We start from the raw sequence: 57,671 nt of genomic DNA on the forward strand, positions 1-57,671 counted from the left end.
GGCGACCGGCGACGCTCGCGAGCATCGTGGCGCAGGTGGTCTGCGCGCTGGTCGCCTTCGCGATCGCGTCGACGCTCTCCTGGCGCCGGATCCTCGACGCCGCGAGCACCGCGTTCCGCTGGGTCGTCGGCCTCTCCCTGGTCTTCGAGGCCGTGGTGGCCGTCGTCGTGCGGCACCCCATCGCGCCGATCTGGACCGACTACGGCGACCGGGACATCCCGGACGCCTTCTACTTCTCGCGCGCCGAGCTGTTCACCGGCGGACGCATCCAGGGTCTGCCGGGCAACGCCAACCTGCTGGCGATGGTCGCCCTGCTCGCGGCGATCGCCGTCGCGGTGCAGCTCGTCGACGGCCGGATGCGCCGGGGCCGGGCGGTCGCGTGGCTGGTCGTGGCGGCCGCCACCCTGCTGCTCACCCGGTCCTCGACGGTGTTCCTGGCCGTGGTCGCGGTGGTCGTTGCCCTCCTGGTCGCCCTGTGGATCCGACGCGTCCCGAGCGGGCGCCGGGGACCGCGTGTGCTCGCGGTGGTCGCCGGCCTGGTCGTCCTGGTCGTCGCCGCCGTCGCCGCGCGCGTTCCGTTGCTGGCGCTGCTCGGCCGTTCGTCCGACCTGACGGGCCGGGGCACGATCTGGACCGCGGTCGTGGGTCTGGCGGAGCAGCACCCGGTGCTCGGCTGGGGGTGGATCGGCTACTGGTGGCCGAACATCCCGATGCTCGCCGAACTCGCGCCGCGGAACGGCGTCCAGTACCTCCAGGCGCACGATGCGGCGCTCGACGTGTGGATGCAGACCGGCCTGGTCGGTCTGGCGCTCTTCCTCGTGTACGTCCTGACCACCTTCGGCAGGTCGTGCTCGGGGGCCGTGCGGGAGTCCTACGGTCCCGGGCTCGTGCAGCGGCCGTTCGATCCGGTCTCGCTCTTCCCGCTGCTCGTCGTGGTCGCACTGCTCGTGCAGGCGCTCGCGGAGTCGCGCCTGCTCTACCAGGGGAACTGGGTGCTGTTCGCCCTCGTCGCGATCAAGACGCGGATCGTGCTCGTGAACGAGGAACCGCCGTCGACCGGGGACGGGCCGCGCACTCCCCTCGCGCAACGCGCCTTCCGCGCCACGTCGGGCTGAGGGGCGGCGTCACCGCCCGGTGGCACCGGTGCCGAGCACCAGCACGCAGGGCACCCGTGCCTCCCACGGCAGCGCCCCGATCATCACCGTCCCGGCAGGGTCCTGTCGGCACCGTGCCTCGGCGGCGACCACCTGCGGGTACCACTCCGGCCCCGTCGCGCGCTGCGCCGTACCGGGGAAGGCGGCGACCCAGGTGGCCACGAGGACCGCGACGACCGTCCACCCGAGGACGCGGCGGACCACCCGGACCGACCGGTGCCCACCGACGACGGTCGCGTCCGTGCCCGTGCTCGCGTCCGTGCCCGCGTCCGTGCCCGTGGTGTGCACGGCGCCCGACCGCAGCACGTGTCCGACGAGCACCGACGCCGACACCACCAGCGCTGCGCTCAGCAGCATGCCGGCCGCGGCCGCGTAGCGCGAGGGAGTCGCGTCGAGCAGCGCGCCGGGGTCGGACCGGGACCAGCGTCCGTTCGCCGAGGCGTTGGCCAGCAGGGCGGCCGACCACACCACGACCGACCCCACGGCGAGGGCAGACGCCAGCAGCGCCGCACGACGGCGTCGCTCCCGCAGCCCGACGACGACCGCCGTGACGACGATCGCGACGAGCACCGCAGCGGGCACACCGACCACCCACCACCCCGAGGCCACGACCGCGCGTCCGACCGCGGCCAGGTCCGCTCGCCACAGGCCGCCGACCGTCTGCAGCAGGTACCCCGAAGCCACGTCACGGACCGAGGGGTCGCCCCGCGGCGAGTCCCGGTCGGTGGTCAGGGCCGTCACGACCTGCGCGGCCCCCGCGCCGAGGGCCGCGACGGTGACGGGCAGCGCGCGGATGGCGCTCGCACGGCGGGAGGGCAGCGCGGACGGCGCCGGCGGCACCGCAGCGGACGCCGCGTCGGCGCGTCCGCCGGTCGCTCCGGTCGCCCGGGCACGGTCGCGTCCCGGCGCCCAGGCGAGCAGGAGCAGCGGCAGGAAGAGCAGCGCCTGGACCTCGGTGGTGAGGACGAGCACGGCGACCAGGGCGAGCGTCACCGCCCCGGTCCGGGTCCGGGCACGGTGGGCGAACACCCACGGCGCGAGCAGGAGGGCGGTGGTGTGCAGGTTCGCAGCGTTGCCCAGCACCTCCCACGGTGCCGTGGGCAGCAGGACCGGCACCGCGGCCAGCACGACGCGGAGCACCGGCGACGGCACGGCGTCCGCGGCGAGGACGAAGACGCCCGCGCACGCAGCTCCGGTCAGGACGCAGCAGAGCGTCGTCACCGTGAGGGCGTACCAGGCGATCGGCAGCGCGAACCCGACGTCGACGACGAGTCGCGGGACGACGTGCAGGTACCCCGCGTACGGCTCGACGACGCTCGCGGCTGCTCCGAGGGCGAGGTGCTCGCGGAAGAAGAGCCCGGCGTCCTCGGCCCAGGCAGTACCGCGCGCGACGGGTCCGAGTCGAACCCACGCCGCGAGCGCCGCCAGCAGCCCCACCCCGACGGCCGCGCCCGAGCGTCGGAGCCGGTCCCTCGTCGATGTCATCGGGGTCCGACGCTAGCGAGCGATCGACGATCCGCGATATCGACGCTCCGGTACGGCGCAGGTCCCGTGCGGCCGAGTACGTCAGACTGGACGGATGACGGACGGCAGGACGACGCGACGCATCCGCGCGCGCCGGTACTTGTCCGCCTGGATCGGATTCTCCGCCGGCGGTCGGTTCAGCCAGGCACTCGCGACGACCATCGTGCTCTTCGCGTTCGGCGAGCCGACCGTCCGCGTCCTGGTGGGTCCTGCCGGCACCTGGTCGGTGCTCGTGACCCTCGCCGTGCTCGCCGGGCTCAGCCTGCTCGGGCAGCGCTACCGGATCGAGTGGCACGGCGTCCTGCCGCTGTCACTGCTCGTCTTCGTCGGGTACTGCGCGCTGAGCGTGCTGTGGAGCGAGTACTCCTGGGTCGCCCTGCGCGGGCTCACCGCCACCGTCGGGTTCGTCGGACTCGGACTGTACCTCGCGCTCGGTCGCGACCTCGTCCAGGTCATCCGGGCGTGCGGCGACGCCTTCCGCATCCTGCTGGTCGTGTCGCTCGGGCTCGAGGTGCTGTCGGGGCTCGTGCTCGACCTGCCGATCCCGGCGTTGGGCATCCGCGGTGACATCGCCTTCGGGGGTCCGATCCAGGGCATCGGCGGGACGCGCAACTTCATGGGCTTCATCGCGGTGACCGCCCTGGTGACGTTCGTGGTCGAGTTCCTCACCCGCTCGGTGGCCCGGTGGCGTGCCGTCGCGTCCATGGGCGGCGCGGTCGTGACGCTCATGCTCGTGCAGTCGCCGATCACCGGGCTCGCGACGATCGCCCTCGCCGGGACCGCGCTCGCCCTCTGGACCCTGCGGCACGCACGGCCCTCGGTCCGGCCGCTGCTCGACGGCGTCCTCGCCACCCTGGTCGTGGCGGCGGGAGTGGTGCTCGTCGTGACCCGCGCACGGGTGCTCCCCCGGATCGGAGCTGCCGGTGGGACGACGACACGGCTCGAGCTCTGGGAGCAGATCCGCACGTTCATCGAGCAGAAGCCGATCCAGGGCTGGGGCTGGGTGGGGACCTGGCCGAGCGAGCCCGTCGTCCCGTTCGTCACCTTCATCGATCCGTCCGGCGCCCGGTTCACGTCCGGGTTGGACGCCGCCGTCGACGCCTGGCTGCAGGTCGGCCTCGCCGGCATGCTGCTGCTCCTCGGAGCGGGACTCCTCGCCTTCGCCCGGTCGTGGGTGACGGCGACGACCTTCCCCGGCGTGGCCTACGTCTGGCCCGCGGCGGTCCTCGTGCTCCTGGGCGTGACGAGCCTGGCCGAGAGCTACCTGCTGCACGGCGCGGGCCTGATGCTCTTCGTCACGGTGCTCGTGGTGACGGCGCGACGCCGGTCCTGGCGCCACCGGCTCCAGGCACCGTAGGCTGTCCGCGGCCCGACAGGGCCGAGGTACGTCAGGGGGCGTGCCGTGGGAACCGAGGGGGCCGCCTTGCCGCGACTGCACCACCTGTCCGTCATGCTGCTGGCCGCCGTGCTGGTGGCGACCGGGGCGGCCGTCGCCGGCCTCACCCCCGCGGAGGCCGCGCCCGCCGCGACCGCGGTCCAGGCCGGACGGTACTCCCCCGTCCCGGCAGCCCGCATCTTCGGCGGGACGGTCGGGACCACGCCGCGCGTCGTCCCGGTCGCCGGGGTCGCCGGTGTGCCCGCCGACGCCACGGCGGTCGTGCTGAACGTCCAGGTCTCCGGCGCGACAGCGGACGGCTACGTGCGCGTGACACCGGCCGGGTCCGACCCGCAGGTCGCGACGCAGATCGTCCGTGCGGGCGAGCCGGTGTCCAACCTCGCGACGGTCCGCCTCGCCGCCGGCGGCGTGCAGGTGAAGCTGTCGAAGGGCTCGGGCACCGTCTTCTTCGACGTGTCCGGGTACTACGGCCCCAGCGGGGGCTCCACGTACACGCCGCTCGATGCCGCGCGTGCCTTCGGGGCCACGGTCGGCACGACGCCGGTGCAGGTACCGCTCGCCGGGACCGCCGGTGTCCCGCAGGACGCCACCGCCGTCGCCGTGAACGTCGAGACGAAGGCACAGACCGCGGACGGCTACGTGCGCGTCACCGCAGCCGGCCAGGACCCGCAGGTGGCCACGCAGGTGTTCCGCCGGGGCGGAGCGATCTCGAACCTCGTTGTGACCGGGCTCACCGGCGGTGCGGCGCAGGTGAAGGTCTCGCGGGGCACCGCGACGGTCTACATGGACGTGGTGGGGTACTACTCACGATCCGCCAGCGGCTCGGTGTTCGTGCCGATCACGACGACCAGGGTCGCGACGACGGCTCTGGGCACGACGCCGCGGACCATCAGGGTCGCGGGCACCGGCGGCGTGCCCGGCACGGCGACCGCGGTCGTCGCGAACGCCCAGGTCTCGGCGCCCACGGCGGCCGGGTACCTCCGGCTGACCCCGGCCGGACAGGACCCGCAGGTGGCCACGCAGGACCTCGCCGCCGGCGTCGCCCGCTCCGCGCTGACCATGCCGAAGGTCACCGGCAGCACGGTCGACCGGCGGGTACAGGCGAAGGTGAGCAGCGGGACGGCGACGCTGTTCCTCGACGTCGCCGGCTACTTCCTCGACGGCCGCTCCGGGTCCGGCGTGGGCGCGGACGTGTCGTGGCCCCAGTGCGGGAAGGCGTCCTCGTGGCCGACCGACCAGGCGTTCGGCATCATCGGCGTGAACGCCGGGCTGGCGAACACCACCAACCCCTGCTCCGCGCAGCAACTCGCGTGGGCACGGGCCTCGGCGGACGGGACGAGCCAGCCGGTGGCACAGCTCTACGTGAACACCGCCAACCCCGGCGCGGAGGCCTCGGTCTGGCCGACGAGCAACACCCTGCCCGGCGGCCCCACGGTCACCAACCCCTACGGCGTCTGCCGCGGTGGGTACGACCGACCGTGCTCGTACGTGTACGGCTGGACGCGGGCGTACGAGGACGTGAACGTCCGCGGGATCCCCTCCGGTCCGTGGCGGTGGTGGCTCGACGCGGAGACCGACGGGACCTGGCAGAAGGACCAGTCGCTGAACCGCGCCACGCTCGAGGGCATGACCGACATGTTCCGCACCACCGGCGGTTCGGTCGGCCTCTACTCGTCCCCGAGCGAGTGGAGCCAGCTGTTCGGCACGGTGCCGTCGACCAGCCAGCTCTACCGGCTCCCGACCTGGCGCGCGGAGGGACCGGCGACGCTCGCGGCCGCTCAGGCCGCCTGCACTGCGGCTCCCTTCACCGCCGGGGGCCGCACCGAGATCGTGCAGTACGTGGTCGGGCAGCAGGACTTCGACGTCAGCTGCGTGTGACCCGCCTCGCGCGGCGCCCGTCCGCCGGAGCTACCGGCGGGCGGTGCGCGGCCGGAACCGGCGCTGGAGCCCCCACTGCGTGGTCCGCACCATCGCCTCGACGATGATGTCCTTGCTCATCTTGGACACGCCGTGGATGCGGTCGCGGAACCGGATCGGCACCTCGACGATGCGCCCACCGAGGTCGTGCGTCCGGATGGTCATGTCGATCTGGAAGCAGTAGCCCTTCGAGTCGATCGACCCGAGGTCCATGCGCGCGATCGCGTCCGCCCGGTAGACGCGGAAGCCGGCGGTGATGTCGTGCACGTCGATGCCGAGCATGATGCGCGCGTAGGTGTTGGCCCCACGGCTCAGGAACTCGCGGCGCTTGGGCCAGTCCACGACCGAGCCACCGCGCATCCAGCGCGAACCGATGGCGAGCAGGACGTCGTCCGACGGGTCCGCGTCGGCGACCGCGGCGATGAGCGCCGGCAGGCGGTCGGCCGGGTGCGAGCCGTCGGCGTCCATCTCGACGAGCAGGTCGTAGCCGTGCTCGAGACCCCAGCGGAACCCGGCGACGTAGGCCGTCCCGAGGCCGAGCTTGCCGGAGCGACGGAGCAGGTGGACCCGCTCGTCGGTCCGGGCCATCGCCTCGACGAGGTCGCCGGTGCCGTCCGGGCTGCCGTCGTCCACCACGAGGAGCCCTGCCGAGGGCACGGTCTCGAGGATCCGTGCCGCGATGTCCTTGATGTTCTCGGCCTCGTTGTAGGTCGGCACGATCACGAGGGGCTTGGCTTCGGTGTTGCGGGTCATGTCCTGCTCACGGTCGGGGTGGTCCGGCGCGGTCAGCGCTCGGCGTCCTGGTCGATGACGGCGCACGGCACCGTCACGGCCCACTGCGGGCCGGGGGCGATCTGCAGTGCGGCGTCGCGGTCCGGGTCGAGCTCGCACTCGGTTTCCGAGGTCTGGACCTGCTGGTCCCAGAACGGGCCGCCCTGCCGGCTCGACGCGTGCATCTCGAAGTTCGCGACGAAGGAGCTGACGACGGCCAGCACGAGGAGCGCACCAGCGGTCGTCGCGACCCACGCGAGGGCGCGCCGGGGCGCATCCTGCGGGTGCGGGTGCACGACGCCGGGCACGCGGACGCCACGGCTCAGCGCCACGTCCGCGATGACGGCGAACGCAGCGATGACGTACATGGATCCGGCCGCCGAGTACCGGAAGGTCCAGTTGCCCAGCCACTGCGCCGTGTCGAAGTGCGCGAAGGCGAGCATCGCGTTCGGGTTCAGCGCGACGGCACCGAACCAGACGGCGGCCGAGCCCCAGAGCATCGAACCGAGCACCCAGCGCTGCGCCGATCCCCCGGCCCAGAACGCGAGCGCGGCGAGGAGCGCGGCGAACACGAGCGGGGCGACGACGATCCAGGTGCCGTGGTGCGCGATGACCTCACCGACCCGCGACATGCTCCACGTCGCAGAGCCCGCGAAGGGCTGCACCGCGTACCCGAGCAGCATGTCCCCGACGGAGTTGTGCTCGACGTTCGGGGCTGCGCGCGGGTGGGCGAGGGTGGTCACGACCTGCGCGAGACCGCCGACGAGCGTGCCGGCGATCACCGGCCAGCGACGGCGGTTGCGGATGCCCAGGAAGAAGAGCGGGAAGAAGACGACGACCTGGATCTCGGTGAGCCCGGCGAGCAGCGTCGCCACGCCGAGGACGATGCCCCGCGTCCACGAGCGCACCGGGGCGAGCAGGGCGAAGGGCACGAGGTACATGAGGAACCAGTGCAGGTTCGCGGCGTTCGCCTGGATCTCGACCGGCCCGAGCGGCACGAGCACCGGGACGAGGGCGAGCAGGAGCCGGGCGACGACCGAACGGAGCACCCCGGCGGTCAGGACCCAGACCGCCGCGCCGACCGCCGCCGTGACGAGGACGCACAGCGCCGAGACGGTGACGGCGAACCGGTCGATCGGGAACTCGCTCGCGATCGCCACCACGGCCCGCGGGACGACGTGCAGGTAGCCCGCGTAGTCGTGGAAGAGCGCCCCGGCGAACCCGAGTCGGTACTGCTCGGCGAGGAACACCTTGCCGTCCTCGGCCCAGACGGTGTTCCGCGCCTCGGGCGTGAGTCGCAGCCAACCGAGGGCCGCGATGACGAGGAAGAGGACGAGCGGCACGACCACCCTGATCGTTCGAGTCCGGAGTGTCCGCGGCTCATCGGAACGGCCGTCAGTGGTGCCACCGGCGGGCAGACTGGTCTCGAGCACCGAAGGATCCTCTCACACCTCGGCTGACGACCATCCGCGCCGCTCCGGAGTCGGCCTCCGTCGCGGCGCGGGTGGGCTCAGCCGACGGTGACGGTCCGGCAGCCGTACGATGTCGGGACCCCGCCGGCGGAGTCGATGCCCTGGACGCACACCTGGCGCGCGCCGGGCTTCGCCGCGATCGTGGCCTCGTACCCGTGAGCGGGACCGGACGCGGGGTACGCCCGCGCGACGTCAGAACGATCGCGGTTCGCGGTCACGCGTTGCGTGGCGCCGTCCACCGACACCGCGACGGCGATCGGAGCCGACGTGTCCGGGTCGATCGCCCAGCCCGCGACCTGCACGCCACCCTTCACGGGCTGCACGACGTCGAGACTGCCGATCGGTGCGGCGTTGACCACCGTGATCGACTTGCACCCGAGCGACCGGTTGCTGCCGGCGCCGACGTTGTTCGCCGTGACGCAGACCTCGTGTCGTCCCGCCCCGACGGTCCACGTTCCGTCGAAACCGCGCAGCGTGCCGTAGGCCGGGTAGATCCGGGCGACGTCGCTGCGGGTGGACTTCGTGGTGAAGGACCGAGCCTTGCCGTCGATCGACACGGTGACCTTGATCCGGTCCACTGAGTCGCCGTCGAGCGCCCAGCCCCAGACCGAGACGGACGAGGGGGTCGCCGTCAGGCCGTCGAAGGATCCGATCGGCGTGCTCCCGGGGACGTTCACGGTCTTGCAGGTCCCGACGTTGCGCGTAGCACCGTTCTGCACGTTGATGCCGAGCACGCACACCTGGTGGACCCCGGCCGTCGCCGGCACCGTCGCGCTGTATCCGTGGTTCGGTCCCGCCGAGGGGTAGGCACGGCCGACGTCCGGACGGGACTGGCTCGCCCACATCTTCTTGACGATCGTGCCGTCCACCGTGATGTGCGCACCGATGCGTCCCGAGGTCTCCGGGTCGATCGCCCAGCCACCGACCGAGATCCCGCCGGGGACGGCGACCGCGGAGTCGAGCGAGCCGAACGGGGAACCGTCGGCGACGGTCACCGTCTTGCACCCGAGCGAGGCACGAGCCCGGGTGTCGGCGTTGACCGCCCAGACGCAGACCTGCTGCGAACCCGGGGGCGCCGCGGTCGTGTGCTTGAACCCGTGGTTCGGCCCCTGCTTCGGGTACGCGGCACCGACGTCGTTGCGGACGCGGTTCGCGGTGGTCGACGTCTCGGTGCCGCCCACGGTGACGTCGACCCGGGTGCTCGCGCTGGTGTTCCGGTCGAGCGCCCAGCCCTCGACGGTCACCGAGTTGTAGCCGGCCGTGAGGACGTCGAAGCTGCCGAGCGCGGTGACCGGGGGCGCCGCGTTGCCGGTCGGGCTGCCGAACCAGTCGCTGTACATGCGCCAGAAGTTGCGGTTGCCGTAGGCCGAGCAGCCGTCGCCGGTGCCGTACAGGTTGTTCAGCGCGGCCGTGTTCGGGGTGTACGGCGTGTAGTAGTACAGCGCGGCCGTGGCCTTGTTCTGCACGTTCACGGGCTTGGTGCCGCAGGAGACCGGCACGTTGTACTGGATGTTGCGGGTGGCGCCCGGGTTGAACCAGGTGAAGTAGTTGCTCGTCCCCGGCGGGTTGCTGTACCGCTTCCACTGCCAGGCGGACCAGTACATCTGGTTGCCGACACCCGCGTACGCGGGATCGCATCGGCCGCCGACGTTGTCGGGGCAGGCGTAGCCCATGGCGCGCTCGAGGACCGCGGCGGAGGGACCGCGGTTCGTGACCAGGCTCTGCTCCTTCTGCAGCGTGACGAGGAGCACCTTCGGGCTGATCCCGCACGCCGCGCTGACGCGGGTGACGATCTGCGCGGTGGAGAGGGACGAACCGCCGGTGACGGCCGAGCACATGGCGTCCCCACCGCGGCTGTTCATCGAGAACCGGCCGTTGCGCAGGCAGTTGCTGTTCGTGCAGGACGACACCTGGCTGTTCAGGAAGGCCTGCACCTGGTCGGCGGTCATCGCCGTGCCGTCGTAGAAGTTGGCGTCGGAGATGATGTTGCCGGCCTGGAACGACGACCCGCTGAGCGCCGAGGCGGGCTCCTGCGATGCGGTCGGACCGGAGACCTGCAGACCGACGAGCACGCTGGCGACCGCCAGCACGCTCGCAGCCATGGCGAGGAGCTTCTTCACGTCGGGGGCCTTCCTGAGGGGCGGACGACGGGTGCGAGCGAGCACGTGCTCCGGGAGCGGTCCGGAACGACCCTGTCCACGGTCCAGACCACACGTGTCACGAAACTGTACCTCCGTCACAGTGATCACACAGCCCCCGCGTCGGCCCCCGTCCGGGAGGCGCGCCACACCGCCGCCGGTCGCCCGCCGCTCCGGCGGGTGACCGGCTCCACCCCGGCCGGTCCCGTTCCTGGGACGACCCTCAGGTGCCGGTGTCGAGCAGCGACTCGACGGCACGACGTGCCGCAGCGCCCGTGCCGTCCGCGCGGCGGGCGCGACGGGCGTGCGCGACGAGACCCGGCGCCTCCCGGCCGAGTCGCGCCCACTGCGCCGGCGTGAGCTGCCCACCGGCGGGGCGGAGGAGGTCCCGGGCGGCGCGCGCGAGCGTCCGCAGCACGACCCGGCGCACCATCGGCGGCGAGCCGTTCCGCAGGACGACCGCCAGGCGGTTCCGCATGCTCTGGTACCGGACGAGGGGCGAGTCGCTGCCGGAGCTCGCCGCGTGCCGGTGCGTGACGACCGCGTCCGGAGCGTGGCGGACCTCGTACCCGGCGAGCCGGAGCCGCCACGACACGTCGAGGTCCTCGTAGTACATGAAGAGGGACTCGTCGAAGCCCCCGACGTCGGCGAGGGCGTCCCTGCGGAGGAACACCGCCCCGCCGGAGAAGCCGAAGAGCGGCGCGGTCTCCGGTGCGTCCTGCAGCGGCCGCAGCCAGTCACGGTCGCGGCCGTTGCCCGAGCGGTCGAGCACGACCCCCGTCCCGTTGACGAGCGTGCGACCGTCGGCGTCGCGACGCCACCGTCGGCCGTCCACACCCACCAGGTCGTCCGGCCCCGGGGCGGCGCCGACGGGGACGGGGACGAACCCGCCCTCGAGCACGACCGTCGCGGCGACCGCGGCCACGCGGTCCCCACCGGCGGCCAGGGCCGCGAGACCGCGGGCGAGGAAGCCGTGGTCCGCGACGGCGTCGTTGTTGAGGAGCGCGACGACGGGCGCCGAGGCGGCCGCGATCCCCCGCGCGACCCCGCCGGCGAAGCCCGCGTTCGTCGGCTCGGCGACGAGGACGACCGCGGGCACGTCGGCGCGGTAGTCGGCGACGGTGCGGTCGTCGGCCTCGTTGACGACGAGCACCACCTCGACCTCGGCGTCGACCCGCTGCGACCGCACGGAGTCGATCGCGCGCCGGGTGAGCTCGGGCTGGTGCCAGTCGACGATGACCACGGAGACGTCCACGTGTCCAGTCTCGCAGCCCGTGCGGCCCCGGTCCGCCGACGGTGCCCGGGTATAGTGGTGCCGCCTTCCGGGCACCGCCCGCGAGCCACCACTGCAAGCCGACGTACGGAGCCCTCCCATGTCCACCTTCGCGCCCCGCGTGTCCGTCGTCGTCATCAACTTCCGCGGGACGGACGACACGCTCGAGTGCATCGCGCGGCTCAGCGAGGTGGACTGGCCGGCCGACCGGCTGGAGATCGTCGTGGTCGAGAACGGCTCCGGCGACGACAGCGAGGCCCGCCTCCGCGCCGAGCTCGGGGACCGGGCGAACGTCCGCATCATCGTCTCCCCCGAGAACCTCGGCTTCACCGGCGGCAGCAACCTCGGCGCGCGCGAGGCGACCGGCGACGTGGTCGCGTTCCTCAACAACGACGCGAAGCCGCACCCGGCCTGGGTGAAGGAGGGCATCGCCGGCTTCGCCCCGAGCCCGCGCGTCGCCGCCGTGGCGAGCAAGGTCCTCGACTGGGAGGGCCGCACCATCGACTTCGTCGAGTCCGGCCTGAGCTGGTTCGGGATGGGCTACAAGGCGCACATCGCCGAGCTCGACGACGGCCGCTTCGACGAGCCGCGTGACCTGCTCTTCGGCACCGGGTCGGCGCTGTTCGTCCGTCGCGACGTCTTCCTCGAGGTCGGCGGCTTCGACGACGGCCTCTTCATGTTCTACGACGACGTGGACCTGGGCTGGCGGCTCAACCTGCTCGGCTACCGGGTCCGGTTCGCGCCGCGGTCGGTCGTCTACCACAAGCACCACGGCTCGATGAAGTCGTTCGGCGACCACCGCGAGATGTACCTGCTCGAGCGGAACGCCCTGCACCTGCTCTACAAGAACCTGTCCGAGGAGAACCTCGGCGTGTTCCTGCCCGCGGCCCTGGCGCTGCTGGCGCGCCGCGCCGTCGCCAAGAGCGGTCGCGACTCGCAGGAGTTCGACATCCGGCGGTTCGTGGGTGCCCCGGACGAGTTCGACCCCCTGACGCCGATCTCGAAGGAGACCGTCGCCGGGTTCTTCGCACTCGACCAGTTCGTCGCCGACCTGCCGCGCCTGTCCGAGGAGCGTCGACGCATCCAGTCGCAGCGTGTGCGGAGCGACAAGGACGTGTTCCGGCTGTTCGGCGATGCGTTCAAGCCGCTGTTCGAGGACGGCTACTTCCTCGAGGGCTACCGCGCGATCCTCGAGTCCTTCGACGTCGAGGCACCGATGCACCGCACGAAGGTCCTCGTCATCACGGGCGACGCACTGGGCGAGAAGATGGCCGGTCCGGGGATGCGCGCGTGGAAGATCGCCGAGGCCCTCGCCCCGGACAACGACGTGCGCCTGGTCACCTGGAACGTCGCGAACCGCAAGTCCGACACCTTCGAGGTCGCCCGCGTCCCGCTCCAGCACGAGCGCTCCATGCGCGAGCACGAGGAGTGGGCGGACGTCATCTTCTTCCAGGGCTACGCCCTGCACCACTTCACGACCCTGCAGCAGTCGAACAAGATCATGGTCGTCGACCTGTACGACCCGATGCACCTCGAGCAGCTCGAGCAGGCCCGCGACAACGGCGACGTCGGCTGGCGCAACCAGGTGACGAGCACGACCGAGGTCATCAACGCGCAGCTCGAGCGCGGGGACTTCTTCCTGTGCGCCTCCGAGCGTCAGCGCCTGTTCTGGCTCGGCCAGCTCGCGGCGGTCGGCCGCGTCAACCCGGACAACTACCTGGCGGACGACAACCTGCAGAAGCTGATCGCCATCGCGCCGTTCGGCATGGACTCGAAGCCCCCGCAGCACGAGCGCAAGGCCATCCGTGGTGTCACCCCCGGCATCGGCGAGGACGACAAGGTCGTCATCTGGGGCGGCGGCATCTACAACTGGTTCGACACCCCGTCGCTCGTCCGCGCGATCGCGCAGGTCGCCGAACGCCACGACGACATCCGCCTGTTCTTCCTGGGCGTCGCGCACCCGAACCCGGACGTGCCCGAGATGGCCATCGTCTCGGAGACCCGCCGCATCAGCGACGAGCTCGGCCTGACGGGCAAGCACGTGTTCTTCAACGAGCAGTGGGTCGCGCTCGACGACCGGCAGAACTACCTGCTCGAGGCCGACGCCGGCGTGAGCACGCACTTCGCGCACATCGAGACGACCTTCTCGTTCCGCACCCGCATCCTCGACTACATGTGGGCGAACCTGCCGATCGTCACGACCGACGGCGACAGCTTCGGCGACCTCGTCGCAGCCGAGGGCATGGGCGTCGCGGTCACGGAGCGCGACGTGGACGCACTCGCGGCGGCCCTCGAGTCGATGCTGTACGACCCGGAGGCCGCCCAGGCCGCTCGGGACGCGGTCCGTCGCGTCCGCGACGACTTCACGTGGGAGCGCGCGCTCGCCCCGCTCGTCGAGTTCTGCAAGGACCCGCAGCCGGCGGCGGACCGCGCCCACGACGCCGCGGTGCCGGCCGGCTCCGTCACGGCCGGCAGCCGTCCGCGCGTCGCGCTGAGCCCGGCGCGTCAGCGGGAGATGGAGTTCCACGAGATCGCCAACAGCCGCCACGGCGTCGTCCGCGACGTCCGGCTGGCCACCTGGTACCTGCGGCAGAACGGCGTCTCCGGCCTGCGGGCGAAGGTCCAGGACCGCGTGCGGCTGATGCGCGAGAGCAAGAACGGGCGTTGACGTCCACACCGAGGGCGCGGACGGCTGCGAGGTACAGTTGTCCGTCGCCACAGTGCACGCCCACCCCCAGTGCACGAACACAGAGGAACGCATGAGCAACATCGTCACCGACCGGTTCGAACGCCTCCGGCACGAACGGATGGTCCCCGCCGGCCGCCCGGCGTCCGCCGTCGTGGGTTCGGTTCGCGAGGTCCTCGCGCACCGGCAGCTGCTCGACCTGCTGATCCGCCGTGACCTGAAGTCCCGCTACAAGGACAGCGTCCTCGGGTTCGCCTGGACCCTCATCCGGCCGCTGGTCCAGCTCGCGATCTACTACTTCGTGCTCGGTCAGATCCTCGGTGCGTCCCGGAACATCCCGGAGTTCGCGATCTACGTCTTCTCCGGGCTGACGCTGTACGGCCTGTTCAGCGAGATCGTGGCGTCCGGCACGGCGTCGATCGTCAGCAATGCGGGGCTGATCAAGAAGGTCTACCTGCCCCGCGAGATCTACCCGCTCGCCAGCGTCGGCTCGGCGCTGTTCAACTTCGGCGTGCAGATGATCGTCCTGCTCGTCGCCGCGGTGCTGCAGAGCGGGTTCGCCTGGTGGCGCCCGGACCTGCTGTTCTTCTTCCCCGCGACGCTCGTCATCCTGATCTGGGCCACCGCGCTGGCCCTGCTGCTCGCCGCGCTCAACGTGTACCTGCGCGACATGCAGTACCTGGTCGAGGTGCTCGTGCTCCTGCTCATGTGGGGCTCCCCCATCGTCTACAGCTGGCAGATGGTGGCGACGCGCGCTCCGGAGTGGCTGCTCACGCTGTACACGTCCAACCCGATCACGCTCGCCGTGCTCGGCATCCACCGGGCCTTCTGGTCCGCAGGTGCCGACTCGGAGTACCCGGAGCACCTGCTGCTCCGCCTCGGCATCGCCGCGCTCGTGGGACTCGTCGCACTCTTCGCGTGCCAGCGCGTGTTCGCCAAGCTGCAGGGCAACTTCGCCCAGGAGATCTGATCGATGAGCATCGACAACGACACGACCACCGACGCCGGTTCGCCCGCGTCGCCCTTCGCCGGCGCCCCCGACGTCGTCACGGTCCGGAACGTCTCGAAGAAGTTCACGATCCGCAAGGACAACTCGCTCAAGGAACGTGTCGTCACGCTCGGCCGCGCCGGTCGGCGGCACAGCGAGGACTTCTGGGCGCTCCGCGACGTCAGCCTCGACATCCCCGCGGGCACGACCATCGGGCTGCTCGGACCGAACGGGTCCGGCAAGTCGACCCTGCTCAAGACGATCGGCGGCATCCTCGAGCCGAGCTCCGGCACGGTCGAGCGCCGCGGTCGACTGGCCGCGCTCATCGAGCTCGGCGCCGGCTTCCACCCGGACCTGACCGGTCGCGAGAACGTGTACCTCAACGCCGCGATCCTCGGCCAGACGCAGGAGGAGACCGAGGCCCGCTTCGACGACATCCTGCAGTTCTCCGGCATCGGTGACTTCATCGACACCCAGGTGAAGTTCTACTCGTCGGGCATGTACGTCCGACTCGCCTTCGCCGTCGCGATCAACACCGACCCGGACGTCCTGCTCGTGGACGAGGTGCTGGCCGTCGGCGACGAGCAGTTCCAGAAGAAGTGCCTCGACAAGATCCGCGAGTTCCAGGAGCAGGGCCGCACGATCATCCTCGTGTCGCACTCCCTCGGGCAGGTCCAGGAGCTCTGCGACTCCGCGGTCGTCCTGCACCACGGCGAGGTCAAGTTCCAGGGGTCCGCCCGACTCGCGGTGAAGAACTTCCGCGAGATCCTCGAGGACCGCCGCGTGGCCGAGGTCGAGGCGAACCACCCGGAGGAAGAGGCCAACCCGGGCAAGGTCGAGCACGTCGAGCTCGAGATCCCCGGCCGTGAGCCGGGCGCCGAGCACCGGCACGGCGACGACCTGGTCGTCCGGGCGACCTTCTCGCACGCCACCGTGCTGCCGGAGTGGCGCGCCGGCATCAAGATCGAGACGCACCTCGGTCACCCCGCGTTCGGCGTCGACAGCCGGCAGCTGCAGACGCACCACGCCCCGCTGGACGGCACCGCGACGGTCGAGTGGCGGCTCGAGGACCTCCGGCTCGGCGGTGGGCAGTACTTCGTCCACGTGTTCCTCGCCAAGCCGAACGGCGAGCACATCGTGATCCAGCGCGAGGCGGCCCGCTTCGTCGTCACTGACGAGGACACGCAGTCCGGCATCGCCTGGACGAAGACCACCGAGCGCCAGGTCCGCTGACGTGCGGGCACTCCCCGTGCTCGTCGACGCGACCTCGGTCCCCCCGAACCGCGGCGGCGTCGCTCGCTACATCGCCGGTCTGCTGCAGGGCCTCGGCGACCTGGACGTCCGCGTCGACGTCGTCGCGAAGCCCACTGACCTCGCGTGGCTGCGCGGACTCGCACCGGCGCACCGGTACCACGCCGCCCCCGGTTGGACCGCGTCGCGGCCCCTCCGACTGCTGTGGGAGCAGGTCGGCCTGCCGGGGCTGCTCCGACGGAGCGGGGCGACCGTCCTGCACAGTCCGCACTACACGTTCCCGGTGACCCGCGCCTCCCGGACGGTCGTCACCCTGCACGACGCGACGTTCTTCTCGGACCCGGCCGCGCACTCGCGCCTGAAGGTGGCGTTCTTCCGCGGGTGGACCCGGGTGGCGCGCCGGTGGGCCCGCGCGACGGTGGCGCCGAGCGCCGCGACGGTCGCGGAGCTCGACCGTCTGGCGGGCCGGGCCCGCCGAGCCACGGTCGTCGCACACCTCGGCGTCGACGCGACCGTCTTCCGCGTGCCGTCGGCGACCGAGACCGCCGCCTTCCGCGACGCCCACGACCTCGACCCGGACACCGACTGGATCGCGTTCCTCGGGACCGTCGAACCCCGCAAGCAGGTGCCGGCGCTCCTCGCCGCGCACCGAGCCCTGCGCACCCGCGGCACCACCGTCCCACCGCTGCTCGTCGCAGGCGGACTCGGCTGGGACGAGCCTGCCCGTGCCGAGCTCACCACCGCCGGCGACGTGCCCGGCGCGCCCGTCCGGTACCTCGGGTACCTGCCGGTGGAGGAGCTCCACGTCCTGCTCGGAGCCGCGCGCGTCACGGCCTACCCGAGCACCGGCGAGGGCTTCGGGCTGCCGGTGCTCGAGGCGATGGCGTCCGGCGGCGACGTCCTGACGACCCGCCGGCTCGCGATCCCCGAGGTCGGTGGTGATGCGGTCACCTACACGGAACCGGACACCGACGCCATCCGCGACGCGCTCGCGGCGATGCTCGACGAGCCCGCCGACGCCCGCGCCGACCGCGTGCGTCGGGCCCGCGCGCGAGCCGCCGGGTTCACCTGGGCCGCCTGCGCCGAGCGCCACGTGGAGGTCTACGCGTGAGCGACCGGACGCCGCACGGTGGTGCGCCCGCCGGCAGGGCGGCGATCGTCACGGTGTCGTACGAGTCCGGCGACGTGCTGCCCGCGTTCCTGGCGTCCACCGCCGCAGCGAGCACCCGGGACGTCGAGGTCGTGGTCGCCGACAACGACTCGTCGACCGCCGACGCGCTCCGCCGCGTGACCGAGTCGGCCGGGGCACGCTTCGTCGCGGTCGGCGCGAACCTCGGGTACGGGGCGGCCGTCAACCGTGCCGTGGCCTCGCTCGACCCCGACGTGCGGTGGGTCCTCGTGTCCAACCCCGACGTCGTGCTGGCCCCCGGAGCGCTCGACCGCCTGGTCGCCACCGCCGAGACGGACCGGGCGATCGGGGCCGTCGGTCCGCGCCTGCTCGAGCCCGACGGCGCGGTCTACCCGTCGGCGCGGCTCGTCCCCTCGCTCCGCACCGGGCTCGGTCACGCGGTCTTCGCGAACGTCTGGCAGGGCAACCCGTGGACGAAGCGCTACCGGCAGGACGGTGACCACACGGTGCGTCGCGACGCCGGTTGGCTGTCCGGCGCGTGCGTGCTGGTGCGCCGCGACGTGTTCGACCGCCTGGGCGGCTTCGACGAGGCCTACTTCATGTACTTCGAGGACGTCGACCTCGGCTGGCGCATCGGCCGCCTCGGACTGCGGAACGTGTACGAGCCGGAGGCGATCGCCACCCACGTCGGCGGCACCGCGACGCGCGGGTCCTCGGACCGGATGCGCCGTGCCCACCACGAGAGCGCCTACCGCTTCCTGGCCGGCAAGTACGCCGCGTGGTGGCTCTGGCCGTTGCGAGCGGTGCTCCGCCTGGCGCTGGCCGTGCGTGCGCGAGCCACGCGGACCCGCTGAACCCCGGTAACCTCTCAGGGAAGCACGCCCACCCGCCCTCCCCCGACCCGGATTGCAGCACATGATCCTCGCCGTCACCCTGATGGTCCGCGACGAAGCGGACGTCATCCCCGCCTGGCTCGACCACCACGTCGCCCAGGGCTTCGACGTCTTCGTCATCACCGACAACGGTTCGACGGACGGGACGACCGCCCTGCTCGAAGCGTTCGCCGAACGTGACGACGTCACCGTCGACCTGCGCCACGACCCCGTCCACCGCAAGCAGCAGGGCACCGTCGTGACCGGCATGGCCCGCGACGCCGCGGCGGTGCACGGGGCCGACTGGGTGGTGAACGCGGACGCCGACGAGTTCGTCCTGCCCGTCGACCGGTCGCTCACCGTCCGCCGGGTCCTCGAACGCCTCGACCCGGTCGTCGGCGCCTTCACCGTCCCCGTCGTGAACCTCGTCGGCGCACTCGCCGAGTCGGGTGCCGGAGTCGAACGCCTGCACTGGCGCGACGAGCGCTCCGTCGACGAGCTCACCGCCATCGGCCTGCTCGCCCCGCCCACCGCGAACGCCGTCCACGTCGGTGACCCGGACGTCACGGTCGTGCAGGGCAACCACCAGGTCAGCGTGGCGAACGGCGCCCCGGTGCCCGAGGAGCTCGCACTCGAGGTCCTGCACCTGCCGTGGCGGTCCTGGGCGCAGTACGCCCACCGGGTCGAGGTCACCGGCCGCGCCTACGACGCCAACCCCGACCTGACGCCGAGCCCGCGCCACCACGGGATGCGCGACTGGCGCCGCCTGCAGGAGGGGGTCCTCCAGCCCGTCTTCGCCCTGCGCTTCGTCACCGAGGACGAGGCCGAGGCGGGTCCGTTCACGCGCGACGACGGCGTCGCCGACGTCCTGCGACGCGCGGGATCGGCCGCCCTCGGCGACGCCGAGCCGGTCGTCCCGACCGACCGCCTCGAGGAGCTCCGCGCACTCGGCCGCGCGGTCGTCGACCGTGACCACCGGATCGCCGACCTCGAGGACGAGGTCCGCCAGGCGACGGAGCTCGCGGACTCGCTGCGCCGGACGGTGCAGTTCGAACGCGATGCCCATCGTGCGACCGAGACCGAGCTCGCCGCGGTGCGCGCACGACGGGTCGTCCGGCTCGCCGACCGCGCCGGCGCCGTCGCACGGCGGATCCGCGCGCGCTGACGAGCACCGGCCGATGCGCCACCGTGCGCCGGCCGGGTGGGCCGCGCTGACCATCCCGTCCGCGCCGATCCCGTCGACCGCGTCAGCCGCATCGGCCCTGCGGGCCGGGGCACCGCGCGGGCGCGCTGCCCGTCAGCCCTGCGCGCGGACGCGACGCACGGCGTCGAGCAGCGTCTCGGCCCGGTTCCGGAACGAGTGCTCGGCGCCGATCCGCTCCCCCCGCGCCACACGGTCCTCGAGCGTCGCCGACTCCCCCGCGCGGACGGTCTCGCGGAGCTGCTCGACCGAGGTGTACGTCCGCACCGCGCCGTGGAAGAGGTCGTCGACCCCCGGCACCGGGTCGGTCACGACCAGCGCCCCCGAGGCAGCGGCGTCGAACAGCCGGTTCGACAGGAAGCCGTCCCGCGCCATGTCGTCCCAGTGGTCGTTGAGCACCACCCGGGCGGTCCGGTAGAGCGCGGGCAGCTCGTCGTTCGCCACGAACACGCCGCGGTGCACGCCCTCGGGCAGGAGCCCTTCCCAGCCCTCGCCCCACACCGCGAGGTCCACCCCGGCCTCGACCGCGTCGCGGACCACGGGCCGGAACACCCGTCGGGTCTTCCCGACGAACGCGGTGTCGAGCGCGCCGAACGCGGCGTCCGGAGCACCCGGGTGGAAGCGGGCAGGGTCGGTCGCCTGCAGCAGCGGCGCGACCGGCAGCCCCGTCTGCCCGGCGACCCGGGTGGCCCACACCGGCCCGGCGGCGAACCGCAGGTCGTAGCGTGCCAGCTCCGCCGGCGTCACGAGGTCCGGGTGCGAGATCACCCAGAGCACGTTCGTCGCCGAGGGGTGCACCGGGGTGTCGTCGAGTCCGCGCAGGGTCAGCGCGACGTCGTCGAGGTGCTCGGAGAAGGGCCGGACGTGCGACTCCCGGTGGTCGACGACGACCTCCTGCCCGAGACCCCGCAGCGCCTGCGCGAGGTCGCGCGCGAAGAACGTGTCGCCCCAGTCGTCCCCCTGTGCTCCCGGGTACGCCGCGATCCGCAGCGACCAGCGCAGCCGTTCCCCTCGGTCGCGCAGGGTCAGCCGCTCGGTGCCCCGCTCGGCCCGGACGACGGGTTCGCGGAGCGCCACGGGCGCACCGACCGGGTCCGCGGTGCCCCGGGCCGGGAGGAATCCCAGGCGCTCCAGCGCCGGTGCGGTGCACTCGTCGCGACGTCCTCGCCAGGCCGCGAGTGCGTCCGCCGCGTCCGCGTCGTAGCGCCGTTCGCGGACGGCCGGGTCGCCGTAGGCCCGCCCGAGCGGCACGAGGACACAGTCGCCGTGCAGGTCGTCGGCGGTGTCGCGGGTCAGCCGGGCGACCGCGGTGCGGGTGTCGACGGTGCGGACGGGGTCCGCGAGCGCGGCGACGGGCGCGGCGAAGCAGGGCAGGTCCGCCGCGAAGACGGCCGTGCCGTCGAGTCCGTCGGCGTCCTCGGCGGGGTGGCCGCGCAGCAGCGACGCGACCGGGGCGGTCGGCTGGGGCAGGGCCGCGCCGGCGCTCAGCACCACGTCGTCGGCCGACCGGACGACGGCCACGGCGACCCGTGCCTCCCGGCTGACCGTCGCGACGAGCCGGGCGTGGGCGCCCTCGGGGAGGGTGATCGCGGCGTCCTGGACCACGACCGTGGCGGACCGGAGCTGCGCGCGTGCCGCGGCGACCGCGCCGCCCCAGGTCGCGGCGACCGTGCGCCGCGCGACCACGTGGTCGGCCGCTGGCTCGACCGGCGCGTAGGTGCTCGTCGGGCCGGCGTGCACGTCGTACGCACTGACGACGACCGTGCGTGCACCGGCGGCGACCGCGGCGGCGACCGCCGGTCGGTGCGCTCCGTCCCGGAACGACCGCTCCTGCACGGTCACGACGACGTCGAACCCGTCCGGTGCGACCGTCGGTCGGTCCGTCACGAGGGACGTGTCGACCGGGAGGCGCGGCTCGGCCGCTCCGTCGACCGCACCACCGCGGGTGGTGGCGTCGGGACCCGTCCGCTCGGCTCCCGCCGCAGCGGTCCGCCCGAACAGCCGGCCGAGCCGGGACGCCATCAGCCCTGCAGCAGGGCGTTCAGGTAGACGCCGTAGCCGCCCTTGACGAGGGGTGCCGCGAGGTCGGCGAGCTGTGCGTCGTCGATCCACCCGTTGCGCCAGGCGATCTCCTCGATGCAGCCGATCTTGAAGCCCTGGCGGTCCTCGATGACCTTGACGTACTCGGACGCCTGCATCATCGACTCGAACGTGCCGGTGTCGAGCCAGGCGGTCCCGCGGTCGAGGACCTGCACGCCGAGCTTGCCCGCCTCGAGGTACCGCTCGTTGACGGTGGAGATCTCGAGCTCACCGCGTGCGCTGGGCTCGATGGTCTTCGCGATCTCGATGACCGAGTTGTCGTAGAAGTACAGCCCCGGGACGGCGTAGTTCGACTTCGGCTGCGCGGGCTTCTCCTCGATGGAGACCGCGGTGAACGCGTCGTCGAACTCGACGACGCCGTACGCGGTGGGGTCGGCCACGTGGTAGGCGAAGATGGTCGCACCGTCGACGCCGGTGTTCTTCCGCAGGTTCGTGCCGAGGCCGGTGCCGTGGAAGATGTTGTCACCGAGGACCAGCGCGACGCTGTCGTCGCCGATGAACTCCTCGCCGATGACGAACGCCTGCGCCAGGCCGTCCGGGCTCGGCTGCACGGCGTACTGGATGTCCATGCCGAGCGACGAACCGTCGCCGAGCAGGGCCTTGAACTGCTCGTTGTACTCCGGCGTCGTGATGACCAGGACCTCGCGGATGCCGGCCATCATGAGCGTCGACAGCGGGTAGTAGACCATCGGCTTGTCGTAGATCGGCATGAGCTGCTTGCTGATGCCCTTGGTGATGGGCCAGAGGCGCGTGCCGGAACCGCCGGCGAGGATGATGCCCTTCATCGGACCGTCCTTACTTCTTCGTGCGGAGGGACTCGGTGTAGGCCACCGCTTCCTCGTAGGTCGGCAGCAGGCCCTGCTCGGCGGCCTGCTCGAGCGTCGGGGCCGAGGTGTCCTTCTCGGAGAGCACCGGCTCGCCGATCCCCTCGGGCAGCTCCAGGCCGACCGTCGGGTCGAGGATGCTGATGCCCTTCTCGCGCTGCGGGTCGTAGTGGGCGCTCACGAGGTAGTTCACCGTCGAGCGGTCCTCGAGCGCGACGATGGCGTGGCCGAGTCCCTCGGACAGGTAGACGGCCCTGCGGTCGACGTCGTCGATGCGGATCGCGTCCCACTGGCCGAACGTCGGCGACCCGACGCGGATGTCGACGATGTAGTCGATGAAGGCCCCGCGGACGGCGGTGACGTACTTGGCCTGGCTGGGGGCGACGAGGGCGTAGTGGATCCCGCGGGCGACCCCGGCGGACGAGATCGACATGTTCACCTGTCGGAGGTCGAGCGGGTGACCGACCGTGTCCTCGAGGACGTCGGCACGGTACGCCTCGAGGAACGCTCCTCGTGCGTCGCCGTGCTGGACGGGCGTGAACTCCCATGCGCCGGGGATCTTCAGTTCGCGGATCTGCACCGGGGCAGCCTAGCAAGGAGCGCGTCAGGACAGCCCGAGGGCCCGGCGCCATGCCGTCTCGCCGGGTCGGTCGTCCCCGACGGTGCGCTCCGCCAGGACGTGGCGGCGCGCCCGTCGGACACGGGCGTCGGACTCCCGCAGGGCGGCACGGACCGCCCGCTGCCACGCCTCCGGCTGGTCACCGACGAGGAGACCACCGTGCTCGTCCGCACCTCGGTACGACGGCCGGTCCGACCCGACGAAGGGCAGGCCGAGCATCGTGTACTCGAGGAACTTGAGGTCGCTCTTCGCGTCGTTGAACCGGTCGCCGGTCAACGGTGCGACCCCGGCGGACCACCGGTCGGCCTGCGCCCGGAGGAACGCGACGAAGGCCGGGTAGTGCTGCGCCCCCTCGGGGAGCGCGAGCCGGTCGTACCAGGTGTCGTCGTCGCCGGTGACCCCGACGACCTCCAGCCGGACCGGGAGGCCGTCGTCGTCGGTCAGGTCGGCGAAGACCGGACGGAGCAGGTCGAGGTCGCCGCCGTGCGTCGCGCTGCCCATGTAGAGGACGCGTCGCGGGCTGCGGTCGTCCGGGTCGGCGGCGGCAGGGCCGACGGGGTCCGCGTCCCACAGACCGGGTTGGACGCCGTTCGGCACCACGACGGCGTCGACGCCCTGCGCCGCGAGCACGTCCCGCAGCGTCGGGGTGGACACCACCACCGCGTCGGCGCCCCGGACGAGCCGATCGACTGAGGCGAGCCGGTCGGGGTCGTACTCCGCCTGCGCGAGGCGTGTGCGCGCCTCCGGGGTGAAGAAGTCGTCGTCGACCTCGGCGACGATCCGCGTGCCCTCGCGGGCGGCCCTGGCGAACGCGGCGTCGAGCGCGGCGACCGGGAAGGCGTCCCGCTGCACCAGGATCGCGTCGAGGTGCGCGGTGTCCGAACCGTCCGCCCAGCGCACCGGGTCCACCTGCGCGACCCGTGCCCTCCCGGACGCGGCGAGCGCCGTCATCCGTCCCGTCACCCGTACGTGTGCCGACGCGGGGTGCACGCCACCGGCACCGTGCACGACGAAGCCGACCAGGGGCGGAGCCGAGGTCGACGGGGCCGTGCCCCGACGACCGAGGAGACGGGCGACGGTCGACCGGAGGGGAGCCATGACCCCCATCGTGGCACGGCCGGCGGGACCAGCTGCGTAGACTGACAGCTCGCGCGCCCCGCCGTGACGGGGGCGTCGTCACCATCGCTGCGACCCGTCGTGGCGGCCCGCAGCAGCGATCCGCCGCGCCGCGCGTCGACCGCCCCTGCAGGCAGACCACAGGAGACCCGCCAGCTCGTGAAACTGTTCGTCCAGATCCCCTGCCTCAACGAGGCCGAGACCCTCCCCGCGGTCCTCGAGACCATCCCGACGTCGATCCCCGGCGTCGACGAGATCGAGGTCCTCGTCATCGACGACGGCTCGACGGACCGCACGGTCGAGGTCGCGCGGGCCCACGGGGTCCGACACTTCGTCAGGCACACCACGAACATGGGGCTCGCGCGCTCGTTCCGAGACGGTGTCGACTACGCCCTCCTGCACGGCGCCGACATCGTCGTGAACACCGACGGCGACAACCAGTACCCGCAGGCGCACATCACGGAGCTCGTGCAGCCGATCCTGCAGGGCCGGGCCGACATCGTCATCGGTGATCGCCAGACGCGCACGATCGAGCACTTCTCCGGGTTCAAGAAGGCGATGCAGACCTTCGGGTCGTGGGTCGCCAGTCGTGCCGCCGGGCTGGACCTGCCCGATGCCGCGAGCGGGTTCCGCGCGTACTCGAAGTACTCGCTGATCCGGCTGAACATCGTCACGCGCTTCAGCTACTGCATGGAGACGATCGTGCAGGCCGGGTACAAGCGCCTCGCGATCGCGAGCATCCCGATCACCACGAACGCGAAGACCCGCGAGTCACGGCTGTTCAAGAACATCTGGCAGCACATGTTCCAGTCCGGGTCGGCGATCGCCCGCGTCTACCTGATGTACCGGCCGATGGCGCTCTTCGCATCGGTGAGCGCCGTGTTCGGGGTCGCCGGGTTGATCCCGTTCGTGCGGTACCTCGTGCTGCTGTGGACCGACAGCGGCGGCAACCACCTGCAGTCGCTGATCCTCGGCGTGACCCTGGTGATCGCCGCGCTGCTCGCGATGACGATCGGAGTCGTCGCCGACCTGACCCGCATGAACCGCACGCTCGCCGAGGAACAGCTCGACCTCCAGAAGCTCGCGCGGTACGGCGACTGACCACATGACCTCCCCCACGAGCCGGCAGGAGGCACGTCCGTCGGTCGGCCGCGCGGAGGGGATCGCGCTCGGGTGCGTCGTCGCGGTGTTCGCCATCGTGCTCGGCCTCTGGGCCGTCCTCGTGCCGCCGTTCCAGGCACCCGACGAGCAGGCCCACTTCGACACCGCGCTGCACCTGGCGACCGGGGACCCTTGGGTCGGACCGGGCGACCAGCGGTACCTGCGGGCCGTGCAGGCCGCCGCGGGTGAAGCGGCTGCCGACCAGACGGCGTTCCCGCCCGCGTCCCGGTCCACGGTGGAGGAGCTCCGCACCGCGAACCCGGGGATCGACGTCGGCGCCGTCGACCAGATGACCCAGCACCCGCCGACCGCGTACGTCCTGCAGGCCGTCCTGCTCCGCCTGGTCGGGTTCGAGCACCTCCGGTGGGACCACGCCCTGCTGACGCTGCGAATCGCCGACGCCTCGCTCGTGCTCCCCCTCCCGCTGCTCGCCTGGGCGGCGGTCCGTCGGATCACGCGCTCCCCACGCGCTGCCGTCGTGGGGGCGGCGGCCGTCCTTGCAGCGCCGGAGCTCGCCTCGATCGCCGCGTCCGTGACGAACGACGCGCTCGTGTACCTGCTCGGCGGTGTGGTCACGGCGGTGCTCGTGCGGGTGCTCACCGGCGACCGTCGACGCCGGGTGCTGGTGGTGCTCGGACTGGCGCTCGGCGCGCTGGTGCTCACCAAGGGCACGGGGCTGCCCGCGGTCCCCGTGGTCGCGCTCGCCCTGGTCGTCGGACCCGGCGCTCCCAGGTGGGGCCGACGGACCGTCGAGACCCTCGGCACGCTGATGCTCGCCGGCGCCGTCGGGGGCTGGTGGTGGGTCCGGAACGTCGTCGTGCACCACACCCTCCAGCCGGACGGCTACGCGGCGATCCGGCCACCGCAGTCCTTCCCGCCGGGCGAGGGCCCCGACCTCGCGACCTTCGTCGACGTCAGCTGGGGCACGGTCATCCGCACGTTCTGGGGCAGTTTCGGGTCGAACGCCAGCGCCGCGCTCTCCCCGTGGCTCGTCGTCCCGGTCACACTCGTCACGGTGGGCGTCGTCGCCGTGCTGGCGTTCCGTCGGGCGCCCGAACGTCGCGCCGCGGTCGTCCTCGCGGTCTTCCCGGTCCTGCTCCTCGCCGGGCAGACGATCACGAGCGCACGGGCGTACCTCGTGACGGCATCGGTCGTCGGGACCCAGGGCCGGTACCTGTTCCCGTCGCTCGTGGCCCTCGTCGTGCTCAGCGCCGTCGCCTGGCGGCGGCTCCCCACGGGTCGTCGCCGGTCCGGCGCGCTCCCGGTCGCGCTCACCGCGGCCGCGGTGGCGATGGCGTGCACGGGTCTGGTGACCGCCGCCACCCGGCTCGTCCCCGACTCCGGATACGCCGTCTGGTCCGAGGGTGCCCCCGGCTCGACGGCCATCGCGGCGCTGGGCGTCGCGGCGCTGGCGGTCACCGCCGTCGCGCTGTCCGCGGTGGCGCGCACGCCCCCATCGCTCCCCCGGGGTGGCCTCGACGGCCACGCGCCGGAGCCCCGCTAGACTGCTCGCCGACCGCAAACGGCCAGGAGAAGGAAGAACAGCGTGAAGATCCTCGTCACCGGAGGAGCCGGCTTCATCGGCTCCAACTTCGTCCGTCGGACGCTCGAAGACGCCTACCCCGGCCTCGAGGGCGCCGAGGTCGTCGTCTACGACGCCCTGACCTACTCGGGCAACCTGGAGAACCTGGCATCCGTGTCCGGCTCTCCGCGCTACTCCTTCGTGCAGGGTGACATCCGCGACGCCGCGAAGCTGGACGAGGTCGTCCCGGGCATCGACGCGATCGTGCACTTCGCCGCCGAGTCGCACGTCGACCGATCGGTCCGCGACTCCGGCATCTTCGTCGAGACCAACGTCGTCGGCACGCAGCGCCTCCTCGACGCCGCGCTCCGCCACGGCACCGAACGCTTCGTGCACGTGTCGACGGACGAGGTCTACGGCTCGATCAGCGAGGGCTCGTGGGACGAGGAGCGTCCGCTCGAGCCGAACTCGCCGTACTCGGCATCGAAGGCCGGCAGCGACCTGCTCGCCCGCAGCTACCACCGCACCCACGGGCTGAACCTCTCGATCACGCGCTGCTCGAACAACTACGGGCCGTACCACTTCCCCGAGAAGGTCATCCCGCTCTTCGTCACCAACCTGATCGACGACCGGCACGTCCCGCTCTACGGCGAGGGCAACAACATCCGTGACTGGCTGCACGTCGACGACCACACACGCGGCATCGCGATGGTGCTCGTCAAGGGCCGTGCCGGCGAGACCTACAACATCGGCGGCGGCACCGAGCTGACCAACAAGGAGCTCACGCAGCTGCTCCTCGACGCAACCGGCAAGGACTGGTCGTACGTCGACCGCGTCGAGGACCGCCTCGGCCACGACCTCCGCTACTCGGTGGACATCTCGAAGATCCAGGCCGAGCTCGGTTACGAGCCACAAGTGCCGTTCGAGCAAGGCCTCGCCGACGTCGTGCAGTGGTACCGCGACAACCGCTCGTGGTGGGAGCCCTTGAAGGAGCGCGCCGCGCTCGCCTGAGCCGGACCGACACCATGACCCGGTTCCTCATCACCGGTGCCTCCGGCATGCTCGGCCAGGACCTCCAGCAGGTCCTGGCCGGACGCCCGGTCACGGCGCTCTCCCGAGCCGACCTCGACATCACCGACCAGGCCGCTGTCGACGAGGCTGTCGCCGGCCACGACGTCGTGCTGAACGCAGCGGCGTACACGAAGGTCGACGACGCCGAGACGCACGAGGCCGACGCGTACGCGGTCAACGCCACGGGTCCCGGGGTCCTGGCGACCGCCGCTACCGCAGCCGGTGCGCGCCTCGTCCAGATCTCCACGGACTACGTCTTCCCCGGCACGGGGACGACGCCCTACTCCGAGGACGAACCGACCGATCCGCTCGGCGCCTACGGGCGCACGAAGGCCGCCGGTGAGCATGCTGTGCGCACGATCGCGCCGGACTCGTCCCTCGTCGTCCGCACCGCATGGCTCTACGGCGCCGGCGGCCCCAACTTCGCCAGGACGATGGTCCGCCTCGCGGCCACGCACGACACGGTCAGCGTCGTGACCGACCAGGTCGGGCAGCCGACGTGGACCGGGGACCTGGCCCGCCAGGTCGTCGCGCTCGTCGACGCCGATGCCCCGGCTGGGGTGTACCACGGCACGAACGGCGGCCAGGGCTCCTGGTACGACTTCACCCGTGCGATCTTCACCGAGGTCGGACTCGATCCGGAACGGGTCCTGCCGACCGACAGCTCCGCGTTCGTACGGCCCGCACCGCGTCCGGCGTACAGCGTCCTCGGCCACGACGGCTGGGCCCGCGCCGGCCTCGCGCCCATGCGCGACTGGCGGGACGCCCTGCACGCAGCCGTCGGAGCCGGCGTGCTCTCCGCGTGAGCGACAGGACCGCCCTCGTCGTCGGTGGCGGCGGGTTCCTCGGCCACGCGGTCGCCCGCGCCCTCGAGCGCGCCGGCGACCGGGTGGTCGTCCCGCGTGTCCCGTGGGACGACCCGGACGCTGCCGCTGCTGCACTGCGCGAAGCGGTGACGGCAGTCCTCGAGCGCGATCGCCCCTGGCGCATGGTCTGGAGTGCCGGGACCGGGATCGTCGCCTCCGGCGAGCAGGCCTTCTCGAGCGAGCGAGCGATGCTCGACCGGGTCCTCGCTCCCGCCGGGATCGTCACGTCCACACCGGGCGAGGTGTTCTTCGCGTCCTCCGCCGGCGGTGTCTACGCCGGGGCGACGGGTGTGCCGTTCGACGAGCACACCGAGCCTGCACCGCTCGCCCCGTACGGACGGAGTCGGCTGACCGCCGAACAGCGCTTCCGGGAGTTCGCTTCCGACGCCGGCGCACGACTGCTCGTCGGACGCATCGCGAACCTGTACGGGCCCGGCTCGAACCTGCGCAAGCCGCAGGGCCTGGTGTCGCAGCTCGCGCTCGCCCACGTCGAGCGGCGTCCGTCGTCGATCTACGTCCCCATGGACACCACCCGGGACTACCTCTACATCGACGACGCGGCGGCGATGGTGGCCGAGGGCCTCGACGCGGTCGCGGCGGGTCCCGCGGGTGCGACGACCACCAAGATCTTCGCCTCGCAGCAGGGACGGACCATCACCGAGGTCGTCGATGCCGTCTCCGCTGCCTTCGGCGAGCCGCTCGACGTCCGCGAGGGCCACGACCTCTCGGCACCGTTCCACGGTCGGGACCTGCAGTTCCGGTCGTCGGTGCTCACCGAGCTCGACGATCGCGAGCACGTCCCCTTCGAGGAGGGCGTCCGTCGCACCGTTGCAGCCGTGCGCGGGTCGCGCTGACCTCGAGCCGCACCGTACGAGTCCGGCACGGTGGTGCTGCGGCGGGCTCGCGGGCGGACTCAGCCCTGCAGAGCCGCCGTGAGGAGCGCCCGGTACCGCTCGCCGACCGCGTCGACCGTGTGTGCCGCAGCGGTGGCACGGGCGGCTGCACCGAGCCGTTCGGCGAGTTCCGGTGCGGCCAGCAGCCGGTCGAGCGCGGCGGCGAGCGCGTCGGGGTCGCCGGGCGACACGAGCAGGCCGTTCACGCCGTCCTCGACCACGTCGACGATGCCGGGGACCGCCGAGGCGACGATTGCACAACCGGCCGCCATCGCCTCGAGCAGGGCGACAGGGAGCCCGTCACGGTCGCCGTTCGCTGCCGGGACCGACGGGTAGACCGCGATGCCTGCCTGCGCGTAACGGGCGGCGAGCGCGTCCTTGCCCTGCGCGCCGACGAAGTCGACCTCGGTGACGGCGCGAGCCTCGAGCGAGGTCCTCAGGGGGCCGTCGCCGACGACGACGACCTCGCTCGGTCGGCGTTCCAGGCGATCGAGCGCCTCGAGGAGCACCGTTGCGCCCTTCTTCTCGACGAGGCGACCGACGAACAGGACCCGGTCGGACGTGCGTCGCTCCCGCGCGACCGCCGAGGCGATGGGGGCGAGGTCCACCCCCATCGGGACGACGTGGACCTGGTCGTCCCGGGCGCCGAGCGCCCGGAGCTCCCGCGCCATGTCGGTGCTCATGCAGGTGACCGCCGAGGCGCTCGCGACGACGGACCGCTTGGCGCGCTGCAGCAGCGGGTGCCGCAGGGCGTAGAGGTCGCCGCCCAACGTGGTGACGACCCGTGGCAGGCGTCCCAGCACGACCTTGCCGACGACGCCCTGCGGGATGATCCAGTGCAGCAGCGCGACGTCCGGGCGCGACCGCCGCGCCTCGCGTCGGAGTGCCCGGGCCATGGCCCCGAAGAAGAACGGCACCTGCAGCCAGCGGACCGGAGATGCCCGGAGGTTGTCGACGATCGCGCCGTCGGCAAGATCCTGCCACCGGGCGGGGAAGTACGAGTACCGCCGCACCTCGACGTCCCCGATGCGCTGGTGCTTCCGTGCGCCCCGCGTCATCGGGGCGACGACCACGACCCGGTGGTCGGACGACAGTGCGGTGGCGAGGTCGAGCACGAAGCCCGGGGTACCGTCACCAGCCTCGGCCGGGAACGTCGACGCGGCGACGAGCAGGGTCGGACGGCCGGCGGGATCGGGGTGCATGCAGCGCTCTCGCTTAGAGTGGTCGATCGATGGACGCACGCCAGCCTACGGGGTCCACCGCCGACGGAGCACCCGCCGACGGAGGTGCCGCACCCGAGCCCACGACCGAGTCGACGGTGGCCGCGACGACGTCCGCCGCCGGGCCGACCACACGCGCGACGCCGCCCGCAGCCGCGTCACGGGGCCGCCGCGCGCGCGTCCTCGACGTCGTCAAGTGGGCCGCCGCCGTGGTCGCGGTGGTGCTGCTGGTGGTGGGGGTCGCACGGCAGTGGGACGAGATCGTCGCGGACTTCGCTCGCCTCGACGCGCTGACGGTCACGCTCGGCATCGTCCTCACCCTCGCTGCCCTGGTCGCGAACATGCTGTCGTGGCGGGCGATGATGGCGGCCACCGGGTCCCGGCTCGGGCTGGCCGCGTCCTCGTCCATCTTCTTCGTCGGCCAACTCGGCAAGTACATCCCGGGCGGCGTGTGGTCGATCGCCGCCCAGGCGGAGCTCGGACGGGCCCACGGACTCGCCAGGACGGGCAGCGCGGTCGCCTCGCTCGCGTCGATGCTCGTCAGCATGGTCACCGCTGCCCTGGTCGGCATCCTCGCACTGCTCGTCGGGTCCGCCGACGGCCTCGTCACGTTCTGGTGGCTCGGGATCGTCGTCGTCCTCGGTCTCGCCGCCCTCACGCCGCCGGTCCTCGGCCGACTCATCGCCGTCGCGATGCGGCTGTTGCGGCGACCGCGGCAGGACATCTCGCTGACCTGGGCCGGTACCACCGCGTCGATCCTGTGGTCGGTCGTCATGTGGGCGGCCTACGGCGGACAGGCGACCCTCGTGCTGCGCGCGTTCGGAGCCGACTCGTCCGTCCTGCTGCCCGTGGCGACGGGGGCCTACGCCGTCGCTTGGCTCGTCGGTTTCCTCGTGGTCATCGCTCCGGCCGGCCTCGGACCGCGCGAGGGGGTCCTGCTGTTGCTGCTCGGGTCGGTGACGGACAGCACCGGCGCGCTCGCGCTCGCGGTCGTCAGCCGGGCGTTCATGACCCTCGGCGACGTCGTGCTCGCGGGGGGCGGTGCCGCTCTGGCGGTCCGTCACCGACGGCGGAGCGCAGCAGCGACAGGGACCGACCAGGCACCGTGAAGACCCGGCGTCCCCTGGTAGTCTCCGGACCTGGCGAGCAGCTGCGCCGTCGGACCACAACGAGGAGCACCATCGCATGACCACTCTCCGCGTGATCGTGGACCAGGTGATCGCCCCCGTGCCGGGCGGCATCGGACGCTACGCGGAGGAACTGACCCGGAAGCTCGTCGAGACCGCTCCGGCCGGGTGTGACGTCGAGGCCGTGGTCTCCGCGACCTCCACCGCTGGGCTCGAGCGGCTCCGCACCCTGCTGCCGGGGGTCGCTGATGTCCAACGGTTGGCCCTGCCCCGGCGCGAGCTCGCGCTCGCGTGGCAGGCGGGACTGGCGCACGGGGCGTCGCACGGCATGGTGCACGCTCCGAGCGTGCTGGCTCCCCTGGTGCGGCACGACCGCTTCCGCGAGCTCGGTCGACAGACCGTCGTGACCGTCCACGACACCGTGCCGTGGACCCACCCCGAGACCCTCACGGCCCGCGGTGTGCACTTCCACAAGGCGATGGTGAAGCGCGCGTGGCGGTACGCGGACGCGGTCGTGGTGCCGACGCACGCCGTCGCCGCGGCACTGAACGAGATCCACCGCTTCGACGACCGACTCCGTGTCATCGGCGGTGCACCGAGCGCCCGACTCCGGCTGCCGGTGGACGCTGACCTGCGGGCCGAGCGGCTCGGTCTCCCCGACCGGTACGTCCTCGCCGTCGGCACGCTCGAGCCCCGCAAGGGCCTGCGTCCGCTGATCGAGGCGATGGCGCACGCGGAGGCCCCCGTCGACGTCCCCCTGGTCATCGCCGGTCCGGACGGCTGGGGTGACGTGGACGTCACGGCCATCGCGGAGCAGGCCGGACTTCCGCAGGACCGGGTCAGGGTGCTCGGCCGCATCGACGATGCGGACCTCGCGGTGGCGTACGACCGCGCCGCCGTCTTCGTCTTCCCCAGCCTGGCCGAGGGCTTCGGTCTGCCGGTGATCGAGGCGATGAGCCTGGGGACCCCCGTGGTCCACTCGGACGACCCCGCACTGCGCGAGGTCGCTGCGGACGCCGGAGTGACGGTCGCCCGGGAGCCTGCCGCCTCGTACCCGGAACGACTCGCCCAGGCCGTGTACCAGGTGGTGCACGACCCGCACCTCGCGGACCGGCTCGCGATCGCCGGGCCCGACCGTGCTCGCATGTTCGACTGGACGGACTCGGCACACGAGACCTGGCAGCTGCACGCCGACATCTAGGTCCTCCCGCTGGCGTCAGCGGCGCATCACGGGTGCGCATCGATGCACCGGGCGACGTGTGTCGCCTCCGCACGGTGTGTGGAGCGCCTGCGATCATCGGGACATGCAGCGACGCCGTTCACTCCCCGTCCTCACCGCCTCGACCGCGATCGGCCTCGGGCTCGCCCTCGCGCTGTCCGCGTGCTCCGGTGCCGAGGACCCGGGGCCCAGCGGGTCTGCGACCGCCACGCGCTCCGCCTCTGCGACCCCCGACCCGTCGGGGACGGCAGCGGCACCCTCCGGCGACGGGAAGCCGTCGACCCCGTCGACCCCGTCGGACGACCAGACCGGTCCGGTCGACGACGGGACCGGACCCGGCACCGGGAACGGCAGCGGGGTCGACCAGCCCGAGTCGGTCGACTTCGGCCTGGTGACGGAGCAGGGCGTCGCGGCGGCCGGGGGCGGGACGGTCGTCTCGGTCGTCGGCGCGGGCGACAACTGGACCGTGGTCGTCGCCGGGCCCGACGGGTCGCAGACGCAGTCGGTCGTGTCGGCGACGCTCGGACGCGTGACGTCCGGGCCCTTCCCGAAGGACGCCGACGAGGCCACGAAGGCGGCGAACGTCGCCCGGGCGGCGGCGGTGCGGATCGACGCCGTCGCAGCAGCGGACCGCGCGCTCGGCGCGGTCGCAGGCAGCTCCCTGACGTCGCTGGTGCTCGGAGGGTCCGGTCAGGCACCCGTGTGGACTGCGACGGTGACCGCGGGCGGGACCACCTCGACGGTCACGGTGGACGCCGTGACGGGGACGACCTCGGCCTCCTGACCGGGGTCGGCCCGCCGTCGCGCAGCGCGCGTCGGGGACCGATCAGAGCTGGTCGCGGAGCGCGCGGGCCTTCTGCTCGACGACCTGCTCGAGCCCGGACGCGTACTCGGCGAGTCGGTCCGCCACGTCGGCGTCCGCCGAGCCGATGATCCTGGCCGCGAGGAGTCCGGCGTTCGCGGCGCCGTTGATGGCCATCGTCGCGACCGGGATCCCGGCCGGCATCTGCACGATGGACAGCAGCGAGTCGAGGCCGTCCAGACGTGCCAGCTGCACCGGGACGCCGATGACGGGCAGCGTCGTCAGCGACGCGACCATCCCCGGGAGGTGCGCCGCCCCTCCGGCGCCCGCGATGACGACGCGCACGCCCCGCCCGGCGACCGCGCGCCCGTACCGCACCATCTTGTCCGGTGTGCGGTGGGCCGACACCACGTCCGCCTCGAACGGGATGGTGAGCTCGTCGAGGATCTCCGCGGCCGCACGCATGGTGGGCCAGTCCGAGTCCGATCCCATGATGATCGATACGAGCGGCTCTGGCGCAGTGTGTTCCATCACCCGACGAGCCTAGCCGTCGTGCAGCGCAGGCCGTCTGCCGGTCGGGAGGCGCGTGGCGGCCGGTCCCCGTGCCTCCCGTCCGGCGGGCACGGCGCAGGCCGCGTGCTCACCCGACCGTCGGACGGTCAGTCCGCGAAGTGCTCCGCGGCGCTCCGCGCCCGCCACACGACGTCGTCGACGTCGTCGCCGATCACGGTCACGTGGCCGACCTTGCGACCCGGCCGCGGGGACTTGCCGTAGAAGTGGTACTTCGCCTCCGGGAACGCCTCGAGCGCAGCGGGGTACCGAGCGGCGAGGTCGCCGTCCGCCGGACCGCCGAGCACGTTCACCATGACGGCTGTGGGCGCGTGCATGCCGGTGGCCCCGAGCGGCAGGTCCAGCACCGCACGCAGGTGCTGCTCGAACTGGCTCGTCGTCGACCCGTCGATGGACCAGTGGCCGGTGTTGTGCGGGCGCATCGCGAGCTCGTTGACGAGGATGCGCTCGTCGTCCGTCTGGAACAGCTCGACCGCGAGCACCCCGGTGACCCTGAGCTCCTCGGCCAGCCGTACCGCGATCGACTCGGCCACGTCGGCGATCCGGCCCGCGCTCGCGGGGGCCGGAGCGATGACCTCTGCGCAGACACCGTCGCGCTGCACGGTCTCGACGAGGGGCCAGGCGACCACCTCGCCGGACGGGCGACGTGCCACCGACTGCGCGAGCTCACGGGTGAACGGCACGAGCTCCTCGACCAGGAGCGCCTGGTCGCCGCCGGCCTCGGACACGGCGAGGAACCAGTCGTCGACGTCGGAGGGGTCGGTGACGACGCGGACGCCCTTGCCGTCGTAGCCGCCGCGCGCCGTCTTCACCACGGCCCGGCCGCCGTGCTCGTCGAGGAAGGCGCCGAGCTCGGTCTGGTCGTGCACGGCCGCCCAGTCGGGCACCGGGACGCCGAGCTCGGTCAGCCGGGTCCGCATCGTGATCTTGTCCTGGGCCACCGCCAGCGCCTCGGGGCCCGGCCGGACAGCCACGCCGGCGTCGACGAGCCCGCGCAGGACGTCCTGCGGGACGTGCTCGTGGTCGAAGGTGACGACGTCCACGTCGCGCGCGAAGGCCAGCACCGTGTCGAGGTCGCGGTGGTCGCCCTCCGCCGTGACCGCGATGGCCGCGGACATGCCCTGCCCCTCGGCGAGGACACGGACATCGAGCCCGAGCTCGATCGCCGCGGGGACCATCATCCGAGCGAGCTGGCCGCCACCGATGACTCCGACGCGCAACGCCATGCTGTGAGTTCCTTCCGCGGTTCTCTCCGTCCGGAGAGCACCGCTCGTCTATAGTTTCCTGTCGGTCGATCTTCGATCCACCGCGGCGGTCCCTCGGACCCACCGACAGTCACTCTACGGATCCAGGAGGCCCCGTGCGGCGTCTCATCGCCCAGCTCGCCCGCTTCGGCATCGTCGGGGCCGTCGGCTTCGTCGTCGACCTCGGGGTGTTCAACCTGCTGCGGGCGACGGTCCTGTCGCCGGACGAGATCCACTCGGGTCCGTTCTGGGCGAAGGTCGTGTCGACGATCGTCGCGATCTTCGTGAACTGGATGGGCAACCGCTACTGGACCTTCCGGAACCAGCGTCGCTCGGTCGCCGCGAAGGAGGGCCTGGAGTTCGTCGTGGTGTCCCTCGGCGGCATGGTGATCTCGCTCGGCTGCCTCGGGGTCTCCCACTACGTGCTCGGTTTCACGTCGGCGCTCGCGGACAACATCTCCGGCAACGTGATCGGCCTGGTGCTCGGCACCGTGTTCCGCTTCTGGCTCTACAAGGCGTGGGTGTACCACCCGGACCGCGTCGAGCGCGAAGCCGACCGTGCCGCCGACGCGGAGGCCCCCGCAGCGCAGCGCTGACCGGATCGGTGCCGTCGGGACCGGTGTCGCGGCCTCAGCCCTCGCCCTGGTCGACCGACATCTCGATCGTGTACTCGAGCGTCTGTTCCGGGGACGGCCCGGTCTTCACGTAGCAGGTCACCGGGGTCGTGCCCGGGTAGAAGAGGCCCTCGCGGTTCACGCAGGTGTTGTCGACGATGCCGGGCTGCGTCCCGGACGTCCACCGGAGCAACACCGGGTCCTGGCCGTCCGTCGTCGCGGATCCGGCGACCGCGGCGAGCGGGGTACCGGAGATCCGCATGCTGCTGATCACGGCATCGGTGAACCGGGTGTCGCCGAGTCGCGCGTCCGTGATCGAGGCCCCGGTCAGGTCGGTCTGCGTGAGGTCGGTCCCCCGCAGGTCCGCGCCGGTCAGGTCGGCACCGTACAGGATGGTGCCGGTCAGGTCGGCGCCGGACAGGTCCGCACCACGGAGGTCGGCGAGCCGGAGGTCACGCTGGCGCAGGTCGGCACCGGCGAGGTCCACGCGCGGGCAGTGCGTCCGGTGGTCCACGGACGGCGCGTCGACGACGGCGCAGCCGCCGATCGTCTCGGTGGCCGGACCGGCGGAGGTGCGGTCGAGGACGACCGCACCGGCTGCTGCGAGGAGCACGACCATGCCGACGACCGCCAGGGTCCGTGGCCGGGAACGGCGCCTGGTGCGCTGGACGTCCGTCATGCCCCGCCTCCCGACGATCCGGTGAGCCAGTCCGGCAGCACACGCAGGGCGACGTCCGAGTACCAGCTCGGGTCGCGGGCGTTGGCGAAGAAGGCCACCGGCGTCGAGTACAGGACGAGTACGACGAGCACGACCACCGCCAGTGGGACGCCCGCGACGCGTCGCACCCCGACGGGCAGGGATCGCCACGAGGCCAGCCCCGCTGCCAGGGCGAACGCGTAGACGATCGGCAGGACCGGCAACAGGTAGCGCCCGGAGAAGGCGAGCTCCTGGTCGAGCTGCAGGACCGTCCGCACGTTGAACACGAACATGGCGACCACGTACACCGCGGCGATCGCGAACGCCCAGACCGTGGCCCTGCTCCGCAGCAGCTTCCGGAGGGTGAGGAGCAGGGCGAGGCACGCGGCGACGAACACGACCGTGCCGAGCAGTGCCACGCCGGGATCGAGCACCCAGGCGGAGTTCCGGTCCCGGTAGAAGAAGATCGACTGCAGGTAGGTGGTGCACCAGCGTCCGACGAACTCGAGGGCGTCGACGGACGGCTGCGACTTCCCCGTGACGATGTCGAGGTCGTGCACGCGTTCGAAGGCGTAGTTGCGCGCGTAGATGTCGAAGGTCAGGCACTGCTGGTGCGTGTGCAGCTTGTCGCAGTCCGGGTTGACCTGGCGGTAGCGCACCAGGTTGATCCCGTACCGCTCGACGAGGACGACGGCCGCGACGACGAACGCGACGAGCCGAGCGGTCGTCCTGACGGTCCGGCGACGCAGGTCCGTCGCCAGGTCCGACGCCGCACGGCGGGGGTCGAGCGCGCGGCGGAGACCGTCGCGCTGCGCGACGAGGACGATCGCGAGGACGATCGCGACGACCACGAAGGGCAGGAACGTGTACTTCGTGATGATCGCCCATGCGCCGGCGACGACCGCTCCGCCCAGCGCCGCCGAAGCGGGGTCGCGGACGTACCGGACCGTGAGGAGCAGGCAGACCAGGAACAGGGTCGTGGCCGGGGCGTCGTAGCTGACCGCCGCCGACTGCCAGACGTAGCGGCCGGTGAAGGCCAGGAGCACGGTGGTCAGGACGGCCGTCGGCGCGGAGAACCCGATGGCCTCGACGAGACGCCGGACGGCGACGAGACCGAGCGCGCCGAACACCACGTTGACGAGCCGCAGGGACACGACCACCCAGCCGTACGGCACCGACTCGTGCAGCATCAGCTTCACCGGGAAGCTCATCACGTAGTAGTACGCGTAGCTCGGGAACCGCAGGACCTCACCCATCGCCAGGTCCCGGGTCGGCACGCTGTCGATGATCGGCCCCGCTGCGACGGACCGCTGCGCGTAGAAGAGGATGTTCGCGATGTGCCGGTGTTCGTCGGGGGCGATGGTGCCGGCGTAGGGCACGTTGCCGTTCCCGTCGACCACCGGGTAGTGCAGCACCACCGCGAACACCACGCCGAGCAGCACGAAGGCCACGAGCGTCGCCCGGAGGACCCACGGGCGTGTGAGGAGCTCGCCGACCCACGCGAGCCGGTCGCCCGAGCTGCTGCCGGCGCCGGCCGGGCGGCCTCCGCCGTGCGGTCGGACCGCCGTCGCGTGCGCGACCGCACGACTCGACGGTGCGGTGTCGTGCGCGCTTCCGGACATCGGCTCGACGATATCCCGTCCACTCCCCCTCCCGCGACACTGACTGCCCGGCCGCGGCGCACGGGGAGTGCGTCGCCCCTCCCCGCCGCGGCCGACCGGTATCGTGGACGACCGTGTGCCGGGACGCCGACCGGTCGCGGAAGAGAGGGTCCGATGAGTCACGCCGCCACCGCGGAATGTCCTGCGCGGAGTGACGCGAGCCCGGTCCCCGGTCCGCTCCCGCAGGTGTCGCGGTCCGCGGTCGTGCTGAACGCCGTCCTCGTGGTCCTGCTCGCCGTCCCCGTCGTGTCGATGGCGTACCGGAGCCGACTGTCGATCACGAACATCGACGGCGTCTCCTACATGGGCATCGCGCGGCAGTACGCGGCCGGTGACCTCGGCGACGCCGTGAACGCCTACTGGTCGCCCCTGGTCTCGTGGCTCATGGCCCCGTTCGTCCGCGCCGGCCTCGGTCTCACGACGTCGTACGTGACCGTGAACGCCCTCGCCTGCGTCGCGATCCTGGTCCTCGGCGCCTGGCTCGTCCTCCGGGTGACGCGCAGCGGCTGGGCGGCTGCCTTCACCTCGGCGGCGACCACGCCGGTGCTCCTCGCGAACGTCGCACGGCAGACGCCGGACCTGCTGGTGCTGCTCTGGTTCGTCGCCTTCGTGTGGGTGCTCCTCGTCGCGGACGGCGCACGGAACGGCACGCTCCGGCGGCGGATCGTCGTCGGGGCCGGACTCGGCGCCCTCTGCGCGTTCGGCTTCTTCGCCAAGCTGTTCCTCGTCCCCGTCTTCGTCGTCGTGGTCCCGCTCTGGTTCGCCCTGCGCTGGTGGCAGACCGACCACCGGGACCGTGCCGCCCTCCGTCGCTCCGGCGTCCTGCTCACCGCAGCGCTCGTCGCCCTCGTGGTCGTGGCCGCACCCTGGGTGACCGCGCTGTCGCTCAAGTACCACACGGTCACCGCCGGTTCCTCCCTCGTCGTCAACACCGAGAGCAAGTTCACCGATGCCGCCGACGGGCCCGGCGACGACTACGTGTTCCCCCTGCCCCCGAACGCCACGGCGTTCTCACCCGCCGAGGACCGCACACCCAGCGTCTACGACGGACGCGCCCTGACGGCACCGCGGACGACGCAGTCCGCTGACCCAGCCCCGACCGACGGCGCGACGGCGTCGGCGACGACGACGTTGGTCGGCAAGCTCACCTACTACGTCTCACAGCGGCTCGACGCGCTGCCGTACTACCAGATGCGGATCAGCTCGTTCGCGCCCTTCGCCACCTGGATCGGGGTGCTGTTCGCCGTCGGGCTCCTCCTCCGGGTCGTCGACACACGGCGGCACACGCTGGCCGTCGTCGCTGCCGTCGCCACCGGCGTGTACTGGCTCGGGTACGCGGGGATCGCGACCGTGGAGTCCTTCGGCGGGAACGCGCGCTACTACCTGCCGCTGTTCTCCGGCACCGTGATCATCGTGGCCACGCTCCTGCCCGACGTCTGGCGCCGCATCGGTCGGGGACACCTGCTCCGGCGTGTCGTGGCCGTCGCCGGCTGCCTGCTCGTGCTCACCGCCTCGGTGACGCAGAACGCGCTCGGGATCGCCGCGCCGTTCTCGTCAGTGAACGGCGGGTCGATCGGCGCCGAGCCGCTGGCCGTCACCGGGCCGACCCTGCGCCCGGACGAGCCCCTGGTCGACGCGCTGGCGGCGAGGGATGCCGTGCCCGCCGGCAGTCTCATCTCCGGCTCGAACGCGCGCGGCATGGTGCAGCTCGCGTTCCGCTTCGACGCGCAGGTCGCCGGGCGCGACTCCCAGCGGTACGACATCACGGACCCGTCCTTCGTCGGCCTGCTCGAGCGCGCCGGGGTGCAGTACTGGTTGCAGTTCACCCCGCAGGACGCCATGGCCCCGGACCTCAGCGCCGTCGGGCAGGTGACCGAGGACTTCGTCATCGACAGCACCTGCCAGGACAGCAAGGGCGCCGCCGTCGAGCCGTGCCGCGTGCAGGTCGTGCGCGTCGGCGGCTGACCTGGGCCGTACCCGCCGGGACGGACCGCCCCGAGCGCGAGCAACACGGGGAGCACGGACGACGGACGGCCGGGCGGATCGCGTCCGCCCGGCCGTCCGTCACCGTCGTGCTAGCGGCCCATGCCCCGGTAGGTGAAGCCCGCGGCGGTCCAGGCCTCGCGGTCGAGGCAGTTCCGACCGTCGACCACGACCGGCGACGCGACGAGCGAGGCGACCTCGTCCGCGTCGAGCGCACGGAACACCGACCACTCGGTCAGCACGAGCACGATGTCCGCGCCGGTGACCGCCTCGGTCGGCGATCCGACGTACTCGAGCTCCGGGTGCAGCCGACGGGCGGTCTCGATCGCCTCCGGGTCGTACGCCGCCACCGACGCGCCGAGCTCGTGCAGGCGTGCCGCGATGTCGAGCGCCGGGGAGTCGCGGACGTCGTCCGAGTTCGGCTTGAATGCCAGGCCCAGCACGGCGACGCGCTTCCCGGTGACCGTCCCACCGAGCATCTCCGTGGCGAGGTCGACCGCGTGCGCGCGTCGACGGAGGTTGGTGGCGTCCACGTCGGCCAGGAAGGCGAGGGACTCCCCCACGCCCAGCTCGTCGGCGCGGGCCTGGAACGCGCGGATGTCCTTCGGCAGGCAGCCGCCGCCGAAGCCGAGACCGGCGTTGAGGAACTTCCGACCGATCCGGTCGTCGTGCCCGATCGCGTCGGCGAGCGCCGTGACGTCGGCGCCGGCGACCTCGGCGATCTCGGCCATCGAGTTGATGAACGAGATCTTCGTCGCGAGGAACGCGTTCGCGCTGATCTTCACGAGCTCCGCCGTGGGCAGGTTCACCACGAGGCGGGGCGTCCCCGCGGCGAGCGCCTGCGCGTACACCTCGTCGAGGGCCGCGACGGCACGCTCGCCGGCCTCGCCCTCCGGAACGCCGTAGACGAAACGGTCGGGCGAGATGGTGTCCTGCACGGCGAAGCCCTCGCGCAGGAACTCCGGGTTCCACACCAGGGTCGCACCGGGGACCGCCGCCTCGACCTCGGCGGCCAGGCGCGCGGCGGTGCCGACCGGGACGGTCGACTTGCCCACGACGAACGCACCGGCCGACAGGTGCGGCGTGAGCGAGGCGACCGCGGCGTCGACGTACCGCATGTCCGCGGCACCGGTGGGACCCTGCGGGGTGCCGACCGCGAGGAAGTGCACGGCGGACCCGGCGACCTCCGCCATGTCGGTGGTGAAGCGGATGCGACCGGACGCCAGGGCCTCGGTCAGGATCTCGGGCAGCCCGGGCTCGAAGAAGGGGGCCTCGCCGGCGGCGAGACGCTCGATCTTGGTCGGGTCGACGTCGACCGCGACGACCTCGTGTCCGAGCTTGGCCATGGAAGCGGCGTGCACGGCACCGAGGTACCCGCAGCCGATGACGGAGATACGCACGGGACGACGCTACCGGGTAACGAGGAAGACTCCCACTCCGGGCGCTCGGCACCTCACCGACCGGGGTCGCCCCAGGCGGGTCGCGAGGGTCCCCCGACGATCTCGTCCCAGTCCGGCTCGCGGTGCCGTCGGCGGGCCTCGTGCGCCTCGACCAGGTCGTGCAGCACGGCCACCACGAGGTCGGCGTGCGGGACGTCGGCGAGCACCACGGGCGTGTCCTCGCCGGGGAAGACGAGCACGTCACCGGACCGCCACACCCCCTGCAGGCCGCGGCGCCGCACCGTGACGTCGTACCCGCGGGAGTGCAGGAGCTCGCGACGGGTCCGGGTGCCGAGACCACGGACCACCACGAGCCGCCGGGTCGTCACCACGTACCGCTCGGACATCCACCGCAGCAGCGGGACGAGGCCGCCGAGCACGACGAGCAGGACCGTCAGTCCGGCGACGACCGCGTTCAACCACGCGAGCTGTGCGCGGAACACGCCGAAGCCGAAGCCCCCTGCCAGCGCGACGACCACGACGAAGACGGCCGGACGGACGAGTCGGCGCGCGTGCGGCCGCAGCCGAGCGACCACGCGTTCGGGCGGCGGCTCGGCGGTCATGCCGTCATGCATAGCGCAGGTGGGTGAGGTCCCCCACCGCGACGCCCCTGGATCGGCCGTCCCGATCCCGGATCGTGATGCGACCGTCGTCGTCGATGCCGGTGGCGTCGACCTCGTCGACGGTGCCGTCGGGCAGTTCCAGACGGACCCGGCGACCGATCGTGCCGCACGCTGCGCGGACGTGGGACCGGACGGCCCCGGCGGCCGCACCCCCGTCCACCAGCCCACGCACCGCCTCCAGGACGGCCGTCGTCCAGGCGGACAGCACCGCGTCTGCCAGGCCGTCGGCGTCACCGGTCGCACCGGCGACCGCCAACGACGTCGCGGTGGGCGTCGGCAGGGCGTCCTCCGGGATCGTCAGGTTCACGCCGGCGCCGACGACGACGCTGCCGTCGGCGGCGACCTGGCAGAGGATGCCGCACACCTTGCGTCCGTCGACGAGCACGTCGTTCGGCCACTTCACCAGGACACGCGGCTCCGGCACGGGCGTCGCGTCGTCGGCGTCGGCGGCCGAACGGGAGGCCCTGGTCGCCGCGTCGACGTCGCCCAGCACGGCGGACACCGCGTCGCGCATCGCGGCGCCGGCGACCAGGGGCAGCCACCCGCGGTCGCGGTCGGCCAGGTCGGCGCGGACGAGCAGGCTCACCGCGAGCGTCTGCCCGGTCGGCGCGCTCCACGACCGGTCGAGCCGCCCGCGCCCCGCCGTCTGGTCGAGCGTGACCACGGCGCTGCCGTGCGCCCGACCGGGAGCGACGTCCAGCAGGTCGGCGTTCGTGGAGCCGGTGCGCCCGACGGCGTCGAACACTCCACCGGCGGCCTGGACGACGGCACGGGCACGCGGCAGGACCGGCGGGACGGGTGTGGACATGCACGCAAATCTACGGGCAGGAACCGTGGGGGTCCTCCAACCGGCCCCGCCGTGGCCGCCGGTAGGGTGAGCGGGTGACCACAGGAGACACCCCCGACCTCTCGACCACGGCCGGTCGCCTCGCGGACCTGCGCGACCGCTACCACGAGGCCGTGACCGCCGCGGGCGAGGCCGCCATCGCGAAGCAGCACGCGAAGGGCAAGGGCACCGCCCGCGAGCGCATCGAGCAGCTCCTCGACGAGAACTCGTTCGTCGAGTTCGACGAGTTCGTGCGCCACCGCACGACGTCGTTCGGCATGGACGCCAAGCGCCCCTACGGCGACGCCGTCGTGACCGGCGTCGGCACGATCCACGGCCGCAACGTCGCGGTCTACGCGCAGGACTTCACGGTCTTCGGTGGCTCCCTCGGCGAGGTCGCCGGCGAGAAGATCGTCAAGGTGATGCAGCACGCGCTGAAGACGGGTGTGCCGATCATCGGCATCCTCGACTCCGGCGGCGCCCGGATCCAGGAGGGCGTCGTCGCCCTCGGCAAGTACGGCGAGATCTTCCGCCTGAACACCCAGGCCTCCGGGGTCATCCCGCAGATCTCCATCGTCATGGGGCCGGCAGCCGGTGGTGCGGTGTACTCCCCCGCGCTCACCGACTTCGTCATCATGGTGGACAAGACGAGCCACATGTTCGTCACCGGTCCGGACGTCATCAAGACCGTCACCGGCGAGGACGTCGGCTTCGAGGAGCTCGGCGGCGCCCAGACGCACAACGCCGTCTCGGGCGTCGCGCACTACCTGGCCGAGGACGAGGCCGACGCGCTCGACTACGCGCGCTCCCTCGTCGGCTTCCTGCCGGACAACAACCTGTCCGACCCGCCGGCCTACGACGTCGCCCCGGAACTCGAGACGACCGACGCCGACCACGAGCTCGACGTCGTCATCCCCGACTCGACGAACCAGCCGTACGACGTCACCACGATCGTCGAGCACATCGTCGACGACGGTGAGTTCCTCGAGGTCCAGCCGCTCTTCGCCCCGAACATCATGGTCGGCTTCGGCCGCGTCGAGGGCCGCACCGTCGGCATCATCGCGAACCAGCCGCAGGCGATGGCCGGGACGCTGAACATCGACGCCGGCGAGAAGGCAGCCCGCTTCGTCCGGTTCTGCGACGCGTTCGGCATCCCGATCCTGACCCTCGTCGACGTCCCCGGCTACCTGCCCGGCACCGACCAGGAGTGGACCGGCGTGATCCGGCGCGGCGCGAAGCTGCTGTACGCGTACGCCGAGGCGACCGTCCCGCTCGTCACCGTCATCACGCGGAAGGCCTACGGCGGCGCGTACATCGTGATGGGCTCGAAGCAGCTCGGTGCGGACATCAACCTGGCGTGGCCGACCGCCGAGATCGCGGTGATGGGCGGCCAGGGTGCGGTCAACATCCTGTACCGGGCCGAGATCAAGCGCGCGGAGGAGGCGGGCGAGGACGTCGCCGCGGTGCGCACCAGGCTCGCGAACGAGTACACCTACAACGTGGCGTCACCGTACCTGGCGGCCGAGCGCGGCGAGCTCGACGGCATCATCCAGCCGCACGCGACCCGGGTCTCGGTGATCAAGGCGCTGCGGGCGCTGCGCGGGAAGCGCGCGTCGCTGCCGCCGAAGAAGCACGGGAACATCCCGCTCTGATGGGACGACACGCAGCACACCTCCCGGCGGACGCCGCGGTGCCGGCCGCGGCGGACGGCCCGGTCGGCGCCGACGTCCGGGTCGTCGCGGGCGACCCCTCGCCGGAGGAGCTGGCGGCCGTCGTCGCCGTGCTCCAGCGGCAGGCCGACGAGGTCGCCGCCACCGGTCGCGCCGAGGTCACCGACTCACCACGGACCGGGTGGGACGCGTCCGCCCGTGGCCTCCGCCGGCCGCTCGAGCACGGCTCCGGCGCCTGGGCCCGCTCGTTGCGCTGACCGACGGGCTGCGAGCCGCACGCCGCACGTCCCTCAACGGACCCCCGCCGTTCCCCGGCGGGGGTCTTGCGCGTCCGGGGGTACCGGCGGCACGATGTACCCCTGTCGCACCGCGCGACCCGGTCGTCGAACTCGGGTTGCGGGGTGCACTTCCCGGTCGGTCTCCCCTCGGACGGGGGACACCTCGACCGCGGAACCACCGGGAGGGCGTGGCTTGTCCCCCATAATGACGACTGACACGGCTTCGGGCAGCGGGCATAGTTGTCTGTGTTCGGTGTCCTTCCCAGAAGAACATCGTTGGTCGGTGGCCGACTAGGGTACGACGCCTCCGACCAGCTGCGAGCCAGGGCGACATTCGGGTTGTCGCTCAGGCTCGGGTCGTGAACGGGCCGGCCCCTCGGGACCGGCCCGTTCCCCGTTCCCGGGTGGCCTTGCGCGCGCGTCACGCTGGACGGCGGCCGCCGGTGCCGCCTCAGACCGTCGCGCGGCGCGGGATCTCGGTCCAGAGCACCACCGAGTCGTCCTCGTCGCCGTCGTCGTCCGATCCGACGCCGAGCGCCGCGGACTCGCTCGCCGCGGTGTCCAGTCGCAGCCCGACGATGGTGACCGCCGCCTCCGACCCCTCGGCCACCGTCCGGACGATCACGTTGTCCGCCTCGCGGGCTCGGCGCAGCGCACCGGCGATCTCGGCGTGCACCCGGCGGAGCTCGTCGATCTCCAGGTCGTCGAGGCCACCGTCGTCGTGCAGCTGTACCGTGGCCCCCCGTCGCCGCAGGCGCATGACCTCGTCACGGACGTCGTCGGACAGCAGCGACCGTCCGCGGATCTCGTCGCGGATCGCCTGCTCGAGGTGCAGGCACTCGGCCCGTTCGACGTCGGTCAGGTCCCCGCCCCGGTCGATCACCTGCTGCAGCATCGGCAGCGCCATCCGGGTGGTCTGGCTCAGGCGGAACTGCCGCTCGAACACGTGGGCGTCCTGCGCGGCCTGCCAGTCCGCGGTCTCCTGCTCGGCTCGGATGAAGTCGCGCGTGGTGCGGGTCGCCCGGTCCATCGCGACGGCGAAGCCGGTGGCGACGGCGACCCACGTCAGGTTGCCGACCAGTCCGAGCGCCCCGAAGGCACCCGGTCCTGCCCAGACCACACCGAAGACCGTGACGAAGCCGACGCCGACCCACGCGAAGGCGCGTCGGCCCCGCACGACGAGCACGACCATGAGCGTGCCGACCGCGGCGACCCACCAGGTGATCGAGTCGTCCTTCACCGTCAGGTCGACGACCGGGGCGGCGATGACCGGCATGACCAGCGCGGTGGCGAGCGAGAAGCACGCCGCCCAGACCGGGAGGGTCCGACCGGGCAGGAAGATCGCGACGGCACTCGCGGCGGCGTAGAGCGCCATGCACGTGAGCACCGGACCGACGTCACGGACGAACGGGAACGACGCCACGCCCAGTACGAGGTGGAAGACGGAGAACAGCGCGGCGAGCCCGATGGCGATCCTCGCCGGCAGGGACACCCTCATGCCGACACCTCCGGGTGCCACTCCAGCCGGACCCGCGTGCCCGCTCCTGGGTTGCTCGCGACCACCGCCGTGCCGCCCACGGCCTGCACCCGCTCGATGATCGAGCGGCGGACGCCGAGCCGCGCGGCAGGGACGGCAGCGAGGTCGAACCCGGCGCCGTCGTCACCGACCTCGACGTGCACGGCGCCACCACGCTGCTCGACACGGACCCAGCGCTCGACCCCAGCCCCGCCGGCGTGCTGCACGCTGTTGACGCACGCCTGCACCGCCGCGGACGCGAGCGCGTCCGCGATCGTCGCCGGGATGCGCAGCCCGCCGACCGGGGCGTCCCGCAGCCGGACGGGAGCGGCGAGCGCTCCGACGGCGTCGGTGATGCGGACACGGAGGTCGTGCACCGTCACGGGCGGGGCCTCCCCCGGCAGGTCGGCTGCAGCGGCGCCGAGGTGGTCGATGGCGTTGCGCGCCATGCGGGCGGCGAGGGCCTTCGCCTCGGGTGTGTCCGCGCGTGCGGCCGAGAGCAGTGTGGTCAGGACGCTGTCGTGGACGATCGCGTCGACCTGCACCCGCTCGACCTCGGTCGCGTGCTCGCGGATCGCGAGCGAGTAGCGCCGTACCGCGGTGGCCTGCGCCGCGTCCACCGCGGCGGCGGCCCGACGGAGGAGCACGGCGATGACGAGGACCGCTCCGCTCAGCAGCGCCGAGTACACGCCCTGGAGCACCGCGCTGGCCCCGGCGTCGCCACCGAGCGGCGTGAGGCGCACGACGACGTAGACGGCGGGCACGAGCGCGGTGTAGACGGTCGCGCGCCACGGGGCGAAGCCCATCGCCGCCGCCGTCGACCCCACGGTGAGGAACCACCACGGCCAGGGGTACTGACCGTCCGGGATCGGCTCGCGGACGGTGAGCGGCCACGTGACGAGCACGACGAGGAACAGCAGCGCGCACACGATCTGGGCGACCTGCGCGAACCGCTGCGCGAACGCGGACACCCCGACCGCCACGAACGACGCGCCGAGGACCGCCGCGGCGACCGGGCCCCACACGGGATCGAGCCACGGCAGCTGCCGCACGACGGCGGGCGCGTAGACCGCGCCGTACCCGACCGCGGCGACCGCGATGAGGATCGCGAAGAGTCGTTCGACCGATGCCTGCGTGAGCGCGGGTCGCACACCGCGCAGGGGGTCGACGCCGAACGGCGCCGGCTCGGTCGGCGCGACGTCGTCCGTCGCGGAGCCCGACCCGTCGGGCGCCCCGGCCGGGACACCTGCCGACCGTGCCGGTCCGGCCGTGGTGGCCATCGGGGTCAGCGGCCGTCGGCGTCGGGGTCGATACCCGAGTCGAGCCCGGGCAGGATGCCGTCCTCGACCGCGCGGCGCAGCAGGTCGACCTTCGTCGGCGCCGGACGCCCCACCTCGACGTACTTCACACGGATACGGTCGAGGTACTCGCGCGCCGTCGAGTACCCGATGCCGAGCTGCTGCGCCGCGAGCTTGAGCGGCAGCCCGGAGGCGTAGAGGTGCAGGATCTCGCGCTCGCGGCGTCCGAGCTGCGCCTTGGCGAAGTCGCGGTCGGCGTCGATGGCGCTCGCCCACTCGAGGTTGTTGAGCACGTCGCCGCGGGCGACGGTCGCCACGGCCGCCATCACGGTCTTGGTCGCGGACGACTTGGGGATGACGCCGGCCGCCCCTGCGGCCAGTGCCTCGCGCACGCTCGCGACGCGGTCGGCGATCGAGTGGACGAGCACCGCGGAGCCGGTGCCCTGCACACCCTTGACGTTCGCGGTCACGGTCGAGCCGTCGCCGAGCGACAGGTCGAGCACGACGACGTCGACCTCACGCCCGCCGAGCTGGGCCACGTACTCGGGCACGCTCGCGGCGGTGAGCACCACCTCGAACCCCTCGTTCTGGCACGCCGCCTGGATGCCGAGCCGCACGGACTCGTGGTCGTCGACGATCGCGACGCGGACGGGCCTGGTGGCCAGTCCGGTCGTCCCGCTGCTGGTGTTCGTGTCTGCTGCCACGGTGACCTCTCGTTCCGATGCGCGCCCGGCCCCTGTCGCCGGGAGCGATCACCGACCAAGGATACCCAGGTCGGACCCAGGCTCCGAGTTGTGGGACACCGCGTCACACTGCGGACCCGGGGTCAGGCGATCGGGACCAGCCGCGCGACCGCCTCGAGGTGGTGGGTGTGCGGGAACAGGTCGAACGCACGCAGCGCCTCGAGCCGGTACCCGAGGTCGGCGAAGGTCGCGACGTCGCGCGCCAGGGCGACCGGGTCGCAGGCGACGTAGACGACCTGCGCGGGCTGGAGCGCGGCGACCTGCACGACGACCTCGCGGCCCGCGCCGGACCGCGGCGGGTCGAGCACGACGGTGCCGGCGCGGAAGCGCTGCAGCTCCGGTCGGGACGCGTCGGCGGCCGTCCGGGCGAGCCAGCGGTCCACGCGGCCGGTCTCGGCACGCGCGCCGATCCACTCCGCCAGGTTCTCCTGCGCGTGCTCGGTGGCCCGGGCCGCGCTCTCGACGCTCGTGATGCGGGCCTTCGGGCCGACGACGTCGCCGAGTGCCGCCGCGAGCAGTCCGACGCCGCCGTAGAGGTCGAGGTGCTGCCCCTCGGGGTCGAGCCGGTCACGGTCGACCAGGTCCTGCACGGCCGCGGTGAGCACGGCCGGCGCCTGGCGGTGGACCTGCCAGAAGCCGTTGTCGTCGACGGTGAACGAACGCTCCCCCACGACCTCGGTCACGACGGTGGGCTTCTGCTCGTCGATGACGAGCCGGGCCCCCTCGGCGCCGCTCGGCGCGAGGACGTCGACGACCGACGCGCCCGGCATCGCACCGCGCCCGAGCGGCGCACTCTCCTGCACACGCGCGGAGGCGAGCGGGAGCGAGGCCACCGGCACCACCGTGTGGGAGCGCGAGGCGAACGGGCCCGCCGTGCCGTCCTCGCCGACGTGCAGCCGGACGCGCGTGCGCCAGCCGAGGCCGTTCGACTCCTCGTCGCCGGGGGCAGCCTCGACCATGACGTCGTGTCCGAGCACCTCGGTGAGGTCCGTTCGGGCGAACCGCGCGAAGGCGTCGACCAGGACGTCGTGCTTGAGGGTGCGCTGGTGCGGCAGGGCGATGTGCCCGAACTCCGCACCGCCGGCGCGCACGGCGGGGTCGCGGTCGAGGGCGGCCTCGGGCCAGACGTGGTCGACCCGGTGCTCGCTCGGCGACAGGACGGACACGGTGTCGGCACGCCAGAACGACTTCTTGCGGTCCTCGGTCACGCGCGCGACGACGCGCTCGCCCGGCACCGCGTCCGAGACGAAGACCACACGCCCCTCGTGCCGTGCCACCGAGATGCCGCCGTGGGCGATCCCGGTGACGTCGAGTTCGAGCAGCGTTCCGACGGATTCACCCATGGTTCGATGTTCCCATGCGTCTGTACCTCGCGAGTACCTCCCCCGCCCGCCGTGCGCTCCTGGCGCAGACCGGCATCGAGCCGGTGCTCGTCGCGCCGGGCGTGGACGAGGACGCCGCCGTCGCCGCCGCGCGGGCCGCGCTCGGCCGGGAGCTCACCGGTCCGGAGCTCGTCGGGCTCCTCGCGGTCGCCAAGGCGGACGCCGTCGCGAACGCCCGCGTCGCCGGGTCCGCCGTGGACGGCTTCGTGTTCGGCGGCGACTCCGCCTTCGAGGTGGACGGCGTCCTGCACGGCAAGCCCCACGACCCGGAGGTCGCGAAGGAACGGTGGCGGCAGATGCTCGCCGCGGGCGGCGGCACCCTGTGGAGCGGCCACTGCGTCGTGGACCGGCGCCTCGACCGCGGTCTCGACACGGCCCCGGACGCGACCGAGGACCGGCCTGGAGGCGCGGGGCGGACCGGCACCGCGCCTCCCGTCCGACGGGTGGACGCGGCAGACGGCGGGCCGCTGGGCATCGCCGGTCACCTCGGTGACGTCGCGCCGGGCGGGTCCACACTGGTCGCCGCCGGAGACCACGTCGTCGCCGTGGACAGCGCCGTGCTGACCTTCGCCGAGGACGTGTCGATCGAGGAGATCGACGCGTACGTCGCGACGGGCGAGCCCCTCGAGGTCGCGGGCGCCTTCACGATCGACGGACGGGCCGCGGCGTACATCACGCGCATCGACGGAGCACCGTCGGCCGTGGTCGGGCTGTCGCTGCCGGTCCTGCGGTCGATGCTGCTCCGTGGCTTCGGCGTCGCCTGGCACGATCTGTGGGCGCTGTAGACATCCACACTGCTGGACGCTGTTTCTTTGTACGTGCCGGTCAAAACCGGTCGCCGCTGCACGAATACGCTGACGTACCATGCCCCGTATCAGCAAGGTCCTCATCGCGAACCGCGGCGAGATCGCCGTCCGCATCATCCGCGCGGCCCGCGACGCTGGCAAGGCCTCGGTCGCGGTGTACGCCGACCAGGACCGCGACGCCCTCCACGCCCGCCTCGCCGACGAGGCCTACGCGCTGAACGGCACCACGAGCGCGGACACCTACCTCGTGATCGACAAGATCGTCTCGGTCGCCCGTCGGTCCGGCGCGGACGCCGTGCACCCGGGCTACGGGTTCCTCGCCGAGAACGCCGACTTCGCCCGCGCCGTCATCGACGCCGGGCTGACCTGGATCGGGCCGTCGCCGGAGTCGATCGAGCAGCTCGGTGACAAGGTGTCCGCGCGCCACGTGGCCGAGAAGGTCGGCGCGCCGCTCGCGCCGGGCACCATCGAGCCCGTCGCGGACGCTGCCGAGGTGATCGCGTTCGCGGACGAGGTCGGTCTGCCGGTCGCCATCAAGGCGGCCTTCGGCGGCGGCGGCCGAGGCCTGAAGGTCGCACGGACGCGCGACGAGGTCGCCGCGCAGTTCGAATCGGCGACGCGCGAGGCCGTCGCCGCGTTCGGTCGCGGTGAGTGCTTCGTCGAGAAGTACCTCGACAAGCCACGCCACGTCGAGACCCAGTGCCTGGCCGACGAGCACGGCAACGTCGTCATCGTCTCCACCCGTGACTGCTCGCTGCAGCGTCGTCACCAGAAGCTCGTGGAGGAAGCCCCGGCGCCGTACCTGACGCCCGATCAGCAGACGCGACTGTACGAGTCGTCGAAGGCGATCCTGCGCGAGGTCGGCTACGTCGGTGCCGGCACGTGCGAGTTCCTCATCGGCGCCGACGGTACGGTGTCGTTCCTCGAGGTGAACACCCGCCTGCAGGTCGAGCACTGCGTCTCGGAAGAGGTGACGGGCATCGACCTCGTCCGCGAGCAGTTCCGCATCGCCGAGGGCGGCACGCTCGACTACGAGGACCCCACCCCGCGCGGTCACTCGTTCGAGTTCCGCATCAACGGCGAGGACCCGGGTCGGAACTTCTTCCCGGCACCCGGTCCCGTGCACGCGTTCACCGCGCCGTCGGGCCCCGGCGTCCGCGTCGACTCCGGTGTGGTCTCCGGCGACGTCGTCTCCGGCTCGTTCGACTCCATGCTCGCGAAGCTCATCGTCACCGGCGCCACCCGCGAAGAGGCGCTCGAGCGGTCGCGCCGCGCCCTGGCCGAGTTCGAGGTCACCGGACTGCCGACCGTGCTGCCCTTCCACCGTGCGGTCGTGTCGGACCCGGCGTTCGCGACGGACGACGAGACGCCGTTCAGCGTGTACACGCAGTGGATCGAGACGGACTTCCAGAACGACATCCCGGCCTGGAGCGGTTCCCCCGAGGAGCTCCCCGCACCGGCCGCCCGCGAGAGCGTCGTCGTCGAGGTCCAGGGCAAGCGCATCGAGGTCACCATGCCCTCGATCGTCGGCGGTGGCGCTGCCGGTGCCGCCGGTCGGCGTCCGGCCGGTCCCTCCGCTCCCCCGAAGCGCCGGTCGTCCGGCGTGAAGGGCGGACTCGTGTCCTCGGGCTCGGTGACGTCCCCGATGCAGGCCACCGTCGTGAAGCTCGCGGTCGCCGAGGGTGACACCGTCGTGAAGGGCGACCTGCTGGTCGTCCTCGAGGCCATGAAGATGGAGCAGCCCGTCCAGGCCCCGCGCGACGGGGTCGTGACCGGTCTGAACGCCCCCGTCGGCCAGACGATCTCGTCCGGCCACGTGCTGCTCGAGCTCGCGTAGCGCGCCGCGCCGCTTCGAACCACGAAAGCGACGTCGAACCACGGCCCGACCCCGGTTCGACGTCGCTTTCGTGGTTCGTCGCGCTCACCACTCTGGCGTCACGCGGAGCCCACGACGCACCGGGACGCCGGCATCGGCCAGCATCGCGGGGAAGCGTCCTCCCGGAACGACGTCACGCCAGACCGGGCGGATGACGCCGCGCACCTCCGGGAGCGCTCGGAGGCGGTCCTCGCGGAGCTTCTCCGCGATGACGATCTCGTCCGCGGAACGCCCGCCGCGCAGATCGGGATCGCGGTACTTCGCGAGCCCGTCGAACTCGACGACGAAGCCCTCGTCAGGCAGCCAGAAGTCGACCCGGCCGATCAGACCGGTAGCGTCCTGGAACACCTGCTGCTGGACTGGCGGCGGGCAGCCGACGTCGTGCATGACCAGGTGCGTGACGCTCTCCCCCGCCGACTCGGACAGCCCGGACGCGAGCCCGAGCACCTGTCGCGCGCGTCGGTGCGCGCGGACCGGGAGCCGTCGCGTGAGCATCTCCTGGAGGTCCGACTGCTCCACGCCCCGACGGACGGCCGCGTCCGCGACCGCGAGCGCACGGCCACGGTCGTACCGCAGGAGGACGTCGATCGCCGTCTCGGGGACGTCGGTGACGACCAGTCCGTCGACGACCGCGGTGCGCACCCGACGGCCGGCACCCGGCACCTTGTCGACGTGCCGGGTCCGCTGCGTCGTCGTCCGGCGGGGATCGGTCAGCGTCACCCGGTCGGGCACGGGCAGGATCCACGGCAGACGATGGAGCACGACAGCGGATGCGTGGGACACCGCGGTCCCGGGTGCTCGCTCGTGCGCTGCCCTCGTCCGAGCGATGTGCCGCTCCCACTCGGTCGCCACGTCCCACTCGGCCTGGACGGCGAACGCCCCGTAGCCGATCACGACCAGCGCCCCACGCTCGACCATGCGCTGCTGGCGACGTGCCGCGGCCGGGTCTGGGTGTTCTCGGACGACGTTCGGAACGGTCATCTCGTCAGGATGCCGATCATCGAGCTCCCCGACAGTGCTCGACGGCCGCGGAGTGAAGGACGCCTCCCTTCCACAGCGCCGTGACGACGAGTGACGAACCACGAATCCGACATCGAACCAGGCGCAGGGCGTGGTTCGATGTCGGATCCGTGGTTCGACAGCGCGGCGGCGAGCGGAGCGGAGCGGCGGCGGCGGCGAGCGGAGCGGAGCGGCGGCGGCGGCGAGCGGAGCGGAGCGGCGCCGGCGCCGGGCTACGACACCAGCGGGCGGACGTCGGCGGCGAGGGCGTCGACGAGCGCCTGCGCCTCGGCCGGCGAGGCCGCCACCGTGTCGATGTAGACCTTCACCTTGGGCTCGGTGCCGCTCGGGCGGACGATGACCCGCGCGCCGCCCTCGAGGTCGTAGCGCAGGATGTCGGACGGCGGGAAGCCCTCCACGCCGTCCGAGTAGTCCGTCACCCCGGTGACCGTACGGCCGCCGAGCGACGAGGGCGCCGACGACCGCAGCGACGCCATGATCTCCCCGATCCGCGACAGGTCGTCCACGCGGGTCGACACCTGCCCGGAGGCGAACGCCCCGAACTCGGCCGCGAAGGCGTCGAGCTGGTCGGCGACGGTCCGGCCCTCGGCTGCGAGCGAGACGGCGAGGTCGAGCAGCGCCAGGGCCGCCGAGATGCCGTCCTTGTCGCGGACGACGCCGGGGTCGACGAGGTAGCCGAGCGCCTCCTCGTACCCGAACACCAGGTCGGGCACGCGGGAGACCCACTTGAACCCGGTCAGGGTGTCCCGGTACCCGAGCCCGTACCGCTCCGCGACGCGGGCGAGCGCGGGCGAGGACACGATCGACGCCGCAAGCACACCCGACCCGTCCGACGAGCCCGCGGCCTGCGCACGAGCGGCGGCCCGCCAGCCGAGCAACCAACCGACCTCGTTGCCGGACAGGCGACGGAACGAGCCGGCACCGTCGGGGATCGCCAGGGCGAGGCGATCGGCGTCGGGGTCGTTCGCGATGACCAGGTCGGCCCCGACCGCGACACCACGCGCGATCGACAGGTCCATCGCACCCGGCTCCTCCGGGTTCGGGAACGACACCGTCGGGAACGCGCCGTCCGGCTCGATCTGCTCCGGTACGACGGCGGGCTCGGCGAACCCCGCCGCGGCGAACACGGCTCGCGCGGTCTCCCACCCGACGCCGTGCATCGCCGTGTAGACGACCTTCGGTTGCGCGTCGACCGGGAGGGTCGGGGCCGGCACCGTCGCGGCGGTCGCGTCGACGTAGGCCCGGGCGAGCTCCGGACCGGCGACCGTGTAGTCGGTGGAGCGCACGAGGTCGCGGACGTCCCCCGCGGCGACCGCGTCGATCGCCGCGGCGATCTCGCCGTCGACCGGCGGGACGATCTGCGAACCGTCGTCCTCGCCCCCGAGGTACACCTTGTAGCCGTTGTCCCGCGGCGGGTTGTGGCTCGCGGTCACCATGACGCCCGCGCCGACACCGAGGTGGCGCACCGCGAACGCGAGCACCGGCGTCGGGAGCGCGGACGGCAGGAGGGTGACCTCGAGCCCGAGGCCGCGCATGACCTCGGCGGAGTCGCGAGCGAAGACGTCGGAGTTGACCCGGCCGTCGTAGCCGATCACGACGCTGCGGTCACGACCGGTGTCGATCAGGAAGCGCGCGAGCCCCGCCGCGGCCTGCGTGACGACGACGCGGTTCATGCGCTGCGGCCCGGCGCCGAGCTCGGCGCGGAGGCCGGCGGTGCCGAACTGCAGGCGACCGGAGAACCGCGCGGCGAGCTCCTCGGCGTCGCCGCGGTCGATCAGCTGCTGGAGTTCCGCACGGGTCTCGTCGTCCGGGTCCTGCTCCACCCACGCGCGGGCGCGGGACAGGACGTCCTCGTCCACGGCGGCGAGGGCACCGCCGTCACCGAGGTCGCCGTCCGCGATGGCGCCGTCCGAGGCGCCCTCGTGCCGGGTCACAGCGCCGCCACCACGCGGGCGAGGAGGTCCGCGATGACCGGCTCGGCCTCGCGCCCGGCCTCGAGCACCTCGGCGTGCGAGAGCGGGGTCTTCTGGATGCCCGCGGCGAGGTTCGTGATGAGCGAGAAGCCGAGGACCTCCATGCCCGCCTGACGGGCGGCGATCGCCTCGAGCGCGGTCGACATGCCGACGATGTGCCCGCCGATGGTCTTCGCCATCTGCACCTCGGCCGGGGTCTCGTAGTGCGGGCCGCGGAACTGCGTGTAGACGCCCTCGTCGAGGGTGGGGTCGATCGACTTCGCGACCTCGCGCAGCCGTGCCGAGTACAGGTCGGTCAGGTCGACGAACGTGGCGCCCTCGAGCGGGCTGTCCGCCGTCAGGTTGATGTGGTCGCTGATGAGGACCGGAGTGCCGGGCGTCCAGTGCTCCTTGATGCCGCCGGCGCCGTTGGTCAGCACCATGACCGACGCCCCGGTCGCCGCGGCGGTGCGAACGCTGTGCACCACGCGACGGACGCCGTGGTTCTCGTAGTAGTGGGTCCGTGCACCGATGACGAGTGCGTGCCGGCCGTCCTGCAGGCGGATCGACCGGACCGTGCCGGAGTGTCCGGGCACCGCAGAGGCGCTGAAGCCGGGGACCTCGGCCGCGGGGATCTCGGACACCGTCTCGCCGATGATGTCGGCGGCCTTGCCCCAGCCGGAGCCCAGGGTCAGGGCGATGTCGTGCCGCTCGATGCCGGACCGGTCGGCGATGACGGCGGCGGCGTCGCGGGCGACCTCGAACGGGTCGGCGGCGGGGTCGTTCAGCGGGTTCTCCGTGCTCATGCCCCAACTCTAGAGGCAGCGTCGGGAGCTGCTCAGTGCTCCCCGAGCGCCCGGTCGACCGCGGCCGTGATCTCGCCCTGGTCGAAGTGGTTCCGGATCACGATGACCTCGGCGTAGGTCTCCCCGATCGCCTCGACGAACTCCTGGCTGGTCAGGATCACGTTGGCGTCCTCGGCCACGGCGCGCACCGAGGCGACGTCCGCCGCGACGACCGACGCCGACAGCCCGAGCGTGCCGAGGGCCTTCTCCGCGTTCACCTTGAGGATCCCGCTGGACCCGATCCCCGCACCGCAGATCGTCACGATCTTCACGCCGACACCCCCATGATCGTCCGGACCTCGTCCGCGGAGCCCGC

General features: G+C 72.6%; 48 protein-coding genes and 1 pseudogene (2 of these 49 cut by a window edge). 23 read left to right on the forward strand and 26 right to left on the reverse strand.

The window, feature by feature from the left end:
- On the forward strand, positions 1-1,115 hold the 3' portion of the coding sequence (locus tag M3677_RS18265) for an O-antigen ligase family protein (RefSeq protein WP_251159501.1). 262 nt of this gene lie to the left of the window's left edge; 1,115 of the gene's 1,377 nt are visible here — the last part of the coding sequence; its start codon lies off the left edge, out of view; it ends in the stop codon at positions 1,113-1,115.
- 9 nt (positions 1,116-1,124) lie between these two features.
- On the opposite strand, the gene M3677_RS00270 is transcribed toward M3677_RS18265, so the two are convergent.
- Complete coding sequence (locus tag M3677_RS00270) at positions 1,125-2,639, reverse strand: hypothetical protein (RefSeq protein WP_251159502.1); 1,515 nt, start codon at positions 2,637-2,639, stop codon at positions 1,125-1,127.
- A gap of 94 nt (positions 2,640-2,733) precedes the next feature.
- Between M3677_RS00270 and M3677_RS00275 the strand changes: the two genes are divergently transcribed.
- Together M3677_RS00275 and M3677_RS00280 are read left to right on the forward strand one after the other, a co-directional pair.
- Positions 2,734-4,035, forward strand: coding sequence for an exopolysaccharide production protein (locus M3677_RS00275; RefSeq protein WP_251159503.1), 1,302 nt, complete (start codon positions 2,734-2,736; stop codon positions 4,033-4,035).
- Between the two features lie 66 nt (positions 4,036-4,101).
- Positions 4,102-5,952, forward strand: coding sequence for a hypothetical protein (locus M3677_RS00280; protein ID WP_251159504.1), 1,851 nt, complete (start codon positions 4,102-4,104; stop codon positions 5,950-5,952).
- Between the two features lie 30 nt (positions 5,953-5,982).
- Here M3677_RS00280 and M3677_RS00285 read toward each other — a convergent pair whose 3' ends face one another.
- From M3677_RS00285 to M3677_RS00300, 4 genes are all read right to left on the reverse strand, one after another.
- Positions 5,983-6,744, reverse strand: coding sequence for a polyprenol monophosphomannose synthase (locus tag M3677_RS00285; protein WP_251159505.1), 762 nt, complete (start codon positions 6,742-6,744; stop codon positions 5,983-5,985).
- Positions 6,745-6,776: 32 nt separating this feature from the next.
- Positions 6,777-8,105, reverse strand: a complete 1,329-nt coding sequence (locus M3677_RS00290; RefSeq protein WP_251159506.1) for a hypothetical protein — start codon at positions 8,103-8,105, stop codon at positions 6,777-6,779.
- Positions 8,106-8,272: 167 nt separating this feature from the next.
- The gene (locus M3677_RS00295; RefSeq protein WP_251159507.1) at positions 8,273-10,354 is read right to left on the reverse strand and encodes a hypothetical protein; all 2,082 of its coding nucleotides are present in this window, start codon (positions 10,352-10,354) and stop codon (positions 8,273-8,275) included.
- A 241-nt stretch (positions 10,355-10,595) separates the two neighbouring features.
- Complete coding sequence (locus tag M3677_RS00300) at positions 10,596-11,627, reverse strand: glycosyltransferase family 2 protein (RefSeq protein WP_251159508.1); 1,032 nt, start codon at positions 11,625-11,627, stop codon at positions 10,596-10,598.
- 118 nt (positions 11,628-11,745) lie between these two features.
- Here M3677_RS00300 and M3677_RS00305 point away from each other — a divergent pair, with 118 nt between their 5' ends.
- The 6 genes from M3677_RS00305 to M3677_RS00330 all read left to right on the forward strand — a co-directional run bounded on the left by M3677_RS00305 (position 11,746) and on the right by M3677_RS00330 (position 19,736).
- Positions 11,746-14,313, forward strand: coding sequence for a glycosyltransferase (locus M3677_RS00305; protein WP_209685191.1), 2,568 nt, complete (start codon positions 11,746-11,748; stop codon positions 14,311-14,313).
- Between the two features lie 91 nt (positions 14,314-14,404).
- The gene (locus M3677_RS00310) at positions 14,405-15,301 is read left to right on the forward strand and encodes an ABC transporter permease (RefSeq protein WP_209685190.1); all 897 of its coding nucleotides are present in this window, start codon (positions 14,405-14,407) and stop codon (positions 15,299-15,301) included.
- Between the two features lie 3 nt (positions 15,302-15,304).
- On the forward strand, positions 15,305-16,552 hold the full coding sequence (locus M3677_RS00315; RefSeq protein ID WP_209685188.1) for an ABC transporter ATP-binding protein: 1,248 nt from the start codon (positions 15,305-15,307) through the stop codon (positions 16,550-16,552).
- Position 16,553: 1 nt separating this feature from the next.
- A complete protein-coding gene (locus M3677_RS00320) occupies positions 16,554-17,681 on the forward strand; it encodes a glycosyltransferase family 1 protein (RefSeq protein ID WP_209685187.1) in 1,128 nt (375 codons plus the stop codon).
- Complete coding sequence (locus tag M3677_RS00325) at positions 17,678-18,553, forward strand: glycosyltransferase family 2 protein (RefSeq protein WP_251159509.1); 876 nt, start codon at positions 17,678-17,680, stop codon at positions 18,551-18,553. The genes M3677_RS00320 and M3677_RS00325 overlap by 4 nt, the downstream gene beginning before the upstream one ends.
- Before the next feature lie 61 nt (positions 18,554-18,614).
- The gene (locus M3677_RS00330; RefSeq protein WP_251159510.1) at positions 18,615-19,736 is read left to right on the forward strand and encodes a glycosyltransferase family 2 protein; all 1,122 of its coding nucleotides are present in this window, start codon (positions 18,615-18,617) and stop codon (positions 19,734-19,736) included.
- A 132-nt stretch (positions 19,737-19,868) separates the two neighbouring features.
- Here M3677_RS00330 and M3677_RS00335 read toward each other — a convergent pair whose 3' ends face one another.
- Genes M3677_RS00335 through M3677_RS00350 form a run of 4 tightly spaced genes read right to left on the reverse strand, consistent with a single transcriptional unit; the run spans position 19,869 to position 24,413 of the window.
- Positions 19,869-21,794 carry a glycosyltransferase gene (locus M3677_RS00335; protein WP_251159511.1) on the reverse strand — a complete coding sequence of 642 codons (1,926 nt, stop codon included), beginning with the start codon at positions 21,792-21,794 and terminating at the stop codon, positions 19,869-19,871.
- Positions 21,794-22,657, reverse strand: a complete 864-nt coding sequence (gene rfbA, locus M3677_RS00340; RefSeq protein ID WP_066655026.1) for a glucose-1-phosphate thymidylyltransferase RfbA — start codon at positions 22,655-22,657, stop codon at positions 21,794-21,796. Before rfbA ends, M3677_RS00335 begins: the two co-directional genes overlap by 1 nt.
- A 10-nt stretch (positions 22,658-22,667) precedes the next feature.
- Complete coding sequence (locus M3677_RS00345; protein ID WP_251159512.1) at positions 22,668-23,276, reverse strand: dTDP-4-dehydrorhamnose 3,5-epimerase; 609 nt, start codon at positions 23,274-23,276, stop codon at positions 22,668-22,670.
- 24 nt (positions 23,277-23,300) lie between these two features.
- On the reverse strand, positions 23,301-24,413 hold the full coding sequence (locus M3677_RS00350) for a hypothetical protein (protein ID WP_251159513.1): 1,113 nt from the start codon (positions 24,411-24,413) through the stop codon (positions 23,301-23,303).
- Between the two features lie 177 nt (positions 24,414-24,590).
- Between M3677_RS00350 and M3677_RS00355 the strand changes: the two genes are divergently transcribed.
- Genes M3677_RS00355 through M3677_RS00375 form a run of 5 tightly spaced genes read left to right on the forward strand, consistent with a single transcriptional unit; the run spans position 24,591 to position 29,905 of the window.
- The gene (locus M3677_RS00355) at positions 24,591-25,532 is read left to right on the forward strand and encodes a glycosyltransferase family 2 protein (protein WP_251159514.1); all 942 of its coding nucleotides are present in this window, start codon (positions 24,591-24,593) and stop codon (positions 25,530-25,532) included.
- 4 nt (positions 25,533-25,536) lie between these two features.
- Complete coding sequence (locus M3677_RS00360) at positions 25,537-27,096, forward strand: DUF2142 domain-containing protein (RefSeq protein ID WP_251159515.1); 1,560 nt, start codon at positions 25,537-25,539, stop codon at positions 27,094-27,096.
- A gap of 42 nt (positions 27,097-27,138) precedes the next feature.
- The gene (gene rfbB / locus M3677_RS00365; RefSeq protein ID WP_251159516.1) at positions 27,139-28,125 is read left to right on the forward strand and encodes a dTDP-glucose 4,6-dehydratase; all 987 of its coding nucleotides are present in this window, start codon (positions 27,139-27,141) and stop codon (positions 28,123-28,125) included.
- A gap of 14 nt (positions 28,126-28,139) precedes the next feature.
- Positions 28,140-28,991, forward strand: coding sequence for a dTDP-4-dehydrorhamnose reductase (gene rfbD / locus M3677_RS00370; protein ID WP_251159517.1), 852 nt, complete (start codon positions 28,140-28,142; stop codon positions 28,989-28,991).
- Positions 28,988-29,905 (forward strand): NAD(P)-dependent oxidoreductase, encoded by a 918-nt coding sequence (locus tag M3677_RS00375; protein ID WP_251159518.1) that lies wholly within the window; start codon positions 28,988-28,990, stop codon positions 29,903-29,905. The genes rfbD and M3677_RS00375 overlap by 4 nt, the downstream gene beginning before the upstream one ends.
- Positions 29,906-29,964: 59 nt before the next feature.
- On the opposite strand, the gene M3677_RS00380 is transcribed toward M3677_RS00375, so the two are convergent.
- Positions 29,965-31,146, reverse strand: a complete 1,182-nt coding sequence (locus M3677_RS00380; RefSeq protein WP_251159519.1) for a glycosyltransferase family 4 protein — start codon at positions 31,144-31,146, stop codon at positions 29,965-29,967.
- Positions 31,147-31,175: 29 nt separating this feature from the next.
- Here M3677_RS00380 and M3677_RS00385 point away from each other — a divergent pair, with 29 nt between their 5' ends.
- The 3 genes from M3677_RS00385 to M3677_RS00395 all read left to right on the forward strand — a co-directional run bounded on the left by M3677_RS00385 (position 31,176) and on the right by M3677_RS00395 (position 34,294).
- A complete protein-coding gene (locus M3677_RS00385) occupies positions 31,176-32,273 on the forward strand; it encodes a YbhN family protein (RefSeq protein ID WP_251159520.1) in 1,098 nt (365 codons plus the stop codon).
- A 76-nt stretch (positions 32,274-32,349) separates the two neighbouring features.
- Complete coding sequence (locus M3677_RS00390) at positions 32,350-33,492, forward strand: glycosyltransferase family 1 protein (RefSeq protein ID WP_251159521.1); 1,143 nt, start codon at positions 32,350-32,352, stop codon at positions 33,490-33,492.
- A 103-nt stretch (positions 33,493-33,595) separates the two neighbouring features.
- Positions 33,596-34,294: a hypothetical protein gene (locus M3677_RS00395; RefSeq protein WP_251159522.1), complete on the forward strand. Its 699-nt coding sequence runs from the start codon at positions 33,596-33,598 to the stop codon at positions 34,292-34,294.
- A 42-nt stretch (positions 34,295-34,336) separates the two neighbouring features.
- Here M3677_RS00395 and purE read toward each other — a convergent pair whose 3' ends face one another.
- Together purE and M3677_RS00405 are read right to left on the reverse strand one after the other, a co-directional pair.
- Positions 34,337-34,843: a 5-(carboxyamino)imidazole ribonucleotide mutase gene (gene purE / locus M3677_RS00400; RefSeq protein ID WP_251159643.1), complete on the reverse strand. Its 507-nt coding sequence runs from the start codon at positions 34,841-34,843 to the stop codon at positions 34,337-34,339.
- Between the two features lie 128 nt (positions 34,844-34,971).
- Positions 34,972-36,114, reverse strand: a pseudogene (locus M3677_RS00405) (5-(carboxyamino)imidazole ribonucleotide synthase); the annotation flags it as partial.
- Positions 36,115-36,242: 128 nt separating this feature from the next.
- On the opposite strand from M3677_RS00405, the gene M3677_RS00410 reads away from it, so the two are divergent.
- The gene (locus M3677_RS00410; RefSeq protein WP_251159524.1) at positions 36,243-36,722 is read left to right on the forward strand and encodes a GtrA family protein; all 480 of its coding nucleotides are present in this window, start codon (positions 36,243-36,245) and stop codon (positions 36,720-36,722) included.
- 34 nt (positions 36,723-36,756) lie between these two features.
- On the opposite strand, the gene M3677_RS00415 is transcribed toward M3677_RS00410, so the two are convergent.
- Positions 36,757-37,419: a pentapeptide repeat-containing protein gene (locus M3677_RS00415; protein ID WP_251159525.1), complete on the reverse strand. Its 663-nt coding sequence runs from the start codon at positions 37,417-37,419 to the stop codon at positions 36,757-36,759.
- Positions 37,416-39,059: a glycosyltransferase family 39 protein gene (locus tag M3677_RS00420; protein WP_251159526.1), complete on the reverse strand. Its 1,644-nt coding sequence runs from the start codon at positions 39,057-39,059 to the stop codon at positions 37,416-37,418. Before M3677_RS00420 ends, M3677_RS00415 begins: the two co-directional genes overlap by 4 nt.
- Positions 39,060-39,284: 225 nt before the next feature.
- Here M3677_RS00420 and M3677_RS00425 point away from each other — a divergent pair, with 225 nt between their 5' ends.
- Positions 39,285-41,063, forward strand: a complete 1,779-nt coding sequence (locus M3677_RS00425; RefSeq protein WP_251159527.1) for a hypothetical protein — start codon at positions 39,285-39,287, stop codon at positions 41,061-41,063.
- Between the two features lie 110 nt (positions 41,064-41,173).
- On the opposite strand, the gene M3677_RS00430 is transcribed toward M3677_RS00425, so the two are convergent.
- From M3677_RS00430 to M3677_RS00440, 3 genes are read right to left on the reverse strand one after another with little or no spacing between them, the layout of a single operon-like run.
- Positions 41,174-42,481: a UDP-glucose/GDP-mannose dehydrogenase family protein gene (locus tag M3677_RS00430; RefSeq protein WP_251159528.1), complete on the reverse strand. Its 1,308-nt coding sequence runs from the start codon at positions 42,479-42,481 to the stop codon at positions 41,174-41,176.
- A gap of 53 nt (positions 42,482-42,534) precedes the next feature.
- Positions 42,535-43,083: a PH domain-containing protein gene (locus M3677_RS00435; RefSeq protein ID WP_251155541.1), complete on the reverse strand. Its 549-nt coding sequence runs from the start codon at positions 43,081-43,083 to the stop codon at positions 42,535-42,537.
- Between the two features lie 4 nt (positions 43,084-43,087).
- Complete coding sequence (locus M3677_RS00440) at positions 43,088-43,951, reverse strand: biotin--[acetyl-CoA-carboxylase] ligase (protein WP_251159529.1); 864 nt, start codon at positions 43,949-43,951, stop codon at positions 43,088-43,090.
- A 74-nt stretch (positions 43,952-44,025) separates the two neighbouring features.
- Here M3677_RS00440 and M3677_RS00445 point away from each other — a divergent pair, with 74 nt between their 5' ends.
- On the forward strand, positions 44,026-45,621 hold the full coding sequence (locus M3677_RS00445) for an acyl-CoA carboxylase subunit beta (protein WP_251159530.1): 1,596 nt from the start codon (positions 44,026-44,028) through the stop codon (positions 45,619-45,621).
- Entirely contained in the window at positions 45,621-45,896 is a 276-nt protein-coding gene (locus M3677_RS00450; protein ID WP_251159531.1) for an acyl-CoA carboxylase subunit epsilon, read from the forward strand. The genes M3677_RS00445 and M3677_RS00450 overlap by 1 nt, the downstream gene beginning before the upstream one ends.
- A gap of 472 nt (positions 45,897-46,368) precedes the next feature.
- Here M3677_RS00450 and M3677_RS00455 read toward each other — a convergent pair whose 3' ends face one another.
- From M3677_RS00455 to M3677_RS00470, 4 genes are all read right to left on the reverse strand, one after another.
- Entirely contained in the window at positions 46,369-47,415 is a 1,047-nt protein-coding gene (locus tag M3677_RS00455) for a hypothetical protein (protein WP_251159532.1), read from the reverse strand.
- Positions 47,412-48,713 carry a sensor histidine kinase gene (locus M3677_RS00460; RefSeq protein WP_251159533.1) on the reverse strand — a complete coding sequence of 434 codons (1,302 nt, stop codon included), beginning with the start codon at positions 48,711-48,713 and terminating at the stop codon, positions 47,412-47,414. Before M3677_RS00460 ends, M3677_RS00455 begins: the two co-directional genes overlap by 4 nt.
- Before the next feature lie 5 nt (positions 48,714-48,718).
- Complete coding sequence (locus M3677_RS00465) at positions 48,719-49,435, reverse strand: response regulator transcription factor (RefSeq protein WP_251155536.1); 717 nt, start codon at positions 49,433-49,435, stop codon at positions 48,719-48,721.
- Between the two features lie 122 nt (positions 49,436-49,557).
- Positions 49,558-50,817 carry a class I SAM-dependent RNA methyltransferase gene (locus tag M3677_RS00470; protein WP_251159534.1) on the reverse strand — a complete coding sequence of 420 codons (1,260 nt, stop codon included), beginning with the start codon at positions 50,815-50,817 and terminating at the stop codon, positions 49,558-49,560.
- A 14-nt stretch (positions 50,818-50,831) separates the two neighbouring features.
- On the opposite strand from M3677_RS00470, the gene M3677_RS00475 reads away from it, so the two are divergent.
- Positions 50,832-51,641, forward strand: coding sequence for a nucleoside triphosphate pyrophosphatase (locus tag M3677_RS00475; protein ID WP_251159535.1), 810 nt, complete (start codon positions 50,832-50,834; stop codon positions 51,639-51,641).
- A gap of 79 nt (positions 51,642-51,720) precedes the next feature.
- Positions 51,721-53,499: a biotin carboxylase N-terminal domain-containing protein gene (locus M3677_RS00480; RefSeq protein WP_251159536.1), complete on the forward strand. Its 1,779-nt coding sequence runs from the start codon at positions 51,721-51,723 to the stop codon at positions 53,497-53,499.
- Positions 53,500-53,583: 84 nt separating this feature from the next.
- Here the strand turns inward: M3677_RS00480 and M3677_RS00485 are convergent, their stop codons facing one another.
- The 5 genes from M3677_RS00485 to M3677_RS00505 form a co-directional block, all read right to left on the reverse strand.
- Positions 53,584-54,519, reverse strand: a complete 936-nt coding sequence (locus M3677_RS00485; RefSeq protein WP_251155532.1) for a hypothetical protein — start codon at positions 54,517-54,519, stop codon at positions 53,584-53,586.
- A 251-nt stretch (positions 54,520-54,770) separates the two neighbouring features.
- Positions 54,771-56,417 carry a phospho-sugar mutase gene (locus M3677_RS00490; protein WP_251159644.1) on the reverse strand — a complete coding sequence of 549 codons (1,647 nt, stop codon included), beginning with the start codon at positions 56,415-56,417 and terminating at the stop codon, positions 54,771-54,773.
- A gap of 71 nt (positions 56,418-56,488) precedes the next feature.
- Positions 56,489-57,316, reverse strand: a complete 828-nt coding sequence (locus M3677_RS00495) for a purine-nucleoside phosphorylase (protein ID WP_066655080.1) — start codon at positions 57,314-57,316, stop codon at positions 56,489-56,491.
- 32 nt (positions 57,317-57,348) lie between these two features.
- Complete coding sequence (locus tag M3677_RS00500; RefSeq protein ID WP_209685140.1) at positions 57,349-57,627, reverse strand: PTS sugar transporter subunit IIB; 279 nt, start codon at positions 57,625-57,627, stop codon at positions 57,349-57,351.
- A protein-coding gene (locus M3677_RS00505) for a PTS sugar transporter subunit IIA (protein WP_066655083.1) crosses the window boundary here: on the reverse strand, positions 57,624-57,671 show its end. 399 nt of this gene lie beyond the right edge of the window; only the last 48 of its 447 coding nucleotides appear in the window; its start codon lies off the right edge, out of view; the stop codon is at positions 57,624-57,626. The genes M3677_RS00500 and M3677_RS00505 overlap by 4 nt, the downstream gene beginning before the upstream one ends.

It is taken from the genome of Curtobacterium sp. P97, from assembly GCF_023712445.1.
In the GTDB taxonomy this organism is placed as follows: Bacteria; Actinomycetota; Actinomycetes; order Actinomycetales; family Microbacteriaceae; genus Curtobacterium.

What these genes read in the sequence shown, in the direction of transcription:
- M3677_RS00270 (WP_251159502.1), bottom strand. Translation starts at nt 2,639, where the DNA reads ATGACATCGACGAGGGACCGGCTCCGACGCTCGGGCGCGGCCGTCGGG.
- M3677_RS00275 (WP_251159503.1), top strand. Translation starts at nt 2,734, where the DNA reads ATGACGGACGGCAGGACGACGCGACGCATCCGCGCGCGCCGGTACTTG.
- M3677_RS00285 (WP_251159505.1), bottom strand. Translation starts at nt 6,744, where the DNA reads ATGACCCGCAACACCGAAGCCAAGCCCCTCGTGATCGTGCCGACCTAC.
- M3677_RS00305 (WP_209685191.1), top strand. Translation starts at nt 11,746, where the DNA reads ATGTCCACCTTCGCGCCCCGCGTGTCCGTCGTCGTCATCAACTTCCGC.
- M3677_RS00310 (WP_209685190.1), top strand. Translation starts at nt 14,405, where the DNA reads ATGAGCAACATCGTCACCGACCGGTTCGAACGCCTCCGGCACGAACGG.
- M3677_RS00315 (WP_209685188.1), top strand. Translation starts at nt 15,305, where the DNA reads ATGAGCATCGACAACGACACGACCACCGACGCCGGTTCGCCCGCGTCG.
- M3677_RS00330 (WP_251159510.1), top strand. Translation starts at nt 18,615, where the DNA reads ATGATCCTCGCCGTCACCCTGATGGTCCGCGACGAAGCGGACGTCATC.
- M3677_RS00335 (WP_251159511.1), bottom strand. Translation starts at nt 21,794, where the DNA reads ATGGCGTCCCGGCTCGGCCGGCTGTTCGGGCGGACCGCTGCGGCGGGA.
- rfbA (WP_066655026.1), bottom strand. Translation starts at nt 22,657, where the DNA reads ATGAAGGGCATCATCCTCGCCGGCGGTTCCGGCACGCGCCTCTGGCCC.
- M3677_RS00350 (WP_251159513.1), bottom strand. Translation starts at nt 24,413, where the DNA reads ATGGCTCCCCTCCGGTCGACCGTCGCCCGTCTCCTCGGTCGTCGGGGC.
- M3677_RS00360 (WP_251159515.1), top strand. Translation starts at nt 25,537, where the DNA reads ATGACCTCCCCCACGAGCCGGCAGGAGGCACGTCCGTCGGTCGGCCGC.
- rfbD (WP_251159517.1), top strand. Translation starts at nt 28,140, where the DNA reads ATGACCCGGTTCCTCATCACCGGTGCCTCCGGCATGCTCGGCCAGGAC.
- M3677_RS00380 (WP_251159519.1), bottom strand. Translation starts at nt 31,146, where the DNA reads ATGCACCCCGATCCCGCCGGCCGTCCGACCCTGCTCGTCGCCGCGTCG.
- M3677_RS00385 (WP_251159520.1), top strand. Translation starts at nt 31,176, where the DNA reads ATGGACGCACGCCAGCCTACGGGGTCCACCGCCGACGGAGCACCCGCC.
- M3677_RS00390 (WP_251159521.1), top strand. Translation starts at nt 32,350, where the DNA reads ATGACCACTCTCCGCGTGATCGTGGACCAGGTGATCGCCCCCGTGCCG.
- M3677_RS00395 (WP_251159522.1), top strand. Translation starts at nt 33,596, where the DNA reads ATGCAGCGACGCCGTTCACTCCCCGTCCTCACCGCCTCGACCGCGATC.
- purE (WP_251159643.1), bottom strand. Translation starts at nt 34,843, where the DNA reads ATGGAACACACTGCGCCAGAGCCGCTCGTATCGATCATCATGGGATCG.
- M3677_RS00415 (WP_251159525.1), bottom strand. Translation starts at nt 37,419, where the DNA reads ATGACGGACGTCCAGCGCACCAGGCGCCGTTCCCGGCCACGGACCCTG.
- M3677_RS00420 (WP_251159526.1), bottom strand. Translation starts at nt 39,059, where the DNA reads ATGTCCGGAAGCGCGCACGACACCGCACCGTCGAGTCGTGCGGTCGCG.
- M3677_RS00435 (WP_251155541.1), bottom strand. Translation starts at nt 43,083, where the DNA reads ATGACCGCCGAGCCGCCGCCCGAACGCGTGGTCGCTCGGCTGCGGCCG.
- M3677_RS00440 (WP_251159529.1), bottom strand. Translation starts at nt 43,951, where the DNA reads ATGTCCACACCCGTCCCGCCGGTCCTGCCGCGTGCCCGTGCCGTCGTC.
- M3677_RS00450 (WP_251159531.1), top strand. Translation starts at nt 45,621, where the DNA reads ATGGGACGACACGCAGCACACCTCCCGGCGGACGCCGCGGTGCCGGCC.
- M3677_RS00455 (WP_251159532.1), bottom strand. Translation starts at nt 47,415, where the DNA reads ATGAGGGTGTCCCTGCCGGCGAGGATCGCCATCGGGCTCGCCGCGCTG.
- M3677_RS00460 (WP_251159533.1), bottom strand. Translation starts at nt 48,713, where the DNA reads ATGGCCACCACGGCCGGACCGGCACGGTCGGCAGGTGTCCCGGCCGGG.
- M3677_RS00470 (WP_251159534.1), bottom strand. Translation starts at nt 50,817, where the DNA reads ATGGGTGAATCCGTCGGAACGCTGCTCGAACTCGACGTCACCGGGATC.
- M3677_RS00475 (WP_251159535.1), top strand. Translation starts at nt 50,832, where the DNA reads ATGCGTCTGTACCTCGCGAGTACCTCCCCCGCCCGCCGTGCGCTCCTG.
- M3677_RS00480 (WP_251159536.1), top strand. Translation starts at nt 51,721, where the DNA reads ATGCCCCGTATCAGCAAGGTCCTCATCGCGAACCGCGGCGAGATCGCC.
- M3677_RS00485 (WP_251155532.1), bottom strand. Translation starts at nt 54,519, where the DNA reads ATGACCGTTCCGAACGTCGTCCGAGAACACCCAGACCCGGCCGCGGCA.
- M3677_RS00495 (WP_066655080.1), bottom strand. Translation starts at nt 57,316, where the DNA reads ATGAGCACGGAGAACCCGCTGAACGACCCCGCCGCCGACCCGTTCGAG.